This is a genomic window from Microvirgula aerodenitrificans DSM 15089, from assembly GCF_000620105.1.
GTDB classification, from domain to species: domain Bacteria; phylum Pseudomonadota; class Gammaproteobacteria; order Burkholderiales; family Aquaspirillaceae; genus Microvirgula; species Microvirgula aerodenitrificans.
In genome coordinates, this window is sequence record NZ_JHVK01000008.1 from 115,110 (window position 1) to 169,163 (window position 54,054).

60 protein-coding genes (2 of these 60 running past the window's edge) are annotated in these 54,054 nt (G+C 63.8%); 22 read left to right on the forward strand and 38 right to left on the reverse strand.

Translation table 11 applies throughout. From position 1 onward, the window contains the following. On the forward strand, positions 1-2,138 hold the 3' portion of the coding sequence (locus tag Q352_RS0108785) for a putative bifunctional diguanylate cyclase/phosphodiesterase (protein ID WP_028499032.1). The gene continues 49 nt to the left of window position 1, outside the view; 2,138 of the gene's 2,187 nt are visible here — the last part of the coding sequence; its start codon lies off the left edge, out of view; it ends in the stop codon at positions 2,136-2,138. Between the two features lie 147 nt (positions 2,139-2,285). Then, positions 2,286-2,939 (forward strand): DUF2325 domain-containing protein, encoded by a 654-nt coding sequence (locus Q352_RS0108790; protein WP_028499033.1) that lies wholly within the window; start codon positions 2,286-2,288, stop codon positions 2,937-2,939. 130 nt (positions 2,940-3,069) lie between these two features. Here Q352_RS0108790 and Q352_RS23310 read toward each other — a convergent pair whose 3' ends face one another. Further along, positions 3,070-3,342: a hypothetical protein gene (locus tag Q352_RS23310; RefSeq protein ID WP_156952503.1), complete on the reverse strand. Its 273-nt coding sequence runs from the start codon at positions 3,340-3,342 to the stop codon at positions 3,070-3,072. Between the two features lie 33 nt (positions 3,343-3,375). On the opposite strand from Q352_RS23310, the gene Q352_RS0108795 reads away from it, so the two are divergent. The 4 genes from Q352_RS0108795 (at position 3,376) to Q352_RS0108810 (ending at position 7,253) form a co-directional block, all read left to right on the forward strand. Next, positions 3,376-4,848, forward strand: a complete 1,473-nt coding sequence (locus Q352_RS0108795) for a hypothetical protein (protein ID WP_156952504.1) — start codon at positions 3,376-3,378, stop codon at positions 4,846-4,848. 61 nt (positions 4,849-4,909) lie between these two features. After that, entirely contained in the window at positions 4,910-6,220 is a 1,311-nt protein-coding gene (gene eno, locus Q352_RS20370) for a phosphopyruvate hydratase (protein WP_051528798.1), read from the forward strand. Further along, on the forward strand, positions 6,208-6,933 hold the full coding sequence (locus Q352_RS0108805; protein WP_036385777.1) for an AzlC family ABC transporter permease: 726 nt from the start codon (positions 6,208-6,210) through the stop codon (positions 6,931-6,933). The genes eno and Q352_RS0108805 overlap by 13 nt, the downstream gene beginning before the upstream one ends. Beyond that, the gene (locus Q352_RS0108810) at positions 6,930-7,253 is read left to right on the forward strand and encodes an AzlD domain-containing protein (RefSeq protein WP_028499036.1); all 324 of its coding nucleotides are present in this window, start codon (positions 6,930-6,932) and stop codon (positions 7,251-7,253) included. Before Q352_RS0108805 ends, Q352_RS0108810 begins: the two co-directional genes overlap by 4 nt. Positions 7,254-7,260: 7 nt before the next feature. Here Q352_RS0108810 and Q352_RS0108815 read toward each other — a convergent pair whose 3' ends face one another. From Q352_RS0108815 to Q352_RS0108830, 4 genes are all read right to left on the reverse strand, one after another. After that, positions 7,261-8,085, reverse strand: a complete 825-nt coding sequence (locus tag Q352_RS0108815) for an AraC family transcriptional regulator (RefSeq protein ID WP_036385778.1) — start codon at positions 8,083-8,085, stop codon at positions 7,261-7,263. Positions 8,086-8,311: 226 nt separating this feature from the next. After that, complete coding sequence (locus tag Q352_RS0108820; protein WP_028499038.1) at positions 8,312-8,707, reverse strand: aconitase X swivel domain-containing protein; 396 nt, start codon at positions 8,705-8,707, stop codon at positions 8,312-8,314. 9 nt (positions 8,708-8,716) lie between these two features. Continuing rightward, on the reverse strand, positions 8,717-10,078 hold the full coding sequence (locus Q352_RS0108825) for an aconitase X (RefSeq protein ID WP_028499039.1): 1,362 nt from the start codon (positions 10,076-10,078) through the stop codon (positions 8,717-8,719). Positions 10,079-10,265: 187 nt separating this feature from the next. Continuing rightward, positions 10,266-10,820 carry a DedA family protein gene (locus Q352_RS0108830; protein WP_028499040.1) on the reverse strand — a complete coding sequence of 185 codons (555 nt, stop codon included), beginning with the start codon at positions 10,818-10,820 and terminating at the stop codon, positions 10,266-10,268. A gap of 222 nt (positions 10,821-11,042) precedes the next feature. Here Q352_RS0108830 and Q352_RS0108835 point away from each other — a divergent pair, with 222 nt between their 5' ends. After that, positions 11,043-11,246: a hypothetical protein gene (locus Q352_RS0108835; RefSeq protein WP_028499041.1), complete on the forward strand. Its 204-nt coding sequence runs from the start codon at positions 11,043-11,045 to the stop codon at positions 11,244-11,246. A gap of 67 nt (positions 11,247-11,313) precedes the next feature. On the opposite strand, the gene Q352_RS23315 is transcribed toward Q352_RS0108835, so the two are convergent. The 4 genes from Q352_RS23315 to Q352_RS0108855 form a co-directional block, all read right to left on the reverse strand. Next, complete coding sequence (locus tag Q352_RS23315; RefSeq protein WP_156952505.1) at positions 11,314-11,478, reverse strand: hypothetical protein; 165 nt, start codon at positions 11,476-11,478, stop codon at positions 11,314-11,316. A 65-nt stretch (positions 11,479-11,543) separates the two neighbouring features. Then, entirely contained in the window at positions 11,544-13,169 is a 1,626-nt protein-coding gene (locus Q352_RS20375) for a methyl-accepting chemotaxis protein (protein WP_084299995.1), read from the reverse strand. Positions 13,170-13,220: 51 nt separating this feature from the next. Further along, the gene (locus tag Q352_RS0108850; RefSeq protein ID WP_158537473.1) at positions 13,221-14,126 is read right to left on the reverse strand and encodes a LysR family transcriptional regulator; all 906 of its coding nucleotides are present in this window, start codon (positions 14,124-14,126) and stop codon (positions 13,221-13,223) included. Between the two features lie 315 nt (positions 14,127-14,441). Then, the gene (locus tag Q352_RS0108855) at positions 14,442-14,726 is read right to left on the reverse strand and encodes a DUF3761 domain-containing protein (protein WP_028499043.1); all 285 of its coding nucleotides are present in this window, start codon (positions 14,724-14,726) and stop codon (positions 14,442-14,444) included. 197 nt (positions 14,727-14,923) lie between these two features. On the opposite strand from Q352_RS0108855, the gene Q352_RS0108860 reads away from it, so the two are divergent. From Q352_RS0108860 to Q352_RS0108870, 3 genes are all read left to right on the forward strand, one after another. Continuing rightward, positions 14,924-16,921 (forward strand): methyl-accepting chemotaxis protein, encoded by a 1,998-nt coding sequence (locus Q352_RS0108860; RefSeq protein ID WP_028499044.1) that lies wholly within the window; start codon positions 14,924-14,926, stop codon positions 16,919-16,921. Between the two features lie 142 nt (positions 16,922-17,063). Further along, positions 17,064-17,234: a hypothetical protein gene (locus tag Q352_RS23320; RefSeq protein ID WP_156952506.1), complete on the forward strand. Its 171-nt coding sequence runs from the start codon at positions 17,064-17,066 to the stop codon at positions 17,232-17,234. Positions 17,235-17,320: 86 nt separating this feature from the next. Beyond that, positions 17,321-18,469, forward strand: coding sequence for a type I restriction endonuclease (locus Q352_RS0108870; RefSeq protein ID WP_028499045.1), 1,149 nt, complete (start codon positions 17,321-17,323; stop codon positions 18,467-18,469). Positions 18,470-18,525: 56 nt separating this feature from the next. On the opposite strand, the gene Q352_RS0108875 is transcribed toward Q352_RS0108870, so the two are convergent. Continuing rightward, complete coding sequence (locus Q352_RS0108875; protein ID WP_036385780.1) at positions 18,526-20,172, reverse strand: methyl-accepting chemotaxis protein; 1,647 nt, start codon at positions 20,170-20,172, stop codon at positions 18,526-18,528. A 362-nt stretch (positions 20,173-20,534) separates the two neighbouring features. Here Q352_RS0108875 and Q352_RS0108880 point away from each other — a divergent pair, with 362 nt between their 5' ends. Both Q352_RS0108880 and Q352_RS0108885 read left to right on the forward strand, forming a co-directional pair. Further along, on the forward strand, positions 20,535-21,197 hold the full coding sequence (locus Q352_RS0108880) for a response regulator (protein WP_028499047.1): 663 nt from the start codon (positions 20,535-20,537) through the stop codon (positions 21,195-21,197). Continuing rightward, the gene (locus tag Q352_RS0108885) at positions 21,194-22,519 is read left to right on the forward strand and encodes an ATP-binding protein (RefSeq protein ID WP_028499048.1); all 1,326 of its coding nucleotides are present in this window, start codon (positions 21,194-21,196) and stop codon (positions 22,517-22,519) included. The genes Q352_RS0108880 and Q352_RS0108885 overlap by 4 nt, the downstream gene beginning before the upstream one ends. Here the strand turns inward: Q352_RS0108885 and Q352_RS20385 are convergent. From Q352_RS20385 to Q352_RS23325, 5 genes are all read right to left on the reverse strand, one after another. Then, entirely contained in the window at positions 22,516-23,022 is a 507-nt protein-coding gene (locus Q352_RS20385; RefSeq protein WP_036385781.1) for a diheme cytochrome c, read from the reverse strand. The genes Q352_RS0108885 and Q352_RS20385 overlap by 4 nt on opposite strands. Positions 23,023-23,033: 11 nt before the next feature. Next, the gene (locus tag Q352_RS0108895; RefSeq protein WP_233495275.1) at positions 23,034-23,450 is read right to left on the reverse strand and encodes a DUF1924 domain-containing protein; all 417 of its coding nucleotides are present in this window, start codon (positions 23,448-23,450) and stop codon (positions 23,034-23,036) included. An 11-nt stretch (positions 23,451-23,461) separates the two neighbouring features. Next, a complete protein-coding gene (locus Q352_RS20390) occupies positions 23,462-24,049 on the reverse strand; it encodes a cytochrome b/b6 domain-containing protein (RefSeq protein WP_051528801.1) in 588 nt (195 codons plus the stop codon). A 72-nt stretch (positions 24,050-24,121) separates the two neighbouring features. After that, a complete protein-coding gene (locus Q352_RS20395) occupies positions 24,122-24,592 on the reverse strand; it encodes a universal stress protein (protein ID WP_036385783.1) in 471 nt (156 codons plus the stop codon). 154 nt (positions 24,593-24,746) lie between these two features. Beyond that, a complete protein-coding gene (locus Q352_RS23325) occupies positions 24,747-24,914 on the reverse strand; it encodes a hypothetical protein (RefSeq protein ID WP_156952507.1) in 168 nt (55 codons plus the stop codon). A gap of 330 nt (positions 24,915-25,244) precedes the next feature. Between Q352_RS23325 and Q352_RS0108915 the strand changes: the two genes are divergently transcribed. Further along, positions 25,245-26,858: a methyl-accepting chemotaxis protein gene (locus Q352_RS0108915; RefSeq protein WP_156952508.1), complete on the forward strand. Its 1,614-nt coding sequence runs from the start codon at positions 25,245-25,247 to the stop codon at positions 26,856-26,858. A gap of 1 nt (position 26,859) precedes the next feature. Here the strand turns inward: Q352_RS0108915 and Q352_RS0108920 are convergent, their stop codons facing one another. Then, positions 26,860-27,939, reverse strand: a complete 1,080-nt coding sequence (locus Q352_RS0108920; protein ID WP_211249611.1) for a diguanylate cyclase — start codon at positions 27,937-27,939, stop codon at positions 26,860-26,862. A gap of 235 nt (positions 27,940-28,174) precedes the next feature. On the opposite strand from Q352_RS0108920, the gene Q352_RS0108925 reads away from it, so the two are divergent. Then, positions 28,175-28,546 (forward strand): DUF1883 domain-containing protein, encoded by a 372-nt coding sequence (locus tag Q352_RS0108925; RefSeq protein ID WP_028499053.1) that lies wholly within the window; start codon positions 28,175-28,177, stop codon positions 28,544-28,546. On the opposite strand, the gene Q352_RS0108930 is transcribed toward Q352_RS0108925, so the two are convergent. The 3 genes from Q352_RS0108930 to Q352_RS0108940 all read right to left on the reverse strand — a co-directional run bounded on the left by Q352_RS0108930 (position 28,497) and on the right by Q352_RS0108940 (position 31,458). Then, the gene (locus Q352_RS0108930) at positions 28,497-28,718 is read right to left on the reverse strand and encodes an HP1242/YdcH family protein (RefSeq protein ID WP_028499054.1); all 222 of its coding nucleotides are present in this window, start codon (positions 28,716-28,718) and stop codon (positions 28,497-28,499) included. The two genes, Q352_RS0108925 and Q352_RS0108930, sit on opposite strands and share 50 nt — an antisense overlap. A gap of 132 nt (positions 28,719-28,850) precedes the next feature. Further along, entirely contained in the window at positions 28,851-30,422 is a 1,572-nt protein-coding gene (locus tag Q352_RS0108935; protein WP_234412964.1) for an inorganic phosphate transporter, read from the reverse strand. Between the two features lie 226 nt (positions 30,423-30,648). Beyond that, complete coding sequence (locus Q352_RS0108940; protein WP_028499056.1) at positions 30,649-31,458, reverse strand: response regulator; 810 nt, start codon at positions 31,456-31,458, stop codon at positions 30,649-30,651. 209 nt (positions 31,459-31,667) lie between these two features. On the opposite strand from Q352_RS0108940, the gene Q352_RS0108945 reads away from it, so the two are divergent. Beyond that, positions 31,668-32,279 (forward strand): DUF5610 domain-containing protein, encoded by a 612-nt coding sequence (locus tag Q352_RS0108945; RefSeq protein WP_028499057.1) that lies wholly within the window; start codon positions 31,668-31,670, stop codon positions 32,277-32,279. A gap of 135 nt (positions 32,280-32,414) precedes the next feature. Continuing rightward, a complete protein-coding gene (gene rarD / locus Q352_RS0108950) occupies positions 32,415-33,323 on the forward strand; it encodes an EamA family transporter RarD (RefSeq protein WP_028499058.1) in 909 nt (302 codons plus the stop codon). A 7-nt stretch (positions 33,324-33,330) separates the two neighbouring features. On the opposite strand, the gene Q352_RS0108955 is transcribed toward rarD, so the two are convergent. Then, positions 33,331-33,780 carry a universal stress protein gene (locus Q352_RS0108955; RefSeq protein WP_028499059.1) on the reverse strand — a complete coding sequence of 150 codons (450 nt, stop codon included), beginning with the start codon at positions 33,778-33,780 and terminating at the stop codon, positions 33,331-33,333. 122 nt (positions 33,781-33,902) lie between these two features. On the opposite strand from Q352_RS0108955, the gene Q352_RS0108960 reads away from it, so the two are divergent. Further along, the gene (locus Q352_RS0108960) at positions 33,903-34,142 is read left to right on the forward strand and encodes a DUF2164 domain-containing protein (protein WP_028499060.1); all 240 of its coding nucleotides are present in this window, start codon (positions 33,903-33,905) and stop codon (positions 34,140-34,142) included. A gap of 7 nt (positions 34,143-34,149) precedes the next feature. Here Q352_RS0108960 and Q352_RS0108965 read toward each other — a convergent pair whose 3' ends face one another. Further along, positions 34,150-36,249: a TonB-dependent siderophore receptor gene (locus Q352_RS0108965; RefSeq protein WP_028499061.1), complete on the reverse strand. Its 2,100-nt coding sequence runs from the start codon at positions 36,247-36,249 to the stop codon at positions 34,150-34,152. A 170-nt stretch (positions 36,250-36,419) separates the two neighbouring features. Here Q352_RS0108965 and Q352_RS0108970 point away from each other — a divergent pair, with 170 nt between their 5' ends. Beyond that, positions 36,420-36,905 (forward strand): YajQ family cyclic di-GMP-binding protein, encoded by a 486-nt coding sequence (locus tag Q352_RS0108970; protein ID WP_028499062.1) that lies wholly within the window; start codon positions 36,420-36,422, stop codon positions 36,903-36,905. Between the two features lie 16 nt (positions 36,906-36,921). Here Q352_RS0108970 and Q352_RS0108975 read toward each other — a convergent pair whose 3' ends face one another. The 4 genes from Q352_RS0108975 to Q352_RS20400 are packed head-to-tail and all read right to left on the reverse strand — an operon-like array spanning position 36,922 to position 39,930. Continuing rightward, complete coding sequence (locus Q352_RS0108975; protein ID WP_028499063.1) at positions 36,922-37,710, reverse strand: heme ABC transporter ATP-binding protein; 789 nt, start codon at positions 37,708-37,710, stop codon at positions 36,922-36,924. After that, positions 37,707-38,666 (reverse strand): FecCD family ABC transporter permease, encoded by a 960-nt coding sequence (locus Q352_RS0108980; protein ID WP_051528802.1) that lies wholly within the window; start codon positions 38,664-38,666, stop codon positions 37,707-37,709. Before Q352_RS0108980 ends, Q352_RS0108975 begins: the two co-directional genes overlap by 4 nt. A 20-nt stretch (positions 38,667-38,686) precedes the next feature. Further along, positions 38,687-39,493: a 4-hydroxy-tetrahydrodipicolinate reductase gene (gene dapB, locus Q352_RS0108985; RefSeq protein ID WP_036385785.1), complete on the reverse strand. Its 807-nt coding sequence runs from the start codon at positions 39,491-39,493 to the stop codon at positions 38,687-38,689. Then, complete coding sequence (locus tag Q352_RS20400) at positions 39,490-39,930, reverse strand: outer membrane protein assembly factor BamE (RefSeq protein ID WP_084300001.1); 441 nt, start codon at positions 39,928-39,930, stop codon at positions 39,490-39,492. The genes dapB and Q352_RS20400 overlap by 4 nt, the downstream gene beginning before the upstream one ends. A 92-nt stretch (positions 39,931-40,022) precedes the next feature. Between Q352_RS20400 and fur the strand changes: the two genes are divergently transcribed. The 3 genes from fur to Q352_RS0109005 are packed head-to-tail and all read left to right on the forward strand — an operon-like array spanning position 40,023 to position 41,888. Beyond that, complete coding sequence (gene fur / locus Q352_RS0108995) at positions 40,023-40,463, forward strand: ferric iron uptake transcriptional regulator (RefSeq protein WP_199489846.1); 441 nt, start codon at positions 40,023-40,025, stop codon at positions 40,461-40,463. Beyond that, on the forward strand, positions 40,460-41,164 hold the full coding sequence (aat, locus tag Q352_RS0109000; RefSeq protein ID WP_028499067.1) for a leucyl/phenylalanyl-tRNA--protein transferase: 705 nt from the start codon (positions 40,460-40,462) through the stop codon (positions 41,162-41,164). Before fur ends, aat begins: the two co-directional genes overlap by 4 nt. Beyond that, on the forward strand, positions 41,148-41,888 hold the full coding sequence (locus Q352_RS0109005; RefSeq protein ID WP_028499068.1) for an arginyltransferase: 741 nt from the start codon (positions 41,148-41,150) through the stop codon (positions 41,886-41,888). The genes aat and Q352_RS0109005 overlap by 17 nt, the downstream gene beginning before the upstream one ends. A gap of 29 nt (positions 41,889-41,917) precedes the next feature. On the opposite strand, the gene Q352_RS0109010 is transcribed toward Q352_RS0109005, so the two are convergent. From Q352_RS0109010 to Q352_RS0109070, 13 genes are all read right to left on the reverse strand, one after another. Then, the gene (locus Q352_RS0109010) at positions 41,918-42,379 is read right to left on the reverse strand and encodes an outer membrane lipoprotein (RefSeq protein ID WP_028499069.1); all 462 of its coding nucleotides are present in this window, start codon (positions 42,377-42,379) and stop codon (positions 41,918-41,920) included. A gap of 97 nt (positions 42,380-42,476) precedes the next feature. Further along, on the reverse strand, positions 42,477-43,778 hold the full coding sequence (locus tag Q352_RS20405; RefSeq protein ID WP_084300003.1) for a quinone-dependent dihydroorotate dehydrogenase: 1,302 nt from the start codon (positions 43,776-43,778) through the stop codon (positions 42,477-42,479). Between the two features lie 75 nt (positions 43,779-43,853). Beyond that, complete coding sequence (locus tag Q352_RS0109020) at positions 43,854-44,441, reverse strand: malonic semialdehyde reductase (RefSeq protein ID WP_028499070.1); 588 nt, start codon at positions 44,439-44,441, stop codon at positions 43,854-43,856. 30 nt (positions 44,442-44,471) lie between these two features. Continuing rightward, positions 44,472-44,963 (reverse strand): free L-methionine (R)-S-oxide reductase MsrC, encoded by a 492-nt coding sequence (gene msrC / locus Q352_RS0109025; RefSeq protein WP_028499071.1) that lies wholly within the window; start codon positions 44,961-44,963, stop codon positions 44,472-44,474. Positions 44,964-45,101: 138 nt separating this feature from the next. Then, complete coding sequence (locus Q352_RS20410; RefSeq protein ID WP_036385788.1) at positions 45,102-45,410, reverse strand: hypothetical protein; 309 nt, start codon at positions 45,408-45,410, stop codon at positions 45,102-45,104. A 121-nt stretch (positions 45,411-45,531) separates the two neighbouring features. After that, positions 45,532-46,383 carry a class I SAM-dependent methyltransferase gene (locus Q352_RS0109035; protein WP_028499072.1) on the reverse strand — a complete coding sequence of 284 codons (852 nt, stop codon included), beginning with the start codon at positions 46,381-46,383 and terminating at the stop codon, positions 45,532-45,534. 207 nt (positions 46,384-46,590) lie between these two features. Further along, a complete protein-coding gene (locus Q352_RS22270; RefSeq protein ID WP_199489847.1) occupies positions 46,591-47,049 on the reverse strand; it encodes a YMGG-like glycine zipper-containing protein in 459 nt (152 codons plus the stop codon). A 155-nt stretch (positions 47,050-47,204) separates the two neighbouring features. Continuing rightward, positions 47,205-48,002, reverse strand: a complete 798-nt coding sequence (gene folE2, locus Q352_RS0109045; protein ID WP_028499073.1) for a GTP cyclohydrolase FolE2 — start codon at positions 48,000-48,002, stop codon at positions 47,205-47,207. A gap of 118 nt (positions 48,003-48,120) precedes the next feature. Next, positions 48,121-49,971: a 1-deoxy-D-xylulose-5-phosphate synthase gene (gene dxs, locus Q352_RS0109050; RefSeq protein WP_028499074.1), complete on the reverse strand. Its 1,851-nt coding sequence runs from the start codon at positions 49,969-49,971 to the stop codon at positions 48,121-48,123. A 56-nt stretch (positions 49,972-50,027) separates the two neighbouring features. Continuing rightward, positions 50,028-50,921 carry a polyprenyl synthetase family protein gene (locus Q352_RS0109055; RefSeq protein WP_028499075.1) on the reverse strand — a complete coding sequence of 298 codons (894 nt, stop codon included), beginning with the start codon at positions 50,919-50,921 and terminating at the stop codon, positions 50,028-50,030. Continuing rightward, entirely contained in the window at positions 50,914-51,144 is a 231-nt protein-coding gene (locus Q352_RS0109060; RefSeq protein WP_028499076.1) for an exodeoxyribonuclease VII small subunit, read from the reverse strand. Before Q352_RS0109060 ends, Q352_RS0109055 begins: the two co-directional genes overlap by 8 nt. A 141-nt stretch (positions 51,145-51,285) precedes the next feature. Then, positions 51,286-52,497, reverse strand: a complete 1,212-nt coding sequence (locus Q352_RS20420; RefSeq protein WP_159076085.1) for an OmpP1/FadL family transporter — start codon at positions 52,495-52,497, stop codon at positions 51,286-51,288. 141 nt (positions 52,498-52,638) lie between these two features. Further along, positions 52,639-53,592, reverse strand: a complete 954-nt coding sequence (locus Q352_RS0109070; protein ID WP_036385831.1) for a TerC family protein — start codon at positions 53,590-53,592, stop codon at positions 52,639-52,641. A 113-nt stretch (positions 53,593-53,705) separates the two neighbouring features. On the opposite strand from Q352_RS0109070, the gene Q352_RS0109075 reads away from it, so the two are divergent. After that, on the forward strand, positions 53,706-54,054 hold the 5' end (the start) of the coding sequence (locus tag Q352_RS0109075) for an SDR family NAD(P)-dependent oxidoreductase (protein ID WP_028499078.1). The gene runs 482 nt beyond the window's last position; 349 of the gene's 831 nt are visible here — the first part of the coding sequence; it begins with the start codon at positions 53,706-53,708; its stop codon lies off the right edge, out of view.

The window sequence follows — 54,054 nt, forward strand, 5'->3', positions numbered from 1 at the left end:
TGGGCGCCTACGGGCTGGAGGACGGGCAGCCATTGCCCAGCCTGGACCCGGTCGTTCATATCGCCGCGCGGATGTCCGGCATGCCGGTGGCAGCGGTCAACATGATCGGCACTGACCATGTGTTCTTTGCGGCCAGCACCGGTGTCGGTGAAGTCGACATGCGTCGCGACGTGTCGTTCTGTGCCCATGCCATCAATTATCCGGACGGGATGGTGATACCGGACACGATGCTGGACGAGCGCTTTCACGACAACCCGCTGGTGACCGGTGCCGCCGGCGTGCGCTTCTATGCCGGCGTGCCGCTGCTGTCGCCGGACGGTCTGGCGCTGGGGGCATTGTGCATCCTCGACCGCCAGCCACACCCCGAGTTCTCTGAGGAGGAATGGCAGCGTCTGCGCGAGCTGGCCAGGATGGCGTCCGACCGGCTGGAACTGCGCCGGATCGCGGTCAGCGCCGAGCGGACCCGGCCGAAGTTCGACGAATACGCCAGCGGCTCGCTGACGCCGGTCATCTGGTTCGACGAAGACGGCGGCATTGTGGCCTGGAATGATGCCGCTGCCGCCGTGTATGGCTACACGCAGGCCGAAGGTATCGGATGCGCGGTCGACAGCCTGCTGGCCGAGGACGAGCGCCCGGCGTTCCGGGCACTGATTGTGCAGGCGGTGGAAGCGGGGTCGCTGGACCGGCTCGACGTGCCTGCCGAACTGAATGGCCTGTGCCGCAACGGTCAGGTGCTCCGGCTCGGTTTTTCGCTGTTCTGCTGGCGGGATGCTGGCCGGCTGATGTTCGAGGCCGTGCTGCGCGACCAGACGGCGCAGCGGCGCGAGCGGGACGAATTGCGCCAGCAGGCCTGTTTTGACGCCCTGACCGGGCTGGCCAACCGGAGCCGGTTCTATCGCTGTGTCGAAGCCGTGCTGACCCGTGCCGAACCGGCCGTGGTACTGATGATCGACCTGGACGGATTCAAGGACATCAACGACACGCTCGGCCATGCGCTGGGAGACAGCATCCTGCGGGAGGTGGCGGTCCGGTTGAGCCATATGGCCGGCCCGGCCGATACCGTCGCCCGCATCGGCGGGGACGAATTTGCCGTGCTGCTGACCGGTATCAGCGATCCGGATGCAGCATCGCAGGCGGCGGATACGGTGATCGGGATCATTGGCCGGACGATGGTCATTGACGGCCACGAGATCCGGGTCTCGGCCAGCTGTGGCGTGGCCCTGGCCCCGCTGCATGCGATGGAAGCGCTGGAACTGGTCGGCAATGCCGACCTGGCGCTGTTCAAGGCGAAGAGCATCGACCGCGGCCGGCGCTCGCTGTTCGAGCCTGCTCTGCGGATGGAGGCGGTGGCGCGCCGGCGCCATGGGCTGGAGCTGCACCGCGCGGTCGACAATGGCGAATTCCTGCTGTTCTACCAGCCGCAGGTCAGCCTGATCGACGGGGCCATTACCGGCGCCGAAGCCCTGATCCGCTGGCTGCATCCCGAGCGCGGGCTGCTGACGCCGGCGGCCTTCCTGCCCTCGCTCGAAAGCGGGCCGCTGGCCGCCACGGTCGGCGCCTGGGTGCTCGACGCGGCCTGCGCGCAGGCCGCGTTCTGGCGCCGGCACGGCGCGCCGTCCCTGCGGATGGGGGTCAATCTGTTCGGCGCCCAGTTCCGCGTCGGCGGGCTGGCTGCCGATGTCATCGGCGCGCTTGAGCGGCATGGACTGCCGCCGGATGCGCTGGAACTGGAAGTGACCGAAAATATCGCACTGGCCCACGACGATGTTGCGCTGGCGACGCTCGAGCGGCTGCGCGCGCAGGGCGTCGGCATTGCCTTCGACGACTTCGGCACCGGCTATGCCTCGCTGAGCCTGCTGAAAACCTATCCGCTGACCCGGATCAAGATCGACCGCAGCTTTGTCCAGGGCATGCTGGAATCGCGACGCGATGCGTCCGTGGTTCGCGCCATCCTCGACATGGCCCGCAGTTTCGAGCTGCAGACCATTGCCGAGGGGATCGAAACCGATGCCCAGCGCCAGCGGCTGCGGCTGGAGCGGTGCGACGAGGGGCAGGGCTATCTGTTCGGCAAACCGCTGCCGGCCGCACAGTTCGAGCTGTTGCTGGGCATCGGCCGCGGCGCGAAGGTCGCCGCCTAGGCCGCCGACCGGATTTTGGGCTTTTAATAAGAATGATTGTTATTTACTATGCGGGGTGTGCCGTTTCAGGAACCGGATTTCCGCCATGACCAAACCGCTTGCTTCACCGGCATCGACCGGCCGCTTCACCGCTGCGGGGGTGACACCATGACCGTCTCCACCCAGGATTTCGAACGTCTGGTCGATGAACACCGGGTGCTGATCCGCCAGTACGCCCAGGTGCAGGCCCGCAGCCACCAGTACATGAGGACGCAGGAGGCAGAGATCGAACGCCTGCAGGCCGAAGCCGTGCAGTTGCGTGCGGCGCTGATTGCACGGGATACGGCACTGGCCTGGGCGGCGGAAGACCAGGCCCGGATGGCGGCGGCCCTGCCGGGGCTGCCGAAGCGCTTTGCACTGGCCCGGCGGGTGGAGTCGCTGCTGGACCGGATGCAGACCCTGCTGCGCGAGCGGACGGCGTGGCAGTGGCGCGGGGCAGGGGGGCGGCTGACCGCGGGGCAGGAAAAGGCGGTGCTCTGCATCGGCCAGGACCCGATGACCGCCAGCGCCACGCGCGAACTGGTCGAGCAGGTGGGCGGGCGTTTCCTGCACCATGATGGCGGCGATGAAGTCGATGCGTCGATGCTCGAGGCCAGCCTGATTGCGGCCGACCTGGTGATCTGCCAGACCGGTTGCGTCAGCCATGGCGCCTACTGGCGGGTCCAGGACCATTGCAAGCGTACCGGCAAGCGCTGCGTGCTGGTCGACCGCCCCGATGCGCTCGACGTGGTACGGGTATACCGGTCGGCAACCACGCGCTAGCGGCCCGGGCTCCCGGGCCGGACGGCGTCCCCGCAGCCTGCCGGCACGGGACCCAGCGGAGAAAATCAGCGCTTGTCCGATAGTTGATAGTTAATGTCCTGCTTCCGGTAATCCGTGCCGGCCGCCATGACTACACTCGTTCCTCTGTTGCCAACACGGCATGCATCGCCCACGGCGATCGCTGGTGATAAAGAGGAAAAGGGTGGAAATGACGCTGGAAGCCATAATTGACCCGCGCGGTCAGGTCGGAATAAACACAATCGGATTGTCGCCCCGTCCGGACATGGCCGCGTTGAAAGCCGGCCCCATCCTTTTCTACGACAATACCAAACTGGATTTCTGCCATTACGCGGAAATCTTTACCGCAATCAAAAGAAACTTCCGCGAGCGCGGCATCTGTCATTTTTCCGACTTCCGGCAATCCGTGCGCGGCAGCATGTCTTCCGATCTGCGGGAACGGGCCCGCCATCTGGCGCGGGACGGCTATGTTGCCGCCGTGGTCGCGCTGGCCGACATGGGCACTTCGCCGATGACCACGGTGCTGGCCATCGAACTGGAAAAGGCGGGCATTCCGACCCTGCTGATTTCCGCACCGCCGGGAGATGGCCTGGCCAGACATGTGGCTTATTTCCGTGCCGGCCATCTGTGCATCTGCAATCTCGACATTTATCAGGCCAGCACGGTCGACGAGATTACCCGGCAGGTCGAAGAGAATATCGGCTACATGATCGATGCCCTGACCCTGCCCGGCCATGAAATCGACCAGTGCGCGGCAATTGACTCACTTCTGGATACACAGCCGCAGTGGGACCTGAATGATGCGCTGAAACTGGTGCAGGGACTGGAAAAGAACGGCGATGCGGCGCCAGGGCGCTATCTGGAAGTCCTGATGAACCAGTGCGAGGCGCTGTCCATCGGCGACGGCCTGCCGTTCATCCCGCCGACGGAAGCGCGAGTGGCCAGAATGGCCACCTTCTGCCCGTATTCGCCGACAGAGGTCCTGATCCCGGAAGCCGGGCCATCCGGCAAGGACATCACGGTCCGGGACGTCATGGTCAATGCGGTCATGGCCGGGTGCGAACCCGAATACCTGCCGGTGGTCATTGCCACCTTCCAGGCCATGCGCAACCCGGCATTCAATTTCCAGCAGTCGATTACCACTTCCTACAATGGTGGCAATCTGGTGCTGGTCAGCGGTCCGATCGCCCGCGAACTGCGCATCCACTCCGGCCAGGGCTGCCTCGGCCCGGGATTCCGGGCCAATGCGACCATTGGCCGGGCGGTCAACCTGACCCTGCTCAATGTCTGCCGCGCCTATCCCGGCAAGGCGGATCTGGGCTGTCTGGGCTCGCCGGTCGAGTTCACGTACTGCTTTGCCGAAAGCGTGGAACACAGTCCGTGGCCCGGCATCAATGCCGAGCATTTCGATGAGCAGACGTCCACCGTCTATCTGCTGAAAGCCGAACCACCGACTGATGTCGTGGACTTTCTCAGCAGGACGGCCGCTGGCCTGCTGGAAACCCTGATCGACAGCGCGACCCACCTCGGGCGGATGAACGCCTATATCCCCGGCCGCATCCTGATTGTCCTGACCCCCGATCACGCGCAGATGCTGACCCGGGACGGCTGGGACAAGCCGCGACTGCGCCAGTACCTGTTCGAGCGGATCCACAACCCGCGCGCCAGCGTCGAGGGCCGGGGACTGGTGCCGGTGCGACCGGCGTCGTTCGGGGCCCTGGACCCGGTACCGGCCACCCGCAGCCCCGGCGATATCGACCTCGTCGTTGCCGGCGGACGCGGCGGGCACTCGGCCATCATCGCCAGCTGGGGCCTGTACAGCGACGCCGTGGTGCAGCCGGTCCGGTTGCCGGACGGTCGCAATGCCAGAAGCATTCTCGATTTTCAATAAGAACGCTATCCGCTTCCCCGACCCGGGTAAGCGCCCGCCGCTTGCGGCAAGGAGAGTCGTCATGTTTGCCATCAAAGAAATCGTGGCCAGGGAAGTACTCGATTCCAGAGCCGATCTGACCCTGGAAGTGGACGTGCTGCTGGAAAATGGTGTCATGGGCCGCGCGATGATTCCCACAGGCTGCTCGGTGGGAAAACATGAAGCCGTCGAGCTGCGCGATCATCAGTCGACCCGGTTCAATGGCAAGGGCCTGTTGAAGGCCATCGACATGATCCGCACCGAGATCCGGCCGGCGCTGCTGGGCAAGAACCCGCTGGACCAGACCGGGATCGACCGGCTGCTGATCCGCCTGGACGGCACCGACAACAAAAGCCGCCTTGGCGCCAACTCGATTCTCGGCGTGTCGATGGCGGTGGCCAAGGCCGCAGCCAGCCATCTGGGGCTGTCGCTGTGCGCCTATCTCGGCGGCAAGACCGGGCATGAGATTCCGCTGCCTATCCTGACCATGCTGTGCGGCGGCAAGCACGGCGGCGGAAATGTCGATTTCCAGGATTTTCAGGTGATTCCGCTGCGGGCACGAAGCCTGCACGATGCGCTGGCCGTCGGGAAAAATATCTATAACGCGCTGAAAAGCCTGATGAAAAGCCAGGGTATGCCGGTCGGCGTCTCCGGCACCGGCGGCTTCATGCCGACGCTGCCGTCGAACGAGAGTGCGCTGCAGATGCTGACCGATGCCATCATGCTGGCCGGCTACCGGCCGGGGGTCGATGTCGGACTGAGCATGGATGTCGCGGCGGAAATGTTCTACGAAGGCAAGCGCTATCACCTGAAGTCGGAAGGGCGGACCCTGACCGCCGACGAGTTTATCGGCCTGCTGGAACAGATGGTCGACCGCTATCCGATCGTGCTGATCGAAGACCCGCTTGGCGAAGACGACTTCGACGGCTGGACCGAGATCACCCGGCGGCTCGGTGACCGTATCGAACTGGTGGGCGATGACCTGTTCACGTCCAGTATCCGGCGCTTCGGTCTGGGCATCGACCGCCGGATGGCGAACTCGATCCTGGTCAAGCCGAACCAGATCGGCACCCTGACCGAGACGCTGGACATCATTGCCGCCGCCCGGGCCGCCGGCTACGGCGTGGTGATCTCGCGGCGCTCCGGCGAGACCGAGGACACCTCGATCGCCGACATCGCCGTTGCCACCAACTGCGGCAAGGTCAAGTTCGGCTCGTTCGCCAGGAGCGAAGGACTGTCCAAGTACAACCAGTTGCTGCGGCTGGAAGAAGCACTGGGACCGGCGGCGCTGTTCCGCGGCGCCCAGACGCTGAAAGCAGACCTTGGCCGCCCGGTGGGGGCATGCCTGCAATGAACCGGCTGCCCAGGCCCTTTGTCGACGGCATGCTGGCGGCCATGCCGCTGGTGCCGGGTTTCATTCCGTTCGGCATTCTGACCGGCATCAGTGCCATCCAGGCCGGCATGCCGCCGCTGACGGCGCAGCTGTCGTCCCTGTTGCTGATGTCCGGGGCCTCGCAGATTGCCGCCGCCTCGCTGATGGTCGCACACAGCCCGCCGGTCATGATCGTGCTGACGCACTGGATCATCAATCTGCGCTATCTGATCTACAGCGCCGGCCTGTCCACGCACAAGCTGGCCTTCACCCCTGCCACCCGGGTGCTGGCCGCCCACCTGCTGATCGACCAGACCTATGCGCTTTCGCATCTGCATTACGAGACGAACCGGCTGTCCGCCCGCGAACGCACGCAATACTATTTCGGCACGGCGTTCCCGCTGTGGCTCAGCTGGCAGCTGTTTACCGCCGTCGGCATCGTATTCGGCCAGGTCGTGCCCGAGCGCTGGGAGCTGGATTTCGCCATCACCCTGTGCTTCGTCTCGCTGCTGGTGCCGGTGCTGAAAAACCGCCCGATGCTGCTGGCCGGCCTGGTGTCGGGAGCCATCGCGGTGCCGCTGTACGGGCTGCCCTACAATCTGGGGCTGTTTGTCTCGTCCCTGTGCGGGGTCATGGCGGGGATTGCGGCCGAATACTGGCGGGCGCGGGGCAAGTGCCACAAGGTGGCATCATGAGCCAGTCCATGATCTGGGCCATCCTGCTGGCTGCCACGGTGGGCACTTTCCTGTTCCGCTATTCGTTTCTGTGGCTGTCCGACCGCTATCCGATGCCGGAACGGATGCGCCAGCTGCTGAAATACATCCCGGCCTCGGTAATTGCGGCGCTGACCCTGCCGGCGATCCTGACCCCGGCCATCCATGACGGCAACTGGCATGCGCCGCGTTTTCTGGCCGGAGTGATCGCCATGCTGGTCATGTGGCGGACACGCAGCGCGCTGCTGACGCTGGTGCTGGGCATGATCGCGTTGTGGCTGGGCCGCTGGCTGGCGCTGTAGCCGGGAATCAGCAGCGCAGCTCCTGTATGTAGCTGCCCGGCGTGGTGCCGGTGTACTGCTTGAAAAAGGCGACGAAGGCACTGTCGCTGTTGAATTCCAGCGTGCTGGAGATGGTCGACAGCGAAACCCGATTGCTCATCAGCTCCAGCGAGCGCATCAGCCGCCACTGCTGGCGCCAGGAACGGTAGTTCATGCCGGTCTCGCGCGAGAAAATCCGGCAGATGGTTCTTTCCGAAGCGCCGATGCGGGATGACAGTTTTTGCAATTGCGGGGGAAGGGCCTGCTGTTTCAGGATGTCGAGCAGAGGTTTCATCCGTGAATCCTGTGGCAGCGGCAACAGCATCGGCTGTCTGGGCGCCGCACAGATTTCGTCAATGAATACCTGCAGCAGATTGTATTGGCGATCCTGGAACCAGTTGGTTTCAAAATCGGAAAAGGCAATGCGCTCTACCAGCTCTTTCAGTAATGGCGATAACGACATGACTTCTATTTTGGCGGGCAGTTGCGGAAATTCATTCATGTCCAGATAAATGGAACGGAATTCGACATTATGATGCTGAACGGTCTTGTGCAGGGTGTGCGCCGGAATCCAGACTGCGCGATACGGTGGAATGATGCATACCTGATTGCAAAGCTCGATGTGAGTGCAACCCTGTCGGGTAAAGGTCAATTGACCCTTGCTGTGTGAATGCAGACCTGCACGCGGAGTATGTGCGACAGGGGAGTCATAGCATGTGGCAATGCCCAGTACCGGGGAATCGAATTTGTCGGGGTCAAAAAACTGGTTCAGGGCTTCGGCATTGGAGAAAATATCAGGAGGGATCACCGCCATTGAAAAGGGTCCTTTCTTCAGCTGCCATTATGGTGAACGCGATAAGGCCGGGCACACTGAGGGTGCCGCTGGACGCCGTCGGGCGAAAAACGGACAGGACCAAGCATAGCCCGTGATTCCCGTTCCATCCATAACGATTTTCTAAACATCTGGCGCATGACGTTGGCCTGTCCTGCGCCGGAGAGGGGCAGGGCGGCATCCGCCGCTCTGCGAAGTCATGCAGACGCTAGTCGTCGATGTGAATGTCGTGCCCGCGAATGCGGAGGCGCTGTCCGGTTCTCAGCCGGCTGACGATATCGATGCCGAAACGGTCGAATACCGGGATGTCGATGGTGATGGCGCTTTCATACAGCACCGGATCGATCCGGTTGCACAGAATGGCAACCGGCGCCGTGCCGCGCTTTTGCGCATCGAACAGAATGAACGGCCCCATGGTGCCGCCCCTGCCTTCGGGACAGACCAGCACGCGGCCAGCCATGCAGTGTCCGTGCAGTGGATGACCCTCGGCGACGAGCGCGCCTGTTTCCGGGTCGAAATCACCGATGAATGAAAAGGGGAAGTCGACCACGAACACCTCCGCCTCGACATCGCCGGCATTCAGTTGCCTGCCTTGTATCTGCATGCTGTGCTTTCAGTTGGGCTCGGTAATGGCATCCACGCAGGCATCCATGTCGGCGATGCGGACCCTGACCCGGCCCTTGGTCAGCCTGGAAATGTAGTGCGCCGCCTTGAACGACTGGGTCAGGATCAGGTCGACCGATTCGGGAATCGGCGCGTCCGGGATGGCCGACATGCAGGCACTGGCAAAAGTGCCGCCCGCCTGCTCGATCGACTGGACATAGCCCATTTCCTCGGCAAGCCGGTATTGCTGGTGGGCGAAGCCGACCCACAGCCGCTTCCCCGGACTGACATGCCGCTGCGCCAGCAGGCCGGCGAGGTGGCGGACTTCGTTGATCGACAGGTGCGGGCAGCCGAACAGCGCCATGCCGGCGCCGCGGACATCGGCCGCGGTGGCGCCGACGGCTGTCCGTGCGTCGTCCGCGGTGGCGCAGGGGGCCGGGCCGCTTGCCGGTTCGCCGCAGGGCCGGCCGACCGGGATGGCCGTTGCCAGCGCGGCCGACAGGTCGACTGCCTGGTAGCGGGCCAGGGCATGGCGAAGGGTATCCGGGTCGATGTCGACATGCTGTTCGGGCGCCTTGCCGCCCAGTGCCTGTTCGAGGGTATCGGCCTCCGGCGTGACGCCGACGATATGGCAGACGCCGACCGCGCCGGTGACCGAGAGCGGCACCATCAGGTATTTCAGCCGGTCCAGATTGAAGTCCCGGCTGAAGCCTTCGATGACTACATTGCGGTCCTGGGCCTGCTCTCCCAGAAAATAGCCGATGGCACCCAGCTCGATCTGCGACAGCCGGTCGACGTCGATATCGTGCAGCCGGACCTGGACTTTGGCATACCGTTCTTCATCCAGGAACAGACCACGAAAAGGGGCGCGACCGGTAATGGCTGCCGCCAGGCTGATCACGGCGCCGTCGCGATTGCAGCGTGCGCCAAGCACCGAATTGGCGATGACCTGGCCACCGGAACCGATCCAGGAAATGAAATCGCCCTTGCGCGGCAGGTTGCCGACCATGGCCGGAAAACAGGTATAGGTTTGAAAAAAGCCTTTTTCCTGGAATATCTTTTTTCGGCGATTCAGCAGGTCCAGGTTTCTGGATGCATAGTCGGCGGCAATGCCCATTTCCGCCCAGCTTTCCGGGCTGAAGGCAGACATGTGCGGGTGCAGCGAGGTAAAGACCGCCGGGTGGCGGATACCTTCCGTCATTTGTTCCAGCAGTTCGATGGGAATAGTGGGAATCACATGCGCGCTGGCAATCCTGACCATTTTTCCCGCGCCGAAGGCGGTGCCGAACTTGACCAGCATTTCCATCGATTTCTGCACGCCAGGTCCGAACTTCCCCTCGACCATGGCGGTTTCTTCTTGATCCAGAATCATTTTCTGATACCCGTTGTTATTCTGTGCTGCCGGCGGGCTGCATCGTGCCGCAGTCGGGCGCGGCCGCTGCGGAATTCGTGCAGGAATTGGAAAATATTCAGGATAGCGATGGCCTGTGCCAGCCATTACCGGAATCAGGACATTAACTGTCAAGTTTCAGACAGATTGCGCGGCAGCGCCGCGCTGTCTAGCGCCGGTGTCGCCGGCTGCGCCACCATGCCGTCAGCACGGAGAGCGCAACGAGCAGCACCAGCGCGGCAACTTCATAGCGCTGGATGTCGGCAAACAGCCATTGCAGCGAGCGTCCGAACAGAAAGCCGACCCCGGCAACCAGCGGGGCCCAGATCGCTGCGCCGATCAGGTTGAACAGGACAAAGCGCCAGGCGGGCACCTCGCTCATGCCGATCGCGACCGGGCCGACCAGGCGCAGCCCGTACAGGAAGCGCACGGCCACGATGACACCGCCGTGGTAGCGCAGCAGCAGCCGGTTTACCTGTTCCACGCGCGGGCGCCAGCCGGGGAAGCGGCGGAACAGGGATCCGCCGTAATGGCGTCCGGCGAAAAAACAGGCCTGATCGCCGAGCGTGCCGCCACAGATCGCAGTGACAACCACCAGCGGCCATGACAGATAGCCCTGGTGCGCGGCAAAGCCGGCCAGGATCAGGACGGTTTCGCCTTCGAGCAGGGTGCCGGCAAACACGGCCAGGTAACCATACTGGGCAATGAGTCCGGCGAGCATCATGCATGATTCCTTGCAGGGGGCGGTGACATGGCCGGGAAGGCCCCGGACGACTGCCTGCCATGCTGCCACCGCCCGGACTCGGGTGCACGTGCCACCTCACATGCCGGAGGCCGGACACGGCTGTCCCAGCCGACAGGCGGTCATGTCTTTGTTTTAACCGGGACCGCAGCAGCACATGACAACTGCCAGAATGACAGCATCAGCCCAGGAAGGAGACGTACCATGGAACCGTTCAGGGAAGGGGACCACGTCATGCACCCGGCATCCGGGGCGGAGCTGGTCTTTCTGCGCGAGCTTGATGAACTGGACGAGTTCATCACGCCGGTATTGTGTGCGACGCAGGATATCTACGGTGCGCGGGTAGTGGTCGAAAGGACGGACCTGGAGGCGTGCAACAACCGGGTCCGGGCCTCGTTCCATCCCTAGCCAGGCGCCGCCCGTCAGCGCGGGACGCGATACACCCGGCCGCTTGCCACGTCATGCAGGACAGGGATCAGCCCGGCGAGTCGGATTCGATGCCGGTGAACAGCACGGTATGGATTTCGCCGTTTGCCAGTGCGATCAGACCGGCCTCGGCGGGTTGCCGCGGCAGACCGGCTGCCTGGGTCAGGCCGCATGCCAGCAGCGGGATCAGGGCAGGAAACAGGTGCTTGCGCATCGGACATCCGGTCAGGGCAGGGGGTGGCCAGTGTAACAGCCGGACACTCCCCGCCGCTGGCGGGCTCAGACCTTGAAGCGGGCGATGGTTTCCAGCATCAGGGTTGCCTGCTCGTTCAGCCGGGTGGCCGTCGTGGCATTGTTCAGCGAGCCGGAATGGCTTTCCTCGGCCATTTGCGCCACGCGCTCGATCTGCTGGGCAATGCTGGTGCTGGCCATCGACTGCTCACGCATCGAGTGCGAGATCTCCGCGATGCGCTCGACGGTGTCGCCAGTGCGCGCCAGGATGCTCTGGATCGCGCCGGTGGCCTGATTGGCCGATTCGACACCGTGCTCGACCTGGGTGACCACGCCATGCATCGAGGCCACGGTCAGATTGGCGTCGTCCTGCATCGACTGGACGGTCACGGTAATTTCCTGGGTCGACTGCGCTGTGCGTTCGGCCAGCTTGCGGACTTCATCCGCCACCACGGCAAAACCGCGACCCTGCTCGCCGGCACGGGCGGCCTCGATCGCCGCATTCAGCGCCAGCAGATTGGTCTGGTCGGCAATGTCCTTGATCACGCCGACCACGGTGCCGATCGACGCCGTCTTGTCCTTCAACTGCTCGATCTGGAGCGCCGCCTGGCGAACGCTGTCCGAGGTACTGCGGATCATGTCGATGGTGTCGTTGATCACCTCGGCACCGACCTTGGCTTCGCTGCCGGCCTCGCGGCCGCTCTGGTCGGCCTGTGCCGAGCGGTCGGCCACATGGCTGACGCTGACCGTCATCTGTTCGACCGCCGCCGACATGCTCGAGGTCGATTCGCTGACCTGTTCCACCGCCTCGGTCATCTGCTCCGAGGCACTGGCGACCTCACCGGCGTAGCCGCCCACTGTCTGGCCGATCTGCTTCAGTTCGACGAAGCCGGTCTGCAGCATCTGCAGAAGCTGGTTCAGGCGCTGGGCGATATGGGTGATCTCGTCGCGGCCATGTTCCTGTACCCGCTGCGTCAGGTCGCGATGGGTCGTGATCAGGCTGATCTTCGCGTCCAGCTCGTTCAGCGAGCGGCTGATGCTGCGCGTGAGCAGCAGGCTGGAGCCGACCATCAGCACCAGCAGGGCGGAACCGAGCGACATCAGGATCCAGGTTGCGCTGGTCGCTGCGTGAATGGCCTGCGCACCGCTTTCCTCGCTGACCTGCCGGTTCAGATTGACCATCTGCTGCAGATCACGGTAGGCGGCATCCGATACCGGAATGGTGGTGCTGCGCAGGTACTCCATGGCGGCGGCATTGCCCTGCGGCGTGTTCTGGTTGGACAGCTGCATGAAACCGGGAATCAGTGCATACCACTTGTCGATCGAGCTGCTCAGCGCATCGATCGATGCCTGATCCTGCGGATTGCTGAGCAGCCGGCTCTTGTAGCTGTCGAGCGCCTGACGCAACACGCCGCGCAGTTTTTCCAGCTCGGTGGCGGCGGCCTGTTTGCTGGCGGCATCGGTCGAGCCGGCATGCAGCGTGATCTGCCGGCGGGCTTCGATAAACTGCGCCTTGATTTCCTCGACCGCAATAATGGATGGCAGGGCATCATGAGTAATCCCGTCGACCTGGCTCTCCAGCTGGCCCATCAGCACTTTCAGCGTCAGCAGCATCGCTGCCAGGCCGAGCAGACTGAAAAAAACCATTCCGTACAATTTTGTCGATATTTTCATGATTCCTGATCCTGTAGATTGAAGCGGTGGGCCGGCCGGCAGAGGGCGGATTCAGCCGCTATTGTGGGTTTCCATTCGTGCAATGGCGTAATCGAGGATGGCTCTTGCGCCAGCCGATAATGTTTTGTGATTTGAATAGGCCGCATACAACCCGTCTCCCCGGGCCAGGTATTGCGGCAGAATGCGGATAACTTTCCGGATGGCCAGGTTGACGCAATGCTCGCTGATCAGGGCAATACCAAATCCCTGCTCCGCCGCACTGATCAGCCCGGACGTGGAATTGGTGGAAAACCGGGTATTGATCTGTACCGGCAGGCAAATTTCTCCATTGGGCAACAGAATATTGATCGAGGTATCATCGCTGCGATGAATGCATTGATGATTTTTCAGATCGTCCGGCCGATGTGGCGTGCCATGCACGCTCAGGTAGTCGCTGCTGGCATAGAAGCCGAGCGGCATGCTGCATAATTTGCGGATGACATAATTCGTCCGCCGGGGTCTGCCAACCATCAACAGCAGATTGATATTTTCCTGGTCGAGGTCGGGCTCATGGTCTGAAACCAGGACTTCCAGTTCCAGTTCTGGATAGGACTTCAGCAGTTCAAAGAAAAAATTGTTGGTGGGGCACTCGAAAAACCCCGTCGGGACCTGTATCCGCACTTTACCACCGACTCCATGGCTGGCTGACTGTATGGATTCAATTGCAGCACTGAGGCTGTCTATATTCGTGCTGCTCCATTTGTACAGCCGCTCTCCATCCGGCGTGCAGAACAGAGAACGGGTTGAGCGCAGAAACAGCGAGGTGCCCAATCTGTTTTCCAGTCCGCTCAATCGCCGGCTCAGCGTGTTTGCCGGCATGCCGAGTTGCTTGCTGGCCCTGGAGAAATTTCCAGCGCGAACGATCTGAACAAAAAGCGCTATATCGTTGAGCATTAAATTTACACAGCGGATGTTCATATAAGTTGATATGGGCTTGTTATACATAACAAGCCCATTGCCATATTAAATATGGATTTTACACGATGTTATCATGATCAATTGTCAATTGATAACTGACAACGATGGATATCAGTTTTCCATTAATGAGCGTAATCGAGAGCTTTCCGGCCGCCCGGTTTCTGGTCGGCCACCCGGCCGGAATGGTGTGTCCAGGGGAACCGCCGGGCACGGCGCAGCCGGCACCAGTCCGGTGCCGGGGCGGTGTTCTGCCATCCCGGACAGGGGCGGCGGAGAGGGGGGCCGACCGCGGCATGCCGGGACGGCCGCCGCGCCTTACAGCCAGTTTTCCACGCCGCCATGCCGCGAACAGGTGCCGCGACGATGCTGGCTGAAACTGTACGAGCCGTCGCGGCAGCGGGCCGATGCCCCTTCGGGGGCCTTGCCATTGCGGGTATGGGCGGGGGAATGCACCCGTTTGCCGTCACTGTTGGTATAGCTGCCGTGTTCGATCAGCTGCGATTCCTGCGGGCTGGAATGCGTGTCCGGGTACGGGGATTGCTTGGCGAGGGCCGGCTGGAAGGCCAGGGCGGCCAGCAGGGCGAGCAGGGCAAGTCGCATGATAAAACCATTGTCATGAAATGTGCTTATCGTGCCTCCGCTTGCCGCCACAGGTAAAGAATCTTGATCAAAAAGCGCTAAAAATTCGCCTGCAGCGGACTCATTCAATTATCGTAGGCGCAGGCCGACAGCAGCAAATTGCTGCTCAAAGGCAGGGGGCACTGCGCCCCGGGTCATTCGCGATCAGGAGACAAATCATGCGTATCGGTTTTCGCAAGAGCATTCTGCTGGCCAGCATCCTGTCGGCCGCGCTGCTGATGGGGGCGGTGCTGGGAACGGCGGTTTGGGTTGCGCGCAATGCCAGCCTGGAGCAGGGACAGGCGCTGGCGCTCGGCACGGCGCAGACCTATGCGGTCCAGTTGCAGAATGAAATCAGCGCCTCGTTCTCCGTGGCCACGACGCTGTCCCGCAGCCTTGCCAGCCTGAAGGACAGCGGCAGCAACAACCGCAAGACCGCCGATGCGATCACGGTGGCCGCGCTCGGCGGCACGCCGGCGCTGCTCGGTCTGTCCTCCTACTGGGAGCCGAATGCCTTTGATGGCCGCGACGCCGACTATGCCGGGGTCCTCCCGCAGGGAGCCGATGGCCGCTATCTGACCTGGTGGAACCGGGGCAGTGGCCAGATCAAGCCGGAAGCCTATGCGTTCCAGGGCGGGGAAGCGGAAAATCCGTGGTACTTCGTGCCAAAGAAAACGCTGAAGCCGTTTGTGACCGAGCCGTACCAGGACAAGCTCGACGGCAAGCCGGTCACGCTGGTGTCACTGATGAGCCCGATTCTGCATGACGGCCACTTTCTCGGTGTCGTCGGCGCCGACTATCCGCTGACCACGCTGCAGCAGATCCTGGGCAAGGAAAAACCGTTCGGCGTTGGCGAGCTGGCACTGATTTCCCCCAGCGGCGTGTATGCGAGTCACCCCGATGCCGGCAAGCTGGCTGCCAGGGCCGACGATGTCGATGCCGCCGGACTGGCCGCCGTGGCCGAAGGTCGCAGCCATCTGGAGATCCGCGATGGCAAGGTCCGGGTGCTGTATCCGGTGCGCTTTGGCGATGCCCGGCAGATCTGGGCCCTGTCGCTGTCCTTCCCGGCCAGCGTGCTGACCGCCAGCGCCGACCGCACCATGCTGATGGGCTCGCTGCTCGGCCTGGGCGGGCTGGTGCTGCTGGCGCTGTTGCTGACCCTGGTCCTGAACCGGGCCATGCGACCGCTGACCCGGCTGGAGCGGACCATGAACGAGCTGTCGGGCGGTGGAGGCGATCTGACCCGCGCGCTGCCGGTGCCGCTGCTGGACGAGATCGGTCGCATCGCCGCGGCGTTCAACCAGTTTGTCGGCAGCCTCGGCGGACTGATCCACGGGGTGAAGACGCAAAGCGCATCGGTCGCCGAGCGGGCCCACAAGGTGACGGAAGCCAGCGAGACCATTTCCGGCCGCTCGAAGCAGCAGATGGAAGCCGCCAGCGCGGTGGCGTCGGCAGTGGAACAGATCAGCGTCAGCATCGCCCAGGTTTCGGATCGGGTGAAAGAGGCATCGGGGCTGTCCACCGAAGCGCGCGAACTGGCCTCGCAGGTGAACGAGGCGGCACAGACCAGCGCGGGTGAAGTCAACGATATCCTGATCACCTTTACCGGGCTGCATCAGCGCATGGCGCAACTGGACGCGTCGTCGCAGGAGATCTCCGGCATTGTCGATGTCATCAGCAGCATTGCCGCGCAAACCAACTTGCTGGCACTGAACGCGGCGATCGAAGCCGCCCGTGCCGGCGAGCAGGGGCGCGGCTTTGCCGTGGTCGCCGACGAGGTGCGGCAGCTTGCCACCCGTTCCGCACAGGCCACCGACGAAATCGGCCGTGTCATCCGGCTGGTGCGCGAGCAGATCGACAGCACCATTGCCGGCATGGAAGCGGCCGGCGGGCAGGTCGAAAGCGGCGTCGTCCATGTCCGCCAGGCGGCGGACGGTGCCGCCGAAATCGAGCGTCACATCATGAAGCTGTCGGATCAGCTGGTCGAAGTCGGCCATGCCAGTACCGAGCAGTCGCATGCCAGCCACGATATCGCGGTCAATATCGAGAATATCAGCAGCATGGCCGAGGAAAACCATCAGGCGGTCGCGGAGACGGATGCCGAGATCAATTCGCTGAGCCGGATGGCACGTGGCATGCACGACGAGATGGGCGCATTCCGCACCCGGGGCGATTGAAGCCGGTTCCGGGCGCCATGCCGGTTTGGTGCTGGCGTCCGGACATCAATATCATCAGCGTGTTACCTGCAATCATGGACCTGATGGCATCAGGTATCGCCTGACGGCGGGCACCACCGTTCTGCTGCCATCAAGTCAAACTATGAATGCCCTTGTCCACGATCATCGTGACTGGCCAGGAACGCAGCTCGCAGAAGACCACGAATTCAGGATTGCCTGTCTGCAGACAGCCATGGATGAGAGCCGGATCATGGAAGAACTGCTGCTGGCGCTGAGGGTTATCGTCGAGTCTCCGGAAAAGAGACCCGGCTGACGCCAGCTGTTCAAGGCATTGGCATAACGTGGGCAAAAGCGGCATTATGGGATCTTGAACGGTATGTCATTCAAGTAAGGGGCACCATGAACGCTTTTCGCGACCGCATCAAGGCGCACGCCGAACATATCAAGAATGTGGGGGCGCATTGCACGACGGAAGAAACGACCAAGCAGGCATTGATTCTTCCCCTGCTGGATATCCTGGGATTCAGCCCGTACGATCCAATGAAGGTCAGAGCCGAGTATGCCGCTGATTTTCCGGGCGTAAAATCGGGCGAGCGTGTCGACTATGCACTGTTTTGCCATGGTGTCCCGGTGATGTTCATCGAAGCAAAAGCGTTCAATGAAAAGCCGGTGAATCATTGCCCGCAGCTGTCGCGCTACTTCAACGCGACGCCCGAAGTGGCTGTTGCCGCGATTACCAATGGCCGGGAATGGCGATTTTTCACCGACCTGAACAACAAGAACATCATGGACAGCGAGCCATTCCTGACCATCTCGTTCGATGGCATCGCTGATGCCGACGTCGCCCAGCTCAATCGTTTCCGTCACGATCAGTTCCAGCCGGAAGCCTTGCGCACACTGGCGGAAGAGAGCGTGTTCCTGTCCGCCTTCACCCAGGTCATCAGCGACAGCCTGCGGCATGTCGATGTGGATTTTGTTCGCTATGTTGCCAACCGGGCCAATGTGCAGCGGCAGCTGAATGCCCGCTTTCTGGAAACCATCACCCCGCTGGTCAAACAGGCGGTGGAGCGGTCCGTCAGCGCCATGGTCGTTTCCGGCTTGTCGGCCAAGCCGGATCCTGATGCGATACCTGACCAGGCACTGGCTGGCGAAGACCCGAATGCACCCGTTGTCGACCCCGAGAACGGCAGGATTGTCACGACACATGCGGAACGCCTCATTTTCCAGAATGCGCAGATCATTCTCGGTGACGACGCCAATATCAGTGCCAAGGATACCGAGTCGTATTTCAGTATCCTCTGCCAAGGGAAAACGACCCGCTGGCTGCTGCGCTATTTCGACAGCAAGCAACGGCCGACGGTGGTGTTCCCGATTGAGCTCACGGAGCAGTCCCGGGCAGAAGTGACCCGTGCGGGGCTGGAAATCGGCGCTGGCGACCAGATCATCATCGACCGGCCGGAAAATCTGTTAAGGCTGCCCGGCTTGCTGTTCGATTCTTATACGTACTGCAATAACGACGAAAACTTCAAACGCAAGGCCCATGCCTGAAAGTCACAAACCCGTCGAAAGACGGGTTTGTGACCTGGCAGGCAAAACCGGTCCGTCTATACGCGGAAGCGGTTGAGGCTGCCGTCCAGCGCGCCGGACAGGTCCTGCAGCTCGTGTGCAAGCCGGCTCGACTGCTGGGCGGACATATTGGTGCTCTCGTTCATCTGGGCGATATGCTCGACGTTGCGTGCCGCATCATGACAAGCCTGGCTCTGTTCCTTGATGGCGCTGGCCATCTCGGCGATCTTGTCCACCGACCGCTGCGACAGGTCACGGATCACCTGCAGCGAGGCTGCCACGCTGCGCGTGCTGTCCACGCCGGTCACGATGCGGGCATTGGCCTGCTGCATGCTCTGGTGGGCCTCACGGGTATCGGTCTGCACCCCCTTGATGCGCGAGGAGATTTCGGTCGTCGCCTGGCCCGTTCGTTCTGCCAGCTTGCGGACCTCGTCGGCGACCACGGCAAAGCCGCGACCCATTTCGCCGGCCCGGGCGGCCTCGATCGCCGCGTTCAGTGCCAGCAGGTTGGTCTGGTCGGCGATATCGCTGATGACCTTGACGATCTCGCCAATCTCGCCGGAGCGCAGGTTCAGCTGGTCGATCAGCCGGGTCGTCTCGGCAATACTCTGCGCGATCTGCTGGATCTCGTCGGCAGCCTGTACCGCCATCTGGCTGCTCTGGCCGGCTTCCTGCGTGGCGTCGCGCGCCTGCGCTTCGACTCCCTGCGCATTGTCCGCCACCACATTGATGCTGACCGTCATCTGCTCGAAGGCCGCGGCACTGGACGCGGCGGCTTCCGACTGCTGATGCGAGGCCTGGGCGACCTGGCCGCTGACGGCGTTCAACTGGTCGGCGGCGCTGACCAGCTTGCCGGAATAGCCGTGCGATTCGCGGATCAGTCCGCGCACCGTGCTGACCAGCGTGCCCAGCGACGCACCCATGCTGCCGAGTTCGTTCCTGCCGTAGTCGGGAAGATCGAGCGTCAGGTCACGGGTCGAGGCCAGGGTATGGCTGATTTCCTGCATGCTGTGCAGCGGTTTCTGGATCGAGCGGATGATCAGCAGCGAGATCAGCACGCCTGCCAGCAGGCTGAGGCCGAGAATGCTCAGGACGGCGGTCTTGGCCGAGCTGGAGGTTTCGTCGATCTGCCCGTGCAGGCTGTCCACCGCCGTCTGTGCCGACTGGGCCAGCGCATCCAGCGTGCTTTCCATCCGGTGCACATTGTCCTTGTATTTGCCCAGTGCGGTATTGGCATCGGCCGTCGAGGTGAGGTGGCCGGCTTCCACGCTGGCTGACACGCTGTTGAATCCATTGCCGTAACCGGTCAGCAGCTCGCCCTGTTCGGTCATGCGCTGCTGCAGCGCCGCAAGCGCATCCGGCTGCCGTGCCAGCAGTTTTTGCAGGTCGGCAATATTGGTCTGGGTCTCGGCAAAGGTTTTCTTCCATTTGCCCAGATAGCCGGCCCGTGCCTCCGGCTCGCCGATATTGATGAAGTAGTCTTTCTCGAAACGACGCAGGTTTCCGATTTCTATCTGAAGCTTGCTGACACCCTGGAAAAATGCCAATTCATGATTGGTGACTTCGGCGACACGGGTGTTGATGCGGTCCAGCCCTTGCAGTGACACTACGCCCGCGCCTGCGAGCGCCAGCAACAGCAGGGCGAACCCCAGAATGATGCGGGTTGCGACTGATAAATTTTTCATGCGATTTTCCATGCCATGGGCGGATAGATTCCAGAGCGGCTGGTGTCGTTATAAATGCAGGATTGCCCGTTTGAGTCTGGCGTTATCCGTCCTGCCCGCTCTTCCCCGCAATTTTAATCACAGTGACCTGCCACCGCTGGCATTTAATTGTTACCAAATACATGGCACCTGCCATTTAATAAATTGTTCGTCATGATGGTGACAATAAAATGAATGGTATATGAATAAAGAAATGGGCAGGGGGTATGTGAGAATAATGATTCTCGTATTTTCAGTCTGTTTTAACTATTGAGTGGTTATTTTATGGAAACATACGACCGGACTGGATGCGGCTGGCCCGGAAACAGAATGAAGGAAAACGGATGCGCGTCCTGCTGGTGGAAGACGACCGGATGATCGGCGAAAGCGTCGAGGAAGGGTTGCGCGGTGAGGGCTATGCCGTGGACTGGGCCCGGGATGGCATCAGCGCCGACATCGCCCTGCGTACCACCCGTTATGACCTGGTGCTGCTCGATCTGGGCTTGCCCGGCCGGCAGGGGCTGGGCGTGCTGGCCGATCACCGCCGCGCGGGCGGGGATACGCCGGTGCTGATCGTGACCGCGCGCGATGCCACGGCCGACCGGGTGCAGGGACTGGACGCTGGCGCCGATGACTACCTGGTCAAACCCTATGATCTCGATGAACTGTTTGCCCGCATTCGCGCGCTGCTGCGGCGGCGATCCGGGCGCAGCAGTCCGGAAATCCGCCTGCGCGGGCTGACGCTGAATCCGGCCACGCACGAGGCCAGCCTCGACGGTACGCCGCTCAGCCTGTCGCGGCGCGAATTCTCGCTGCTGCTGGCCCTGCTCGATCCGCCGGGTACGGTGCAATCCCGCGCCAGACTGGAAGAGAAAATGTATGGCTGGGGTGAGGAAGTCGAAAGCAACACCATCGAAGTCTATATCCATGCGCTGCGCAAAAAACTCGGCAGCGACTTCATCAGGAATGTGCGCGGCGTCGGCTACAAGGTGCCGGGTGACGCATGAGGTCGATACGGCGGCAACTGCTGGTCTGGCTGCTGGGCGGGGTGCTGGTGTCGACGCTGATAGCCGGTGCGATGATGTTCATCAAGGTACGCGAGGAAACCGGCGAGCTGTTTGACGACCAGTTGCGCCTGATCGCCACCTCGCTGCCGACCCGCATTGTGGTTCAGCACCAGGCGGAGGAAGAGGATGACGAGCTCAACGACGACATCTCGGTGCAGATCTGGGATCTCGACGGCAAGCTGGTCTATTCGGCCAATGCCGGACCGGGCCTGCCGAAGCCGGCGTTTCGCAAGGAAGGGCACCATTCGGTGTCCTCGGCCAGCGGCCGCTGGCAGGTCTTTACCGAGATCCGGCGCGGGCACCTGATTCAGGTCGCACGGGCCAGCCGCGACCGCGACCGGCTGGCGATGAAACTGGCACTGCGTTCGCTGCTGCCGTTCATGGTGCTGATTCCGCTGCTGGGCCTGTTCATCCTGCTGGTGGTGTCGCGCGGGCTGCGGCCGCTGGCCCAGCTGGCCCGGGCCGTAGGACGGCAATCCCCGTCGGCGCTCAAACCATTGCCCCTGGCACACGTGCCGCCCGAGATTCGCCCGGTGGTGCTGGCGCTGAACGACCTGCTGGCGCGACTGGAGCAGGCGATGAGCGCACAGCGCAGCTTCGTGGCCGATGCCGCACATGAGCTGCGCACACCGCTGACGGCACTGAAACTGCAGCTGCAACTGGCCGAGCGGGCCGGTGACGACGTCCAGCGTGCCGAGGCGTTCGCCCGGCTCGGCCAGCGTCTGGACCGGGCTTCGCACCTGGTGCGCCAGTTGCTGACACTGGCGCGGCATGAACCGCAGATGGGGTTGCCGCAACGGGCGCCGGTCGATCTGGTCGCACTGGCCGGACAGGTCATTGCCGACTATGACGATCTGGCGCGCGAACAGGGCATTGACCTCGGCCTGAATGCGGGCGACGACATCGGGCTGGAACCGGGCAACGGCGACAGCCTTGCCATCCTGCTGGACAACCTGGTCCGCAACGCGCTGGCGCACACGCCGGCCGGCGGGCGCGTTGATGTGGTACTGGCGCGTGATGGTGGCCATGCCGCACTGCGGGTCATCGACACCGGGCCCGGCATTCCGCCAGCGGCGCGGCTGCGGGTGTTCGATCGTTTTTATCGCTGTGGCGATCGCGGCAACACCGGCAGCGGGCTGGGGCTGGCCATCGTCAAGAGCATTGCCGATGCGCACGGTGCCCGGGTGACGCTGGCCGACAATCCGGGCGCGGCCAGCGGGCTGATGGTCAGCGTGCGCTTTGGTGCCGGGACCGGCGGCTAGCGCGGCGGGATTCGCACGCTGTCATCGTCGAAATCGCCGCGTTCTGCCTGACGGTGACAGGCGACACAGTTGGCGGCGCTGCCGACGCCCTTGCGCCGGAACACATCGGGACGGATTTCATCGTGCTTGTGGCGGAACCAGACCGTGCTGGTGATCCGCAGCGGCGGGCTGGCCGGATTTTCCGCATACTTGCGCCGGTATTTCGGATTGGTATTTTCCGCCGACCACAGCACCAGAAAGGCGGTGATCTCATCGCGGGTAGCCGCGTCGAGGCTGGCGTTCTCGCCGAAATGACGGTCCAGTCCGCCCATCATCCGCCGCCAGGACGCCGCCGGCAGCATGCCCGGCGGGTAGGCCATGTGGCAGCTCGCACATTCGGCCCGGTAACTGGCATTCGGCGGCACCTGACGGTAGCGGTGCCTGCCCTCGCGGTCATGGTTGTCGGCCAGTGCCGGCAGGGTCAGCAGGGTCAGCAGGCAGGTCAGCAGCAGTGGGGATCTCATGGTGGTTTTCCTTATTTGACGCTGATCAGCCAGGCGATGAAGTCAGCCTTTTCCGCCGCCGTACATTCGCGGGCATGGACATCGTCACAATTGCGCCGGAACCATTTTTCCACTTTCTTCGCATCGGTCAGGCGTTCGGGGTTGGCCACCGGCGCCAGTGGCCGGATGGGCCGGAATGCCCGCGTTTCGCCGGGCTGGCGCGGGTCGCGACCATGGCAGGTGGCGCAACTGACCTGCTTGCCGTCGCGCGGAACCCGGCGCAGGAAGAACGCCTGCCCGCGCTCCGCCGAGGCGGCAAAGGCCGGGTCCGGGCGTCTGGCCTCGGTCTGGTAATGCTGCAGCAGGGCGGAGGGCGTCGCGGCCACGGCCGGAACGACGACAAACAGGGACAGGGCCAGCAGGATCGGTGTGGACAGGCGGGTCATCATGGCAGTCCCTCTCACGATTCGGCCGACGGCGTGGACGGCGTGGCTGCCGGGCGGGAGACCGTGCGCCGGCGGCCGGGGCCGAACAGCGTCGTCAGCGCCAGCGGCCGGCGCCAGCCGAACAGCAGGACGACATGCAGACCGGCCAGTGCGAGCGTGGCATTGGCGAGAAACTCGTGCAGTTCCTCAAGGCTGCCGGAAGCAATCAGACCGGCGTCCCGCTCATCGCCGTCCGCGTCATCGCCATCACTGGCGTGGGCGGCCGGAACGGCCTGCGCCGCCGCAAGGCCGATGGCCCGGGCGTTGTCGATCATCAGCACGCCGCTGACCGAAGTCCCGATGATGCCGAGCACCAGGGCCAGCACCAGGACCCGGCTGGCGGTGGTGGCATTGCGGGCGCGCAGGGTGGCGCGGCGCGGGATCAGCGGCGAGAAGCCGGCGGCGCCGGAAAGGCTGACAAGCAGACGGACGACCAGCAGCGCGATCAGCGCATAGCCGGTCCAGACGTGCAGCAGTTCTCCGTCGTCGCCGGTCAGGTAGGCGACCAGGAAGACAATGACCAGAGACCAGTGCAGCAGACGGAAGCGGGTGAAGGGAAGCATGGCGGCAAACTCCTGATTGAGATGCCGCCACCATACGAAACCGAAAATTAAACCGGTGTTAGAAGCCCGCGCCTAGCGTTCGGTGTGCTGGTCGATACTCGTGTCGCGCACCATCAGGACCGGGACCGGGCTGGTACAGGCGATCTTGTCGGCATCGCTGCCGAGCACGGCGCGCGAGACGCCACGACGACCGTGGCTGCCGATGACGATCATGTCGGCCGGCCAGGCACGCGCCTCTTCGACAATGGTTGCCGCCACCGTGTGATGGACGTGGTTGTACAGGTAGGCTTCGACCTTGAGCCCGCGCGCGGTGACTTTCTGCTTGGCGTCGTCGAGCAACTGCTTGCCTTCCTCGATCAGCTGGGCGACGAAGTCGTTGATGGTCTCGGTCATGCCGTCCAGTCCCACTACCGTCACGTGCGGATCGACGATATGCACGATGCGGATGGTGGCATCGAGACGGGCGGCGAGATCCATGGCGGCGTCAAGGCCGCGCTCGGCAGTGGAACTGCCGTCGATGGGAACGAGGATGCGGGTGTACATGAGGCTCTCCTGGCTGTGTCACCAATCCGTGGTGCCGACAAAGGCTGTTCGCCCGATCGCGGAACATGCTGACAAGCGAACGCTCACTTCCAGCATAGAGGGCGATCCGGCGCGACGGATTGATGCGGATCAGCTCAGGGCGTGTCCGATCCTGCTAGTCGTTTGCCCGCTTCAGATCGCGGCGATATTCGAGCTCGGCGCGGGCATGCGCCTCATTGATCTGCTTCTGCGTCTTGATGTGCGTGGCAGGAGAGACCCGCCGGGTATTGATGTCGCACTGACGGCGAGACCATTCGGTGGGGGAGATCCATTGACTTTTCATGCGCACTCCTCTCAGGAGAACCATTGAGCCGCCGGCGCCGACGGGCCGGCTTCCGTGCGGCACGCTTCAGTGTACGCATATCCACTGGTGCGTGTGGCGGGAAATGTCCCTGCCGCACAGGATGCCGCCCAAACGGGGCTGACATATGGTTACCTGGATGAATATTTTGTGACACAGGCATGGGATGGACAACACAATATGGTAAATTACCTTGACGTAATTGCGTGATGCCGCCGATCCGGCCGCAAGCCGCCATGGCGTGTTGTGACCGGAGCGGGGGCGCCATTGCCTGCGAACCGGTGTGTTTTCTTTTTTTCCGAGATTGCCACCTTGAAGATATCCACCCGTTTGTACACGCTGTCCGGCCTGGGCATGCTTGGCCTGATCGTCATGGCGCTGGCCGCATTTTTCCTGTTTTTCACCATTCAGTCCGAAGTCGACAATAATGACCGTGTCATTCTGCCATCGGCCGAGGCCATCAACCTGATCGGCGAGGACTTTGCCGGCAGTCGCCGCGACGTGCTGCTGCACATCCTGGCCGAGCCGGGCGGCAAGCAGAAATACAAGACCGAATTCGAACAGGCCAAACAGAAAATCCTGGCCGGGGTGCAGCACTACCGCAGCGAGCTGGCCTCGGATGACCAGGATCGTGCCAATATCGACGCGGTCAGTGACGCCCTGGCCCAGTACTATGCGCAGGTGCCGGAAGTGCTGGCCCTGTCCGAACAGGGCAATTTCGAACTGGCGCGCCGCTACTCGATCGAGAAAGTGACGCCGCTGTCGGTTCGCACTGCCGCCACCCTGCAGCATGCCAGTGACTACAACAAGCAACTGCTCGGCAGCTCGATTTCCCGTCTGCACGACACCATCGCCACCGGCAAGGGGGCGCTGCTGGCCGTGGCACTGGTTGTCGGCGGGCTGCTGCTGGCCGGCGGACTGTGGACGACACGCCAGATCAACCGGCCGATATCGGCGCTGCGCGACGGCCTGACGGCGCTGTCGACCGACCTGGACTTCACCCGCCGCTTCCAGCGCACGCAGCGCGATGAAATCGGTGACGCCTATCATTCGCTGAACGGACTGCTGGATACCCTGCAGACCAGCTTCCGCCAGTTGCACGCGCTCGGGCTGAACGTCAGTACCGCCGCGCAGTCGGTGTCGACCGCCTCGCAGCAGATGACCCAGGCGTCGCAACAGGTCAGCGAGTCGTCATCGAGCATGTCGGCGGCGGTCGAGCAGGTCACGGTCAGCATCGCGCAGGTCGCCGACCGGGCGGTCAGCGCCAATGACAGCAGCCGCAAGGCAGGCGACGAAGCGAACGCCGGCGGCAATGAAATCGGCGACACCATCGCCACCTTTGCCGAAACTGCGACCACCATCCAGCAGGCGGCAAGCAAGATCGAGCAGTTGAAGGACCATACGGTCAGCATCGGCGAAGTGATCAACGTGATCCAGGACATCGCCGACCAGACCAACCTGCTGGCGCTGAATGCGGCCATCGAAGCGGCACGCGCCGGCGAACAGGGCCGCGGCTTTGCCGTGGTGGCGGACGAGGTGCGCAAGCTGGCCGAGCGGACCTCGCTGTCGACCCAGGAAATCACCCGCACCGTGCAGACCATCCAGCACGAGGCCGGCGACACGGTCGATACCATGCAGTCGGTGGTGTCCCAGGTCAGCCAGGGCATGGACAAGGCCGGGCAGGCTACCGATGCGATCAAGCGCATCATCGGCAGCACCGAAAACACCGTGCTGCAGGTCGGGGAAATCACCAGCTCGATGCGCGAGCAGTCGCAGGCCAGCAACAATATCGCCCAGCAGATCGAACGCATCGCACAGATGACCGAAGAGAGTCATGCTGGGGCCTCGTCCACCGCAGAGTCGGCGTATCAGCTGCAGGAGCAGGCGAGGGAAATGCAGAAGACGCTGGAAGCGTTCCGCGTCTGAACTACCGGCCGAGCGTCAGCCGGTTGCGGCCGGCATTCTTCGACTGGTACATCGCATGGTCGGCCCGCCGGACCCAGTCGTAATCGTCGTCCAGGTGCGCCGCATAGGGCACCAGGCCGGCGCTGACCGTGCAGCCCCAGAGCGTATTGTCGACCGTCTGCAGCGCGCGGACGCGCTCGACAATGCGCCGGGTCAGTGCCAGTGCGCCGGCCTCGTCGACCCGGTTGATGATGATGACGAACTCCTCGCCGCCATAGCGGGCGATGATGTCTTCCTGGCGCAGATGGTTTTCCAGCAGGCGGGAGAAGTTCCGCAGCACGGTGTCGCCGACCTGGTGACCATGCGTGTCATTGATGAGCTTGAAGAAGTCGAGATCCAGCAGCAGCAGGCTCGCGCCATGCCCGCCCCGCCGGCAATCGTCGAGCACCTGCTTGAGCAGCGACTCGAAATGGCGGCGGTTGTACAGGCCGGTCAGTCCGTCACGCTGGCTGATGGCCTCGAATTCGCGTGACTGCCGCGCGAGTTTTTTCGCAATGTCGTAAGTGCTCTTGCCCAGTACCAGTGTGTACAGGAACAGCAGCGGCAGGCAGGACAGCGCTTCCGCTATGCTGGTCTGCGGCGCCAGCCTGACGCCGAGCAGGGCGGCACCGGCCAGCATGCCGGCCAGCGCACTGACCAGCCCGTACAGGAACAGGCGGACACCACCCGAGGCGATATTGTTCATGCACATCATGGCGATGATGACCGTGGACGGCATGATGTTGCCGCGCATGGCCACCACCCAGAATCCGGCCAGGCCGATGTCGATCAGCAGGTTCCGGTATTCGGCCGCAAACGGGGAGCGGGAGCGCAACGCCCACTGGCAGGCGAGGTGTGGCCACGCATACCCGTTGAGCAGCAGCAGGACCCACAGTGCCGGTGACGCATCCAGCCCGGCCATGGTCGTGGCCACGCAGAGAAAGCCGACACCAAGGCCGAGAGTGCGCAGGCGATGGATCCGCCTGACAAAGCGGATGCCTTTTCCCGGTGAAAAACCGGCTTCTCTCGGGGGGCTGCCGGGGTGTCCTGTTGACGCTGGCATGAATGGTTCGTGGTGCCTGTTCTTTGACGCAGGCAGGAACATAGCATGTCCGGACACGCCATTTCGCGCATCTTTTGATTTGTCATATGCCGAAAACATTCCGGCATGGCTGCCGTCCTGTCCGGGGCGTGATGTTGCATTCAGAAATTGGAGTGATAACTATAGGAATATTCTGACTTTATGAAGAATTTGCTGAGCCGATAGTCTGGCAATTCTCCAGACGGAATGCCATGACATGTACTATCACCACCAGCGCACGTTTCTGAACCGCGGCGACCTCATCAGGGTCGCCTGCTCGCAGGCGCGCAAAATCTGGCTGCTGGATGACGTCGATTACGCGGATCTGGAAGCCGGCCTGGTACGGAGGATGAACGGCGGGCGCCATCCGCTGCGCGTGGTCCAGTTCACCGTGGCCGCCAGAGGCTACTGGAACCTGCTGATCGAGGCGGAGGAGCCCCGCTTTCCGGTCAGCTATTCGCTGGAACTGTTCGGGCGCGATGGCCGGCGGCAGGCAATGAAAAACCCGCCTGGCGGCGGGTTCTCGGCACATTTCGACCCTAGCGGGCGGCATCTGCCTTTTGCAGGATGTCGTACAGCTGGTCCTTGAGCCTGAGTTTTTCCTTCTTCAGCGATTCCAGGGCCTCACGGCTGCCCGGTTCGATCTTCGCCTCGATATTCTTGATCTGCTGGTCCATTTCGTTGTGCTTGTCGAACAGCTTTTCAAAATGACCATTTTCGCTTTTGAGCCGGGAAATCAGTTCTCTGTACTCTGGAAACATGGGTTCTCCTTTATTTGCCGACGGGGACTTTTATCTGTTTGTCCCAGTCTGGTCAGTCGCATGGACAAGCGTCAATGCAATCTACCGGGCCCGTTGATGCAGGTCAATCGACTTCCCGGCCGTCGGCACGCCTCACTTCATCAGCGTCGCCATCTGGGTGAACAGCCAGTACAGGCTGCCCGACAGCACGATGGCGGCCGGCATGGTCAGCACCCAGGCCAGCATCAGGTTGCGGATGGTGCACATCTGCAGACCGGACTTGTTGGCGGCCATGGTGCCGGCGATGCCGGACGACAGCACATGGGTGGTCGACACCGGCAGGCCGTACATGTCGGCCGCGCCGATGGTCATCATGGCGACCAGCTCGGCCGACGCGCCTTGCGCATAGGTCAGGTGCGACTTTCCGATCTTCTCGCCGACGGTGACCACGATCCGCTTCCAGCCGACCATGGTGCCAAGCCCCAGCGCGATGGCGACCGCCACCTTCACCCACGACGGAATGAAGCGGATGCTGTTGTCGATCTGTTTCTTGATGGCGGCCAGCCGCTCGCTGGTCACCGCGTCGAAATGCACGGTCTTGTCCTTCTGCAGCAGACGGATCGCTTCCGAGGTCAGGTACATGTCGTTGCGCAGTGCCGAACTGGCCTCGGTCGGCACCGATGCCAGCGAGCCGTAGGCCTTGACCTGCTGGCCGATGCTGCCGATCACGGCGGCCAGGGCCGGGCCCAGCTCGGCGTGCGACTGCTTGGACTCGACGAAATCGGCCAGCACCTTGCGGGCATCGGGCGTCGCCGGCGGGGTGACCGACAGCGACTGCTGGGTATTGCGGGCCAGCACCACGAACTGCTCGACCTGGCCTGCCGGGATGCTGCGGTTCAGCGCATAGGCCATCGGCAGCGTGCCGACCAGAATCAGCATGATCAGGCCCATGCCCTTCTGGCCGTCATTGGAACCGTGCGCGAACGACACGCCGGTACAGGTCAGGATCAGCAGGCCGCGAATCCACAGCGGCGGCGGTGTCTTGCCCTTCGGTTCTTCATACAGCGCCTTGTTCCTGACCCACTTGCGCAGCACCAGCAACAGCAGCGCGGCACAGCCGAAGCCGACCAGCGGCGACAGCAGCAGCGAGTAGCCGACCTTGGTGGCCTGGGCCCAGTCGATGCCGTTGGCGCCATCGCGGCCGTGCATCAGCGCATTGGCGATGCCGACGCCGATGATCGAACCGATCAGCGTGTGCGACGACGAGGCCGGCAGGCCGAACCACCAGGTGCCGAGATTCCACAGGATGGCGGCAATCAGCAGCGCGAACACCATGGCGAAGCCCGAACTGGAGCCGACCTGCAGGATCAGTTCGACCGGCAGCAGGGAAATGATGCCGTAGGCCACCGCCCCGCTGGACAGCAGCACGCCGAGGAAATTGAAGAAACCTGACCAGACCACCGCGACATTCGGCGAGAGCGAATGGGTATAGATCACCGTGGCGACGGCATTGGCCGTGTCATGGAAGCCGTTGACGAATTCGAAACCCAGTGCGATCAGCAGCGCCAGGCCGAGCGCCAGATAGGGTAACCATGAAGTGACTTTCACCCCGGTCTCGTTCATGTCGGCCACCACGTTGTAACCGGTGAACAGCAGACCGCCGACCAGCAGGCCGATAAAGACGAAAGTGGAAAGCAGACCAGGTTTCTGGTCATGCACGGGCATCGAAGACAGCGAAGGGGCGGGCGCGGCAGGCGCGGCGGAGGAGGGCATCGGAGGCGTGTTAGGGGAGTAACCCGTTATAATCCTCCACTAATATTGCACTTTTGTTGCAGTGAGTTTACAGCGCAAAATTCATTCTGCTTGACAGATCGCAAACCGGTGTCTGAAAAGGGAATTTTCCGGCGGGTGCCGTTCCCCGCAGCCGAGCCGGCTGCGGGGAAATCGCGCGTCAGACGCTGGCGCGCAGGATCTTGTTCAGCATGCCGCGGATGGTGCGGGTCTCGAACGGCTTGTCGCAGATGGCCGAAACACCGGCATCCATGACGGCGGCCAGCCGGCCATTGTCGTGTTCGCTGGATACCATCATCACCGGCACCGAGCTCTGCATGCTGTGCTGGCGGATGAAGTCCACCAGTTGCAGCCCGTCGACTTCGGGCATGTTGTAGTCGGTGATGACCAGGTCGAACAGCGTCTGTTCCAGCAGCGGGATGGCTGCACTGCCGTCGGTGGCTTCCACGATGCGCTGGAAACCGAGCCGTTCGAGCACGGTGCGGATATGGCGGCGCGCGGTCAGGCTGTCATCGACGACCAGCACGGCCAGGTCGGCCAGGTCGATATCGTTGTCACCGCTGTCATCATCCTCGGCATTGATGAAGTCGATGGTGTTGTCGAGCGCCTTGCGCAACTGGGCTACATCGAACGGCTTGGGCAGGATCGCCATGCAGCCGGCCTGGCGGATCGGATCGAGGTAGCGCGCCTTGGTTTCGCTGGAGACCAGGATGAACGGCAGGTGAGTGGCGTCGGTTTCACTCTCGCGCAGCTGGTACACCAGCTCGGTGCCGGTGGCATCGGGCAGGTAGAGCGCGCTGATCAGTACATCCGGCGCCGGTGCCTCGGCCACGCGCTTCAGCGCACTGGCCGCGTCGCCGACCGTTTCGACTTGCGTGATGCCCAGCTCGGCCAGCAGTTGGACAATGATGTGGCTTTGCAGATTGGATGGTTCTACCAGGCACACACGCAAATGTTGCAGCTCCAGCATGGATTCCTCCTGACGGGGTGATAAATGGCGTGACACTAGCCGTTATGACGTTGGCACGCCAGCCGTCAACGCAAACAAAGCGCACTTTATATCGGTGTGGCCACGGGAAAAAGAAGCGCGTCCGGATGACGACAGTTGTGGCCGCGGATTCAAGTTTACCGGAAGCTGACCGATCTGATCTGTACAGGGACTTCTTTTGGAGAGCAGGCATGAGCACCCCCAGCATCAATTCGGCAACGACCCCTTCCTGGTCGGCGAACACCCCGGGGGCGAGCACGGCTGCAACGCCCGAAGGCACGACCGCCAGCGCACCGGTCACCGCCGCCGGCGCGGCCCATGCCGTGCGCCAGCAAACCAACATGCAGATCCTGCAGTCGTCGGTCGACCTGTCGGTCAAATCCGGCGACCGCTCGCAGGAACTGGTGTTCCGCACCGCCATCGAAGCGCTGAACGAGGTGCTGGCGCCAACAGCCGGGCCGAATGCCATCCAGAACGCGATGAGCCAGGACAATTCGGCCGAAGCCACCGCCAGCCGCATCCTGAAACTGTCGACCGGTTTCTTCGGCGCCTATGCCGCGCAGCATCCCGGCGAAGATCCGGACCAGGTCGCCAGCCAGTTCGTCGACCTGATCCGCGGTGGCTTCGAGCGCGGCTTCAAGGAAGCCAGCAAGATCCTCGACGGGCTGGGCGTGCTGGGGGGCGATATCGCCAGCGGCATCAACAAGACCTATGAGCTGGTCCACAAGGGACTGGACGATTTCCTCGCCGCGAACACCCGTGCCGGCAAGGACACGGCGGCGGCGCCGACCAGCGCAAACTGACCCGACATGGCAGTAACCTTGATGACCCGCGCTTGCGCGGGTCTTTTTCGTCGCACATCCGTCAAACAGATTGTCCCTTGTCAATGTCATGCGCGGTGATACCATCGTCGGCCTTGCAAATCGGGAAACTGCATCATGCTGTCAGGCCAGGGCGTACTGTTATCAGTCACGGCATCGCTGATCTTCGCCGTCCTCGGCTGGTATTCCACGCTGCTGGTGCCGCTGCACGGGCTGGAAATTGTTGCCTGGCGCATTGTCTGGACCGTGCCGGGCATGCTGGTGGTGCTCGGCCTGCTGCGCCATCAGCGCAAGTTTGCCACCACGCTGGGCCGGCTCCGGCACGAGCCGCTGCTGTGGCTGGTGCTGCCGGTCAACGGCTTCCTGCTTGGCGTGCAGCAGTGGCTGTTCATGTGGGCACCGCTGGAAGGGCGGCTGCTGGAAGTCACTCTCGGCTATTTCCTGCTGCCGCTGGTGATGGTGATGGTCGGTTTTCTGTTTTACCGCGAGCGGCCTGGGCGGCTGCAGTGGGTGGCGGTGACGCTGGCCTGCCTCGGCGTGCTGCACGAGCTGGTCGTGACCCAGGCGTTTTCCTGGGTGACGCTGGTCACTGCGCTGGGCTATCCGCCGTACCTGATGCTGCGCCGCGCGGTGCATCTTGATCCGGTCAGCGGTTTTCTGCTGGAAACGCTGGTCATCCTGCCGTTCGCTGCGCTGGCGATCTACCTGACGCCAGCCGCGACCGGAGCGCTGTCGGCCCGTCCCGTCCTGTGGCTGCTGCTGCCGTTCCTCGGCGTGATGACGGCGGCGGCGTTTGCCGCCTACCTTGGCGCCAGCAAACTGCTGCCGATCAGCATGCTCGGCATTCTCGGCTATGTGGAACCGGTCCTGCTGTTCGTGATTTCGCTGCTGTTCCTTGGCGAACCGTTTACCGCCGCCGGACTCGGCACTTACGGGCCGATCTGGCTGGCGGTTCTGCTGACCTGCGGCCACAGTGCGATCGTGCTGCGCCGCCAGCAACGGACGGCGCGGCAAGCGGCGGCCTGAGGCCGGCTCAGGCGCTGCGCACCATCAGCACCGGGACCGGGCTGTTGCGCAGTACCATCTCGGCATCGCTGCCCATCAGCAAGCGGGTCAGACCGCGGCGGCCATGGGTGCCCATGACGATCATGTCGGCCGGCCAGCGTCGCGCCTGCTCGACAATCAGGTCGGCGACGGTCGGTGCCGTACATTCGAACAGCTCGGTTTCGACCTTGATGCCGGCTGCCGTGGCCAGCGCCAGCGCCTGCTCGAGAATGGTCTTGCCGGCCTCGCGCAGCGCGGCGGTGTGACTGGCGGCATTGCCGCCACCAAGGTCGTTCATCGCGATATAGGCGACCATCGGGTCGATAATGTGCACGAGCTTCAGCGTGGCATTCAGGCTCTGGGCGAGGTTGATGGCTTCGCGCAGGCCATGACTGGCTTCCGGACTGCCATCGACGGGCACGAGAATGTGTTGGTACATGGTCGGGCTTTCTGCTGGGTGGCAAAGGGGGGCGCACGGACCGGAGCGGTTCGCGCGGATAACGAACGATTGTACGCCGGCCACCCCGGGCCGGGTACGCATGAACAGGAAAGAAAAGAACGATGGCATCCCCGTCCCTGCTGAACCAGCAACAGATCCAGGCCCTGGCCGTGGACGTCCAGCGCTACCTGCGCGATTCCCTGGAAGTGGAACTCGGCCAGTTCGACGTTCAGTTCCTGCTTGATTTCATCATCGACAAGGCCGGGCGCGAAATCTACAACCAGGCACTGAATGATGCGCAGACGGCGCTGGCCGGCCGGCTGGAATCACTGCAGGCGGCGATCTGGGACCTGGAGAAATAAGCCCGGGCTAGAGATCCACGGTCATCGTCAGCCGGGCGCTGCGCGGTGCACCGACCGACAGATAGGTCTTGCTGCTGCCGGCGCCGCCTGCCCAGTAGCGCTTGTCGCCGGCATTGTCGACGTTCAGCTGCCAGGCGGTGCGCTGGCCGAACAGTCGCCGCTGGTAGCGCGCGCCCAGCCCGAACAGCGTGTAGCCGCCGACCCAGGCCTGGTTGGCGTGATTGACCGGGCGCCTGCCGGTGTAATAGGCCCCGCCATTGACCGACAGACCGGGCAGGGCAGAAACCGTGTAGCGGGCGAACAGGCTGGCGGTCCAGGCCGGGGTGTTCGCCGGCACATTGCCGTCCGGGTGTCCGGTGTGCCGCAACCGGGCCTGCAGCCACTGCGCCGATGCCTGCAGCGACCAGTCGCGCGCCAGCGCGCCCTGCAGCGAGGCTTCCAGCCCGCGATAGTGCTCGCGCCCCTCTTGAACGAATACCCGGCGCGTGTCCAGATAGGCGGCAGGCCGCTCGATGGCGAACAGCGCACTGGAAAACTGCAGCGCCTTTTCGCCGCCGGCCCGCCAGCCGAGTTCGGTCTGCTTGCTGATGCCGGGGGGCATCAGCTGGTAGCGGTTGACCGCCTCGGGGGGCGTACGTGCGCCCTGTTCGAGACCGCTGGCGTGTGATGCGTACAGCGTCATGTCCGGGGTCGGCCTGAACAGGGCGGCAAACAGCGGCGTGCTCAGGCTGGCAGTGTAGCGACTGTCGGCGCGGTGGCTGCGGTAGTCGGTATGGCGCAGGCCAGCAACCAGTTGCCAGCGTGGCGACAGGGTCAGCCGGTCCATTGCATACAGTCCGCGATCGCTGGTGTGGATGGCCGGGTTGCGCCGGATTCCCCGGGCCGGGAGCCATGGCAGTTCACTCGGGTGGTACAGGTTCTGGCGGGTCTGGAAGCTGTCCGCGTCGAAAGCGGCCTGGGTCAGGCGGCTTTGCGCGTAACCGGCGATCAGCTCGTGCCTGAGCGGGCCGGTCTGCAACTGGCCGACCAGTTGCGTGCGCAGCAGGCGGCTGTGCCACTCTCCGCGCTGGCGCTGGCCGCTCAGTCTGCCGTCGCCACTGTGGATGTCGTAGCCGTCAAGCTGGGTGGCGGCGCGCCGGCGCGAGGCTTCGGTGCCGCCGGTTTCCAGGGTCAGCATCCAGTTGTCGCTGAGGCTGTAGTCGGCGCGCAGCAACAGGTTGTCCGCCTGGCCGTCGAATACGGCCCAGCGCGGTGCCAGGCGCTGCTTCGGGTCGGGCAGGGCCGGCAGGGCGATGCGGCCGTTGCGGGCTTTCGGCACGATCAGACTGGTCTGTTCGGTGATCTTCTTGCGGTAGTGTTCGATGTCGGCCTTCAGGTTCAGGCGCTCGCTGGCCTTCCAGTCCAGTGCCAGGCTGGCCAGCTCGCGCCGCCCGTCGACGCCGTTGATGGCGGAACGCAGCGTGCCGCCGACCGCATTGATGCGCACCCCGTACTGCTGCCGTTCGCCGAAGCGGCGGCCCAGATCGGCCGACAGCAGTGTGCCGCCGTTGTCGTCCAGCGTCAGCCCGGCACGGCTGACCGGCGTGAAGCCGGCGCGCTTGCTCACCAGGTTGACGATGCCGGCCGGGGTGGTGAAGCCGTAGTACAGCGCCGACACGCCCTTCAGGACCTCGACCCGCTCCTTGTTTTCCAGCGGGGTGCCGACCAGGTTGATCAGCGGCAGCGAACCATTCAGCCGATAGTTGCTGCGGTTTTCCAGCGTGATGCCGCGAATGGCAAGGTGATCGAAGGTATCGCCGGCCAGCTGCTGGCGGGTGACACCGGCGGTATTGCGCAGCGCGTCATGAATGCCGGTGGCGGCCTGCGCGTCGAGGACCTCGCGCGTGACCACGTTGACGGTGGCCGGTACCTCCAGGATGGAGGCGCCGCGGAAGGTGCCGACTTCGACCGTGTCGGCGAGAAAGCCGCGCTGGCGTTCGTCGCTGACGGTGACGTGTTCCAGCGTAGCGGCTGGGTCGTCGGCCATGGCGGTGGCCGGGAAGGCCAGGCTCAGCGCCAGCAGCAGCGGTGACAGCGGGACCGGGTGGGGCCGGGCAAGTACGTTCATGCTTTCCCTGCAGATCTCATTTCGTAATGAGAATCATTTCATTTTTTCTGCGGGAAATCGTTAGGAATACGGAGAAAATGGATTAGGAAAAAGATGAAACCGGACTTCCAGTGTGCCATGACAGCTCGGGTACAATGGCCGGTTTACATTGCCCCGAAAGGAATCATGTCATGCCGTCGTTCGATATCGTGTCGGAAGTGAACCTGGTCGAGGTCAAGAATGCGCTGGATCAGACCAACAAGGAAGTCGGCACCCGCTACGATTTCAAGGGCTCGGACGCCCGGGTGGAACTGGCCGACAAGGTGCTGACCGTGTATGCGGACAGCGATTTCCAGCTCGACCAGGTCAAGGACATTCTGATCACCAAGCTGGCCAAGCGCGACGTCGATGTCCGCTGTCTTGATTACGGCAAGCTGGACAAGGTCAGTGGCAACAAGGTCAAGCAGACCGTGACCGTCAAGGTCGGGGTGGAGACCGAGCTGGCCAAGCGGCTGGTCAAGCTGATCAAGGATGCCAAGCTGAAGGTGCAGGCGTCGATCCAGGGCGATACCGTGCGTGTGTCCGGCGCCAAGCGCGATCTGCTGCAGGAAACCATTGCCCTGGTGCGCAAGGAAGTGACCGACGTGCCGCTGCAGTTCAACAACTTCCGCGACTGAGTCCGGGCAGAGGTAATCAGCGGTCGGGGTCGGCCGGCACGAACACCGGAATGTCGGGCCGGGTCGGATGTGCCAGCACGTGCACCGGCTGGTCGAACACATCGGCAATCCGTGCCGCCGTCAGCGCCAGGGCCGGTGTGTCGTCTGCGACCAGCCGGCCGCGGGCGAACAGGGCGATGCGGTCGGCGTGGCGCGCAGCCAGGTTCAGATCGTGCAGCACGGCGATCACCCCGATGCCATCCTGGTGAGCCAGCGTGCGGCAGGCCCGCAGCAGTGTTTCCTGATGGGCGAGGTCGAGCGCTGCCGCCGGTTCGTCCAGCAGCAGATAGCGTTCTCCCTTGCCGGCCAGCACCTGAACGAAGACCCGGGCCAGTTGCACCCGTGCCTGTTCGCCGCCGGACAGGGCGTCATAGTCGCGGTCGATCAGCGACAGGCTGTCGCTGAGTGCCAGTGCGCGCTGCAGGGCAGGCAGGGCAGGGTTCCAGTCCTGATCATGCGGAAACAGGCCGACGGCAATCACGTCGCGCGCACGCAGTCCCGGCGCAGACTCCAGCCGCTGCGGCAGCAGTGCGCGCTGGCGCGCCAGCTGCCGGGGAGATTGCCGACGCAGCGGCTGGCCGCCGAGCGTGACCTGCCCGCTGCCGGGGAGGGTTTCGCCAGCCAGCAGTGCCAGCAGCGTCGACTTGCCGGCGCCATTCGCACCGAGCACGGCAATCAGCTCGCCGGGGGCGACGGTCAGTGACACCTGTGCCAGCCGTTGCTGTGCGCCGTGTCCGAGGCCAAGCTGCTCGGCCGCCAGGCTCATGCCGACTGCCGGCCGCGCAGCAGCCACAGGAAGAATGGCGCACCGGCCAGACTGGTGATGGCGCCGACCGGCAATTCGTTCGGCGGCATCACCTGGCGCGCGACCAGATCGGCCAGGGCCAGGGCGAATGCGCCGCCCAGCGCCGTCAGCGGGATCAGTGTGCGGTAGTGACCGCCGGACAGGCGGCGGAGAATGTGCGGAACGATCAGCCCGACAAAGCTGATGGTGCCGACTGCCGCCACGGTGATGCCGACGGCGGCGGCGGTCAGAATGGTCAGCTTGCGGCGTTCGCGGGCGGCGTCGAAACCGGTGTGGAAAGCGACCCGTTCGCCCAGCAGCAGGGTGTTCAGCAGCGGCCAGCAGCGCCAGATCCAGAGTGTGATCAGGGCGGCAATGGCCAGCAGGCTCAGCGCCATCGGCCAGTCGGCCAGCGTAAAGCTGCCGAGCAGCCAGAAGGTAATGCCGCGCAGCGTGCGGTCGTCGGCAAAGGTGATGATCAGTGTCAGCGCAGCGCCGGCAAAGCTGTTGACGGCGACGCCGGCCAGCAGCAGGTCGGCGGTGCCGGCGCGCAGCCCGGCAATGCGCTGGGCAACGGTCGAGGCCAGCAGGGCACCGGCAAAGCTGACCAGCGCCACGATCCAGCCGCCGGCGCCGAGCGACAGCGCAAAGGCCGCGCCGAGCGCGGCACCGGACGACACGCCGATCAGTCCCGGCTCGGCCAGCGGATTGCGGAACTGGGCCTGCATGGCGGCGCCGGCAACCGCCAGCACGCAGCCGGCAGCCATGGCTGTCAGCAGGCGCGGGGCACGCAACCGGGTAATGAGTTCGATGGCGAAGGGGTCACCGGCCAGCACGTCGCGCCAGCCGCTGCCGACCCCGAGCAGCAGCGTCACGATGGCGATGCCACCGGTCAGGAGCAGCAGCAGGGCGGCAAGACGGGCCGGGCGGAGCAGCATGGACGGGGTCGGTCTGCCGGTCAGCGCAGGCCGAGCACGTCCTGCATGTCGTACAGGCCGCGCGGCTGCCCGGCCAGCCAGCGGGCGGCGCGAACGGCGCCGTTGGCAAAGGTCAGGCGGCTGGAGGCCTTGTGGGTGATCTCGACCCGTTCGCCGAGGGCGGCGAACAGTACGGTGTGGTCGCCGACCACGTCGCCGCCACGCACGGTGGCAAAGCCGATGGTGTTCGGATCGCGTTCACCGGTCACGCCTTCGCGGCCGTAGACCGCGCAGGTCTTCAGGTCGCGGCCCAGTGCATTGGCCACTACCTCGCCCATGCGCAGCGCGGTGCCGGACGGGGCATCGACCTTGTAGCGATGGTGCGCTTCAAGGATTTCGACATCGAACCCCTCGTTGAGCACGCGGGCGGCGATGTCGAGCAGCTTGAAGCTCAGGTTCACGCCGACCGAGAAGTTCGGCGCGCAGACGATGCCGATCTCGGTGCCGGCCTCGGCAATCGCCGCGCGGGCCGCGTCATCGAAACCGGTGGTGCCGATGATGTGGTTCACGCCATGGCGACGGCAGGCGGCGAGGAACGCCAGCGAGCCTTCCGGGCGGGTGAAGTCGATCAGCGCATCGGCGCCGGCCAGCGCCGCATCGACATCGCTGCCGATTGCCACGCCGGTCTGCTGGCCGATGGCCAGACCGGCGTCCTGGCCGATCAGCGGATTGCCGTCGCGTTCCAGCGCGGCGTGCAGGCGCACGCCGGGCGTGGCCAGCACGGCTTCGATCAGCGAACGACCCATGCGGCCGCCGCAACCGGCGATAACCAGCTTGATGTCACTCATTTTGCCGTGTCCTGCGCGCTGTCGGCCGCCGGCGCCGTGGCCGGCGCTGCACCATCGGCGGCGGCCGGGATTGCGACTGCATCGATGACCTGCGGACGGCGCGGCGGGAAGCCGTCGCCTTCCCAGCGGGCGAGCAGGTCGTTCTCGAAGATGACGCTGAAGCGTTTGGCATCTTCAAGCTTGCCGGCACGGCGCAGCTGGAACTGATAGTCCCAGCGATTGGCGTGGAACATGTCGGCCAGCATCGGCGTGCCGAGGACGAAGCGGACCTGCGAACGGGTCATGCCGACCCGAAGCTTGTCGATTTCATCTTGCGTTACAACATTCCCTTGCTGAATATCAATGGTGTGCGGCTGCAGGAAGCCGGGAAGACTCTGCAGACTGCAAGCAGAGAGGAGCAGAACGGAAGCGAGAGGCGCGAGCTTAGTCTTGAACATGTCCGGGGCTGAGTTGGGCAAGGCGCGAAAAGGCTATATCATAGCTGAAAAGCGAAGAGGTACCACGTCTACACAATGAATCAGGCAGAATCATGAATCAGGCAGAACAACTGAAGAGCATCGGCCTGAAGGCCACCGGACCGCGACTCAAGATCCTCAATCTGTTCGAGTCCAGTACCCAGGGGCATTTGTCCGCCGAGGATGTCTACCGCAAATTGCTGGCCGAGCATATCGATGTCGGGCTGGCGACGGTCTACCGCGTGCTCACCCAGTTCGAGCAGGCGGGCATCCTGATGCGTCACCATTTCGAATCCGGCCGTGCCGTTTACGAGCTGAACCACGGTCATCACCACGATCATCTGGTCTGTCTCGACTGTGGCCGCGTGGTCGAATTCTTTGAACCGGAACTGGAAACCCTGCAGGACCGCATCGCCGAACGCCATGGCTTCGCCATCGAGGACCATGCGCTGTACCTGTACGCGAAGTGCCAGAAAGTTAACTGCGAACACCGCAATCTCGAAACCGAACCATGATCGCATGGCTGCGGCCCGGCGACCCGTTTCCTCCGCTCGATACCGCCATGGCGGACCCGAACGGATTGCTGGCCGCCGGGCTGGAGCTGCATCCGGCCCGTTTGCTCGACGCCTACCGCCAGGGCATCTTCCCGTGGTTTTCCGACGGCGAGCCGGTGCTGTGGTGGAGTCCGGCACCGCGCATGGTGCTGTTCACCGATGAGCTGCGGGTGACGCGCTCGCTGGCAAAGACACTGGCCCATCGTCGCTATTCGATTACCGTCGACACCGATTTCCCCCGCGTGATGCGCGAGTGCGCCGCGCCCACGCCGGCCCGCCCCAGCTCCTGGATCACCGACGACATCATTACTGCCTATACCGAATTGCACCGCATGGGCCATGCGCACTCGGTCGAGACCCGCATCGATGGCGAACTGGTTGGCGGTCTGTACGGGATCATGCTCGGACGCATGTTCTTCGGCGAATCGATGTTTTCGCGCGCCAGCGACGGGTCCAAGCTGGCCCTTGTCCATCTGGTTCGCCGTCTGGCAGCGGCCGGCGTGCCGATGATCGACTGCCAGATGAAGACCGCACACCTGGCGAGCCTGGGCGGGCGGGAAATTTCCCGCGACGCGTTCGTGGCCCGATTGAAACCGGCAGTCGACGCGCCCGCGCCGGCCGGACTGTGGAACTGGCGGCACGACAATGAGCCATCGCGATAACGACAGGATCTTCACCGTCCATTTTTATGCGACGGCACCCTATCCGTGCAGCTACCTGGACGATCGTCAGGCGCGGTCGCAGGTCGCCATCCCGTCCGAGGCGATCGATACCCGGGTGTACAGCCAGCTGGTCAAGATCGGCTTTCGCCGCAGCGGGCTGTTTACCTACCGGCCGTATTGCGACCACTGTGCGGCCTGCGTGTCGGTGCGCATCCCGGTCAGCGAGTTCGCGTCGGACCGCAGCCAGCGCCGCGCCGCCCGCCGGCACGGTGGCCTGAGTGCGCGGCTGCTGCCGCTGGGCTACGACGAGGAACACTACCAGCTGTATCAGCGCTACCAGAGCAGCCGGCATGCCGGCGGCAGCATGGCCGGGGACGACCGCAGCCAGTACACCGAATTCATTCTGAAAAGCGGCGTCGACAGCTGGCTGGCCGAATTTCGCGACAATGGCGTGCTGAAGATGGTCAGCCTGATCGACCGGCTGGACGACGGCCTGTCAGCGGTCTACACCTTCTTCGACCCGGATGACGAGAAGGCCAGCTACGGTGTCTACAACGTGCTGTGGCAGATCGGCCTGTCGGTCCGGCTGCAGCTGCCGTACCTGTACCTGGGCTACTGGGTCCGCGAGTGCCGCAAGATGGCGTACAAGACCCGCTACCAGCCGCTGGAGCGTCTGGTGGACGGGCAGTGGCGCCGCGTGGCGGCCGATGCCGGGCCGGACTGAGCCGGCGCCGGTCACCACGGCAGGGGGCGTTACAGCGGGACGACGCGGTCGGCACCGCCGCCGGACAGCACGCGCACGCGCATGCCGCTGCTGATCGGCGTATCGGCCTGCTGGACGATCGAGATCGTGCGGCCGGTATCCAGCTGCACGGTAATCTCGTAGGCGGCCTGGCCCCCCATGTTCTTCTGCGCGGCATTGGTGGCCGCGCCGCCGAGCAGTGCCCCGACAATGGCGCCGGCGGCCGCGCCGGTACCCTTGCCGACATTGCTGCCGGCCAGCCCGCCAAGGGCTGCACCACCCAGCGTGTACAGCGGATTGTTGTCGCCCTGGATACGGGCATTCTGCACCGAGACCACGGTGCCAAGCTCGACGGTCTGCACGCGCTGCGCCTGGCTGGTGGTATACAGCGACGCCGAGTTGCTGGCGCAGCCGGCCAGGGTCAGGGCGGCCACGGTCGCGACCAGTGCGGGTTTGACAAAGGTATTGAGCATCTTTGGACCTCGTGTGGACTTCATTCGCTAGTGTTTGATTTGAACATTAGCCAATCATTAAATAGCTGACCGGCTGTCGCCAGCCGGCGCCCGGGGGTCAGACCAGCCGGGAGTGGTTGCCGGATGGCTGCGATGCCGGCGCGGCGGGAGGGGCGTCCGACGGTGTGGAGGCTGGCTGGGGCGCTCCGGCATCCGCTGCCGGCGTTTCGCCGGTCGTCGCTGGTGCGCCGGCGTCGCTCGCTGCCACCTCCACGTCGCCGGTTTGCCCGGCATTGAAATCGGGGATGTCCATGCTTTCCATGCGCGGTGCCGCCTCTTCCGCTTCGGGTTCGGCCGCCTGCGACACCACGCGCTGGAACACGCGCCGGGTCGGATTCTGGTCGAAGTAATAGCGGCAGGCGTCGGCCGTATCGCCGACCAGACTCTGGCCCTTGTAGATCAGGCCGCTGTACAGCTGAAGCAGCGAGGCGCCGGCCTGGAGCTTCTCCCAGCCCTGGTCGCCACGCAGGATGCCGCCGACGCCGATGATCGGCAGCCGGCTGGCCAGGGCGGTCGCCAGTTCGGTGATGACCTCGGTGGACTTGCCGACCAGCGGCGCGCCGGACAGCCCGCCGGTCTCGGCGGCTCCGGGCAGGTGCAGTACGCCATTGCGCGACACGGTGGTATTGGTGGCGATGACGGCATCCATGCGGTGGAAGGCCAGCATGTCGGCAATCTCGCGGATGGCGATGGTGTCCAGATCCGGTGCGATCTTGATCGCCAGCGGCACATAGCGGCCGTGCTGGTCCGCCAGTTCGAGCTGGCGCATGTGCAGCGCGTTCAGCAACTGGTTCAACTGCTCGCCGCCCTGCAGGTCGCGCAGGTTCCTGGTGTTCGGCGATGAAATGTTGACCGCGACATAGCTGGCGTGCGGATAGACCTTGTTCAGGCAGATCAGGTAGTCGTCGATGGCACGGTCGTTCGGCGTGCTGGCATTCTTGCCGATATTGATGCCGAGAATGCCGCGGTAGCGGACGCGGCGCACGTTCTCGACCAGATTGTCGACGCCGAGGTTGTTGAAACCCATGCGGTTGATGATGGCTTCGGCTTCGGTCAGCCGGAACATGCGCGGGCGCGGGTTGCCCGGCTGCGGCAGCGGCGTGACCGTGCCGACCTCGATAAAGCCGAAGCCCATGCCGGCCAGTGCATCGATGTATTCGCCGTTCTTGTCCAGGCCCGCGGCCAGGCCGACCGGATTCGGGAACTTCATGCCCATGACGTCGACCGGGCAGTCCGCGACCGGCCGGTTCAGGAAGCCATCGAGACCCCAGTTGTTCAGCGTGCGCAGGCTGTTCAGCGCCAGATGGTGGGCTTTTTCGGCATCGAGCCGGAACAGCAGTGGGCGGACGAGCTGGTACATGGGCTTACCTGAATGGAGGTGAAAGTGGCACAAAGTATACTGCAGGCCTTGCGCCCGCGGCGCACGGCCGGGGGCTCAGGCCAGCCGGCAGGCGTCGTCGAACGCCAGCCGGGGCGAGCGGGCATGCAGCTTGCCGGCCTCGCCGAAGCCGAGATTGACCAGAAAATTCGACTTCCAGCGGCCGTCGGGAAAGAACTCGGCATCCAGCGCCGCATTGTCGAAACCGGACATCGGACCGCAATCCAGCCCGAGCGCCCGCGCGGCCAGGATCAGGTAGCCGCCCTGCAGCGTGCCATTGCGGAATGCCGTGACATCGGTCAGCGGCTGGTTGCCGGCAAACCAGCTGCGGGCGTCGGCGTGCGGATACAGCCGCGGCAGCAGCTCGGTGAACTGGCTGTCATGGGCGACGATGGCCGTGACCGGCGCGGCCATGGTCTTGTCGACATTGCCGGCGGCCAGGCACGGTTTCAGCCGCGCCTTGCCTTCCGTGGACCGGACGAATACGAAGCGGGCCGGTGAGCAGTTGGCGCTGGTCGGCGCATAGCGCAGCATCTCGTACAGCGAGCGCAGTACCGCGTCCGGCACCGGGCGGGGCTGCCAGTGGCTGTGCGTGCGGGCATCGACAAACAGTTGCTTCAGCGCGGTATCGGAAATCGGCGTCATGGCGGGCGGCCTTTCTGGCGGTGCGTGCGGTTACAGGGGATACGGATGCAGCCCGGTCAGCCGGGCCGACAACCGTTCCAGCGCGTCGCGGTCGATGTCGTCAAAGTGACCGATGTCGATCGCATCGACATCCAGCACCCCGGCGACCTGGCCGTCACGGTCGAAAACGGGTACCACGATCTCGGACCGGCTCAGGCTGGAGCAGGCGATATGGCCGGGAAAGGCGTCGACGTCGTCGACCACCAGAGTGCACTTGTCCCGCCACGCCGTGCCGCAGACGCCGCGGCCGAATGGAATGCGGGTGCAGGCAACCGGCCCCTGGAACGGCCCGAGCACCAGTTGCTGTCCGTCGACGCGGTAAAAGCCGACCCAGTGCCAGCCAAAAGCCTGGTGCAGGGCAGCGGCCAGATTGGCCTGGCGCGCGACGGCATCGCTTTCCTCTGCCAGGGCTTCCAGTTGCGGGAGCAGCTCGGCATAGCGGCCGCGCTTGTCGGTGGCAGTCAATATCAGGGTCTCGGTCATGATCCGGTGTCGGGATGTTGATCGGCTGATGATGACGCCGTCACCGCATTTCCGCCAGATGCAAATAAAAAACGCCCACGACGGGGCGGGCGGTGCTGACGGGGCGCGGAGGGAATGACGCGCCCCAGGGCGAAACCATCAATCCCAGTGACGGTCGTGCTTGTGTTTGTGCTTGTAGTGGCCGCGATGGTAGCCCCGGTCCGAACGGCGGTAATCGACCCGGCGTTCTTCCGGTGCGGTCACGGCCGCACCCAGGCCGCCACCGGCGGCACCACCGATGATGGCACCATTGCGGCCGCCCAGGTGCTGGCCGACGGCAGCGCCCAGGCCGCCGCCCAGTGCACCGCCAAGGGCGGCGTCCCATTCTGCGCCGCCGGCCATGGCCGGTGCCGCGATGCCGCCGGCAAGGAGAAGGGTCAGCAGAAAACGTGTGGCCGTTCGGGTCATGGTGGGTGCCTCTCTGGATGGGTATTCAATGTTGTGGATCCATTATCGGAGACAGGTGTTGCCACGCTGTTGGCATCCGTGAACCAGATGTAAATGACTGTTCAAGCAGCACAGGTACCACTCAGCCGTGGCGGGCGGTGAGGCCGTACATCAGCGGCAGCGTCGGCAGGTGGGCTGGCGGCGCCATGCGCCGGCCTTCGAGCTCGCGCATGTCATCGAAGCCGCGCCAGCCATTCGAATACGGATACTCGCTCAGTCGTTCGATGCGCAGCCCGGCCGCGATCAGCGCGCTGACTACCTCGGCGATGCCCCAGCTGAATTCATGGCTCGGGTGCGGATTGTTGAACTGCACGATACCCGGCTGATAGTCGACCGGTGCCAGTCCCTTGCCCGAGTCGGCGACATAATCACCGACGCCATCCTCCTCGGTAACCGGTCCGGCATGGAAATAGTCGTAATGAGGTGTCCAGTGCGGGTCGAACACCATCGCGTACGGGTGAAATTCGACCAGGGTGAAGTGACCGCCGGGTTTGAGCACGCCGGCAATGCCGCGCGCCCAGGTCCCGAGATCGGACAGCCAGCACAGCGCACCATAGGACGCGAACACCCGGTCGAAGCGGCGGCCGTCATGGATCGCGGCATCGAACCAGTCGAACAGGTCGGCGCGCTCGAAGCGGGCCGGGATGCCGCTGTCGCGTGCCAACTGGCTGGCGAAGTCGATCGCCTCGTCGGCAATATCGACACCGGTCACGCGGGCGCCGAGCCGGGCGAGGCTGAGACTGTCCTGTCCGGCATTGCATTGCAGGTGCAGCAGCTCCAGTCCGGCGATATCGCCGAGCAGTTCACATTCTTCGGGGAACAGCGTCGAGCCGCCAGCGCGGAAGAAGGCGGCCTGGTCGCCCTTGTGGCTGTTGTGGGCCACTGTGGCGGCGTTCCACGACAGCCGGTTCGCCTCGTGCAGGTCTTTGTGCATCAGGGTGCTCCGGGATTTGCCCCGAAGGGGCCGGGGCCGCATGCTACCTCGTCATCACGGCTGACGACAGTGGCGGGCCTCCCGGCCGATCCGCTCTCTGCATGGCATCGTATCCCTCTATCGATCTGCGCCAGTTGAAGGCCTTGCCACCTGCTGAATGTGACTGCGGCCGGACGTGGGTAGCGTCCGGCCGCAGAAAATCATGAATCAGTCGTGACGCCAGCCGTCGCCGCGACCCCGGTCCCAACCCCGATCATGCCGGTCCCAGCCGCGGTCATGACGGTCCCATCCCCGGTCGCGCCGGTCCCAGCGGTCATGGTCGTAGCGCCAGTCTCCGCGTGGCGGCCCAGGGCGATAGACCGGCCGGTTCCAGCCGTTATGCCAGCCGTTGTCGTAACGTGGCGGCGGGCGGCGATAGTCATCATCGCGATAGCCGATATAGCGGACATCTTCACGCGGGGTGGCCACCGCCGCGCCGAGCGCGCCACCGAGCGCACCGCCGATAATGGCCCCGTCGCTGCCGCCGGCCTGGCCACCGATGGCCGCGCCAAGACCACCGCCGAGTGCGCCGCCCAGTGCGCTGTTGAATTGCCCGTCGGCGAACGCCGGGGCGGTCGCGCCCATCAGCAGGGCGACGACGGAAAGCGATCGTAAGATCCGTGACATGATGCTGGCCTCTTGCAGCAGGGGGTGACACGGTCATTATTGATGCCAGCTATTGCTGATCTATTGTGCCGGGATACCCAGTTGTAATTGTCTGTATCGGGCAATGAAAAACGGACACGCGAGGTGTCCGTTTCCGGCTTGCGGGACTGTGCGAATCAGCCCTGCACGCGCTTGTCGCGCTCAATCAGCGCATAGGCCGAGTGATTGTGGATCGACTCGAAATTCTCGCTTTCCACTACATAGGCATCGATGCGCGGATCACTGTGGACCGCGGCGGCGACATCGCGCACCAGATCCTCGACGAACTTCGGGTTGTCGTAAGCGCGCTCGGTCACGTACTTCTCGTCCGGGCGCTTCAGCAGGCCGTACAGTTCGCACGACGCCTGGCTTTCGGCGATCGCGACCAGCTCCTCGATCCACACATGGGCATTGGTGGTGGCGGTGATGGTGATGTGCGAACGCTGGTTGTGTGCGCCGCGCTCGGAGATTTTTTTCGAACACGGGCACAGGCTGGTGACCGGCACCAGCGCCTTCATGGTGAACGAATACTTGCCGCCGCGCAGTTCGCCGACATAGGTGATGTCGTAATCGAGCAGACTCTTTACCCCGGAAACCGGCGCGGTCTTGTCGATGAAGTACGGGAAACTCATTTCCAGATAACCGGATTCGGCTTCGAGCCGTTCGCACATGTCGCGGACGATGGACTCGAAATTCTCCACCGAGATCTCGCGCTCATGCACATTGAGGATCTCGACGAAACGTGACATGTGCGTGCCCTTGAAATTGTGCGGCAGATGCACGTACATGTTGAACACGCCAATGGTGTGCTGGACCCCGCCCGCCCGGTCGGCGACGCGAACCGGATGGCGGATCGACTTGATGCCGACCTTGTTGATGGCGATATTGCGGGTATCGGGCGTGCTTTGCACGTCGGGAATGGCGGCAGAGGTCATCGGAAAATTCTGAATCCTGATGCAGATCAAGTTCGGAATTATATCGGCCGCCAATACCCGAGTAAAGAAGTCGGACATCGCGCGTCACGGCCGTCCAGGCCGTGACGCCGGGAAGCGCTTACAGGGCGAACCGGGCGCGAATCGACCGTTCAATGCCGGCAGCATCGAGCCCGCATTCGGCCAGCAGCAGTGCCGGATCGCCATGCTCGACGAAATGGTCGGGCAGGCCGAGCTGCAGCACGGGCCGGTCGATGCCGGCTTCGGCCAGCGCTTCGAGCACGGCGCTGCCGGCGCCACCCATGATCTCGTTCTCCTCGATGGTGACCAGCCAGTCGTGGCTGTCCGCCAGCGAACGCAGCAATTCGCGGTCAAGCGGCTTGACGAAGCGCATGTCGGCCACGGTGGCGTCCAGTGCTTCGGCCGCGGCCAGCGCTGGCTGTACCATGCTGCCGAAGGCACAGATCGCGATCCGCTTGCCCTGACGCCGTACCACGCCACGGCCGAGCGGCAGCGGATGCATGTCGGCCTCGATGGCAGCGTTGGGACCACTGCCGCGCGGATAGCGCACGGCACTGGGGCCATCGTGCAGGAAGGCGGTATACAGCATCTGCCGGCATTCGTTCTCGTCCGACGGTGCCAGCACGATCAGGTTCGGGATGCAGCGCAGATAGGACAGGTCGAAAGCGCCGGCGTGGGTCGGGCCGTCGGCGCCGACCAGGCCGGCACGGTCGATGGCGAACATGACCGGCAGGTTCTGGATTGCCACATCGTGAATCAGTTGGTCATAGGCGCGCTGCAGGAAGGTCGAATAGATGGCGACCACCGGCTTGCGCCCTTCACAGGCCAGCCCGGCGGCAAAAGTCACCGCGTGCTGTTCGGCAATGCCGACGTCGAAATAGCGTGTCGGGTGCTCCTTTTCGAAGCGGACCATGCCCGAACCTTCGCGCATTGCCGGCGTGATGCCGATCAGCCGCTCGTCGAGCGTGGCCATGTCGCACAGCCAGTCGCCGAACACCTGGGTATAGGTCGGCTTGCCGCCGCCGGTCTTGCCGGCCGGCAACCCGTCCTGCGGACTGAACCTGGAAACGCCGTGGTAGGCGATCGGGTCGTTCTCGGCCAGCTTGTAGCCGTGGCCCTTGCGGGTGACCACGTGCAGGAACTGCGGTCCCTTGAGCTTTTTCACGTTCGACAGCGTGTCGATCAGCGTCGGCAGGTCGTGACCGTCGATCGGCCCCAGATAGTTGAAGCCGAATTCCTCGAACAGCGTGCCCGGCGTAATCAGGCTTTTCAGCTGCTCTTCCGCCTTGTGCGCCAGCTTCTGCAGCGGCGGGGCGATGCCGAGCACCTTGTTCGAGCCTTCCTTCATCGTCGCGTAGAAGCGGCCGCTCATCAGCTTGGTCAGATAATGGTTCAGCGCGCCGACATTCGGCGAAATCGACATGTCGTTGTCGTTGAGGATCACCAGCAGGTCGGTATCCATCGCCCCGGCATTGTTCAGTGCCTCGAACGCCTGACCTGCCGTCATTGCACCATCGCCGATCACGGCAACCACGCGCCGGCCGGAACCGGTCAGTTTGGCCGCGGCGGCCATGCCGAGCGCCGCACCGATCGAGGTCGAGGAATGGCCGACGCCAAAGGTGTCGTATTCGGATTCTTCGCGCTTGGGGAAACCGGCCAGACCGCCTTTCTGGCGCATGGTGCCCATGCGCTCACGGCGACCGGTCAGGATCTTGTGCGGATAAGTTTGATGGCCGACATCCCAGACCAGACGGTCTTCCGGCGTGTTGTACAGGTAGTGCAGGGCGATGGTCAGTTCGATCGAGCCCAGATTGGACGCGAAATGCCCCCCGGTCCGGCTGACCGATTCGACCAGGAAGTCGCGAAGTTCTTCGGCAAGCTGGGGCAGCTGCTTGCGATCGAGCCGTCTGAGATCGGCCGGGGTCTGAATGGTGTCGAGCAGCGCAGTCATGTTGCTATCGGTATGAAGGCCGACGGCAAGGCCGCCGGCTCGGGTTGGCAGACGAGTCAGAACGAACGCACGACAATATAGTCGGCCAGTTCGCCCAGGCGCCGCGCGCGATCGCCGAACGGGGCGAGGGCGGCGAGGGCGTCGGCGTGCAGCGCACGCGCATAGGCTTTCGCTTCGCCCAGTCCCATCAGGCTGACATAGGTCGGTTTGTCATGGGCGGCATCCTTGCCGGCGGTCTTGCCGAGTGTCGCCGCATCGCCCTCGCAGTCGAGAACGTCATCGATGACCTGGAAGGCGAGACCGATGCGCTTGGCGTAGGCGTCCAGTGTATCGAGCATGGCGCGGTCGGCCTGTCCGGCATGGGCGCCGAGCAGCACGGCGGCCCGGATCAGCGCGCCGGTCTTCAGGCAGTGCATGTACTCGAGTTCGGTCTGCTCCAGCGGCTGGCCGACCGATGCCAGGTCAATGGCCTGGCCGCCGCACATGCCGGCCGCGCCGCTGGCGCGGGCGAGGCATTGCAGCATCTGCAACTGGCGGCCGGCCGGGACATCGTCCAGCGGGGCCGACAGCGCATCGAAAGCCAGCGTCTGCAGCGCGTCGCCGGCCAGCAGCGCTGTGGCTTCGCCATGAGCGACATGACAGGTCGGCTTGCCGCGACGCAGCACATCGTCATCCATGCACGGCAGGTCGTCGTGCACGAGGGAATAGGCGTGGACCAGTTCGACCGCGCAGGCGGCCGCATCGAGGGCCGGCCATGGCGCCTTTGCCAGCTCGCCGGCGGCGAATACCAGCAGCGGACGCACACGCTTGCCACCGCCGAGCACGGCGTAACGCATCGCGGCCGACAGATCGCGGGCGCTATGGTCGAGACCGGGCAGACGGGCGTCCAGCGCCGTTTCCGTGCGCTGCTGCATGGCCTGCATCCAGCCAGCCAGTCCGGTATCAGTCATTGCCGGGCTCCAGCGGGCGCAGCACGCCGTTTTCCAGCACTTTCAGTTGCTGCTCGGCGTCGGTCAGCCGGCTCTGGCAGAACGACAGCAGCTCGCTGCCCTGCTTGTATGCGGACAGCGCGCCGTCCAGCGGCAGCTCACCGCTTTCCAGTTCGCGGATCAGCCCTTCGAGCTGGGCGACGGCTTCTTCGAAACTGGCGGGGGATTTGGCAGTCTTGACCATGATGTCTGCTGTGAACAAAACGACGGAATTGTAACGAGAAACGCCAGGCTGCGGCCAGATAAGCCGCCAATGAATATCGATGGCGCAAAAAAACCGCCGCCGTCCGGTGGTTCCGGTCGGTCGGCGGCAGGCAGCGCCGGTTCAGAACCGGTACTGGTACTGGAGGCCGAACAGGTCGCCGGCCAGCGAGTATTCGCCATCCAGCGTCGACCCGCCCACCTTGTGCCGGCTGGCGCGGTCGCCGACGCTGAACAGGTGCGCATAGGCAAAATCCAGCGTCGAATGGGCATCGAGTCGCCAGCTGGCGCCGAGCGAGGTCCACAGCCGGTCCGAGTCGGGAATGATCGGTGTACGGTCCTCGGCGCGCTTGATCGGCGTGGTCTCGTAGGCGAGACCGCCGCGGAAGGTCCACTGGTCATCATGGCGATAGTCCGTGCCGAGCGAGAAATACCACGAGTCACCCCAGTTCTGCGGCAGGCTGATCGGCAGACCGTTGCTGTCGGGGTGGATGTCGATCGACTGCAGCCGCGACCAGTTGCTCCAGCGGACACTGCCGGTGACCGACCAGCGATCGTCAAGGCGCTGGAGACCGGTCAGTTCGACCGACTCCGGCACCGTCACGTCGGCGTGGACGCCGTAACCGAGCTTGCCGACATGGGCATCGCCGGTTTCATGGTGATCGATTTTCGAGCGGTACGACAGGCCGATGCGGGTATTCGCGCCCGGCGTCAGCATCACGCCGGCATTGTAGCCATAGTCCCAGCCATCGGCGTCGACCTGGGTATCGACCACATTCATCGCCCGGGCGCTGAACTTGGCCCGCGCATACTGGGCCGATACGCCGGCGCCGACGCTGAGCCAGTCATTGACCCGATAGGCGAGCGACGGATTGATGTCGATGGTGACAATGGAGCTCTTGTAACCGTGATCGGCACCGGCCCAGCGACTGCCATAGTCGGTCTTCAGTCCGTACGGGGCGGTGATGGCCAGACCGAGGCGCAGGCGATCGGTCGGCGAGGCAACCAGATAGGCATTGGGAATGCCGGCCCAGCCGCTGCCGTTGCCATGGACCGGGCGGCCGTTCTCGGTGCCGTCAAAACTCGGGCGCACATTGACGGCGACCACACCGGCCTGAACCGACGTGCCGCTGTTCAGCGTCATGCCGGCGGGGTTGTAGAACGCGGCCGACAGGTCGTCGCCGACGATGCCGGCACCGGCGTAGGCGCGTCCCAACGCCGTGACGCTCTGCTCCGACAGCTGGAAACCGGCAGCGGAGGCGCCGCCAGCCGCCAGGGCCAGCGCCAGTGCGGACAGGGCGGAAGGGAAGGACGGCTTGTTGATGCTCAAACGCAAAATGAAACTCCACGGGATGAAATGAAAAACGACCTGCCATGGCAGGTCGTTTCAGCATTGTGGAGTTTACACTCTAGACCGGTAGTGGCATTTCACTGAAACGACACTTTCGCCGGTGAAATAACCGGAATGCGACATTTTTTACTGGTTCTTGCGCGTGGACAGCAGCGACAGCACGATGGACGTGGTAATCACCGCAAACACCACCGTCAGCGAAATGACGGTCGGAATCTTGTACACGTGCAGCAGCAGCATCTTCGTGCCGATAAAGGTCAGCACCACCGCCAGCCCGTACTTCAGCAGGTGGAAGCGGTCGGCCACATCCGCCAGCAGGAAATACATCGCCCGCAGGCCGAGGATGGCGAAGATGTTCGACGTCATGACGATGAACGGGTCCAGCGTCACCGCGAAGATGGCCGGGATGCTGTCGACAGCGAACACCACGTCGGACACTTCGATCATGGTCAGCACCAGGAACATTGGCGTTGCCCACAGGATGCCGCCCTTGCGGACAAAGAAGTGCTCGCCATGGAAGTCCTTGGTCATGCGCAGATGGCCGCGCAGCCATTTGACCAGCCGGTTGTTGCCGAGATCATCCCCGGCTTCCTTCTCCGGCATCATCATCTTGATCCCGGTGAAGATCAGGAAGGCGCCGAACAGGTACAGCACCCACTCGAAGCGGGCGACCAGCGCTGCCCCGACCACGATCATGATCGCGCGCATGACCACCGCGCCCAGCACGCCGTACAGCAGGACGCGGCGCTGGTATTCGACCGGTACCTTGAAATAGCCGAAGATCAGCAGGAACACGAAGATATTGTCGACGGCCAGCGATTTCTCGATCAGGTAGCCGGTCAGGAATTCCAGCGCCTTCTGGTCGGCCAGGGCCGAGCGGGCCATCTCGTCCAGCCCGCTGCTGACATCCGACTTGATGTGCCACCACAGCCACAGATTGAACAGCATGGCGATGGAAACCCAGACGGCAGTCCAGCCGAGCGCTTCCTTCACGCCAACTTTGTGATCACCTTTTTTGTTCAGGGCGATGATGTCGATGGCGATCATCGCGATGACGGCGCTGAAGAAGCCGACGTACATCAGGGGGGTGCCAATGGAATGCAGGCCCAAAATGGTCTCCGTGGAAAATCGGGAAGAAATGGAATACTAAGCTGTGCGTTTTAACGTTTGGCGATTAAAAAGGGCTTATCACCATGGAAACCAGATCGATCCTGATCACCGGTTGTTCGAGCGGCATCGGGCTGGCGACGGCCACCCTGCTGCACCGGCAGGGCTGGCGGGTCTTTGCTGCCGCCCGGCGCCAGCAGGACGTGGACACCCTGCTGGCATCGTTTCCGGATGCACTGTGGCTGGATGTCGATGACAGTGATTCAATCCATGCCGCGGTCACTCATATAGAGAAGGAAACCGGCGGCCGGCTGGATGCGCTGTTCAACAATGCCGGCTTCGGCCAGCCGGGGGCGGTGGAAGACGTGCCGCGCGCGGCACTGCGTGCCCAGTTCGAAACCAATCTGTTCGGCGCCTGGGAACTGACGGCCGCCG

Bases quoted from the DNA above. Each gene is read 5' to 3' on its own strand.
- Q352_RS0108790 (WP_028499033.1), top strand. From the start codon at position 2,286: ATGACCGTCTCCACCCAGGATTTCGAACGTCTGGTCGATGAACACCGG.
- Q352_RS23310 (WP_156952503.1), bottom strand. From the start codon at position 3,342: ATGACAGATGCCGCGCTCGCGGAAGTTTCTTTTGATTGCGGTAAAGAT.
- Q352_RS0108795 (WP_156952504.1), top strand. From the start codon at position 3,376: ATGTCTTCCGATCTGCGGGAACGGGCCCGCCATCTGGCGCGGGACGGC.
- eno (WP_051528798.1), top strand. From the start codon at position 4,910: ATGTTTGCCATCAAAGAAATCGTGGCCAGGGAAGTACTCGATTCCAGA.
- Q352_RS0108805 (WP_036385777.1), top strand. From the start codon at position 6,208: ATGCCTGCAATGAACCGGCTGCCCAGGCCCTTTGTCGACGGCATGCTG.
- Q352_RS0108810 (WP_028499036.1), top strand. From the start codon at position 6,930: ATGAGCCAGTCCATGATCTGGGCCATCCTGCTGGCTGCCACGGTGGGC.
- Q352_RS0108815 (WP_036385778.1), bottom strand. From the start codon at position 8,085: ATGGCGGTGATCCCTCCTGATATTTTCTCCAATGCCGAAGCCCTGAAC.
- Q352_RS0108820 (WP_028499038.1), bottom strand. From the start codon at position 8,707: ATGCAGATACAAGGCAGGCAACTGAATGCCGGCGATGTCGAGGCGGAG.
- Q352_RS0108825 (WP_028499039.1), bottom strand. From the start codon at position 10,078: ATGATTCTGGATCAAGAAGAAACCGCCATGGTCGAGGGGAAGTTCGGA.
- Q352_RS0108830 (WP_028499040.1), bottom strand. From the start codon at position 10,820: ATGATGCTCGCCGGACTCATTGCCCAGTATGGTTACCTGGCCGTGTTT.
- Q352_RS0108835 (WP_028499041.1), top strand. From the start codon at position 11,043: ATGGAACCGTTCAGGGAAGGGGACCACGTCATGCACCCGGCATCCGGG.
- Q352_RS23315 (WP_156952505.1), bottom strand. From the start codon at position 11,478: ATGCGCAAGCACCTGTTTCCTGCCCTGATCCCGCTGCTGGCATGCGGC.
- Q352_RS20375 (WP_084299995.1), bottom strand. From the start codon at position 13,169: ATGAAAATATCGACAAAATTGTACGGAATGGTTTTTTTCAGTCTGCTC.
- Q352_RS0108850 (WP_158537473.1), bottom strand. From the start codon at position 14,126: ATGAACATCCGCTGTGTAAATTTAATGCTCAACGATATAGCGCTTTTT.
- Q352_RS0108855 (WP_028499043.1), bottom strand. From the start codon at position 14,726: ATGCGACTTGCCCTGCTCGCCCTGCTGGCCGCCCTGGCCTTCCAGCCG.
- Q352_RS0108860 (WP_028499044.1), top strand. From the start codon at position 14,924: ATGCGTATCGGTTTTCGCAAGAGCATTCTGCTGGCCAGCATCCTGTCG.
- Q352_RS23320 (WP_156952506.1), top strand. From the start codon at position 17,064: ATGAATGCCCTTGTCCACGATCATCGTGACTGGCCAGGAACGCAGCTC.
- Q352_RS0108870 (WP_028499045.1), top strand. From the start codon at position 17,321: ATGAACGCTTTTCGCGACCGCATCAAGGCGCACGCCGAACATATCAAG.
- Q352_RS0108875 (WP_036385780.1), bottom strand. From the start codon at position 20,172: ATGAAAAATTTATCAGTCGCAACCCGCATCATTCTGGGGTTCGCCCTG.
- Q352_RS0108880 (WP_028499047.1), top strand. From the start codon at position 20,535: ATGCGCGTCCTGCTGGTGGAAGACGACCGGATGATCGGCGAAAGCGTC.
- Q352_RS0108885 (WP_028499048.1), top strand. From the start codon at position 21,194: ATGAGGTCGATACGGCGGCAACTGCTGGTCTGGCTGCTGGGCGGGGTG.
- Q352_RS20385 (WP_036385781.1), bottom strand. From the start codon at position 23,022: ATGAGATCCCCACTGCTGCTGACCTGCCTGCTGACCCTGCTGACCCTG.
- Q352_RS0108895 (WP_233495275.1), bottom strand. From the start codon at position 23,450: ATGATGACCCGCCTGTCCACACCGATCCTGCTGGCCCTGTCCCTGTTT.
- Q352_RS20390 (WP_051528801.1), bottom strand. From the start codon at position 24,049: ATGCTTCCCTTCACCCGCTTCCGTCTGCTGCACTGGTCTCTGGTCATT.
- Q352_RS20395 (WP_036385783.1), bottom strand. From the start codon at position 24,592: ATGTACACCCGCATCCTCGTTCCCATCGACGGCAGTTCCACTGCCGAG.
- Q352_RS23325 (WP_156952507.1), bottom strand. From the start codon at position 24,914: ATGAAAAGTCAATGGATCTCCCCCACCGAATGGTCTCGCCGTCAGTGC.
- Q352_RS0108920 (WP_211249611.1), bottom strand. From the start codon at position 27,939: ATGCCAGCGTCAACAGGACACCCCGGCAGCCCCCCGAGAGAAGCCGGT.
- Q352_RS0108925 (WP_028499053.1), top strand. From the start codon at position 28,175: ATGTACTATCACCACCAGCGCACGTTTCTGAACCGCGGCGACCTCATC.
- Q352_RS0108930 (WP_028499054.1), bottom strand. From the start codon at position 28,718: ATGTTTCCAGAGTACAGAGAACTGATTTCCCGGCTCAAAAGCGAAAAT.
- Q352_RS0108935 (WP_234412964.1), bottom strand. From the start codon at position 30,422: ATGCCCGTGCATGACCAGAAACCTGGTCTGCTTTCCACTTTCGTCTTT.
- Q352_RS0108940 (WP_028499056.1), bottom strand. From the start codon at position 31,458: ATGCTGGAGCTGCAACATTTGCGTGTGTGCCTGGTAGAACCATCCAAT.
- Q352_RS0108945 (WP_028499057.1), top strand. From the start codon at position 31,668: ATGAGCACCCCCAGCATCAATTCGGCAACGACCCCTTCCTGGTCGGCG.
- rarD (WP_028499058.1), top strand. From the start codon at position 32,415: ATGCTGTCAGGCCAGGGCGTACTGTTATCAGTCACGGCATCGCTGATC.
- Q352_RS0108955 (WP_028499059.1), bottom strand. From the start codon at position 33,780: ATGTACCAACACATTCTCGTGCCCGTCGATGGCAGTCCGGAAGCCAGT.
- Q352_RS0108960 (WP_028499060.1), top strand. From the start codon at position 33,903: ATGGCATCCCCGTCCCTGCTGAACCAGCAACAGATCCAGGCCCTGGCC.
- Q352_RS0108965 (WP_028499061.1), bottom strand. From the start codon at position 36,249: ATGAACGTACTTGCCCGGCCCCACCCGGTCCCGCTGTCACCGCTGCTG.
- Q352_RS0108970 (WP_028499062.1), top strand. From the start codon at position 36,420: ATGCCGTCGTTCGATATCGTGTCGGAAGTGAACCTGGTCGAGGTCAAG.
- Q352_RS0108975 (WP_028499063.1), bottom strand. From the start codon at position 37,710: ATGAGCCTGGCGGCCGAGCAGCTTGGCCTCGGACACGGCGCACAGCAA.
- Q352_RS0108980 (WP_051528802.1), bottom strand. From the start codon at position 38,666: ATGCTGCTCCGCCCGGCCCGTCTTGCCGCCCTGCTGCTGCTCCTGACC.
- dapB (WP_036385785.1), bottom strand. From the start codon at position 39,493: ATGAGTGACATCAAGCTGGTTATCGCCGGTTGCGGCGGCCGCATGGGT.
- Q352_RS20400 (WP_084300001.1), bottom strand. From the start codon at position 39,930: ATGTTCAAGACTAAGCTCGCGCCTCTCGCTTCCGTTCTGCTCCTCTCT.
- fur (WP_199489846.1), top strand. From the start codon at position 40,023: ATGAATCAGGCAGAACAACTGAAGAGCATCGGCCTGAAGGCCACCGGA.
- aat (WP_028499067.1), top strand. From the start codon at position 40,460: ATGATCGCATGGCTGCGGCCCGGCGACCCGTTTCCTCCGCTCGATACC.
- Q352_RS0109005 (WP_028499068.1), top strand. From the start codon at position 41,148: ATGAGCCATCGCGATAACGACAGGATCTTCACCGTCCATTTTTATGCG.
- Q352_RS0109010 (WP_028499069.1), bottom strand. From the start codon at position 42,379: ATGCTCAATACCTTTGTCAAACCCGCACTGGTCGCGACCGTGGCCGCC.
- Q352_RS20405 (WP_084300003.1), bottom strand. From the start codon at position 43,778: ATGTACCAGCTCGTCCGCCCACTGCTGTTCCGGCTCGATGCCGAAAAA.
- Q352_RS0109020 (WP_028499070.1), bottom strand. From the start codon at position 44,441: ATGACGCCGATTTCCGATACCGCGCTGAAGCAACTGTTTGTCGATGCC.
- msrC (WP_028499071.1), bottom strand. From the start codon at position 44,963: ATGACCGAGACCCTGATATTGACTGCCACCGACAAGCGCGGCCGCTAT.
- Q352_RS20410 (WP_036385788.1), bottom strand. From the start codon at position 45,410: ATGACCCGAACGGCCACACGTTTTCTGCTGACCCTTCTCCTTGCCGGC.
- Q352_RS0109035 (WP_028499072.1), bottom strand. From the start codon at position 46,383: ATGCACAAAGACCTGCACGAGGCGAACCGGCTGTCGTGGAACGCCGCC.
- Q352_RS22270 (WP_199489847.1), bottom strand. From the start codon at position 47,049: ATGTCACGGATCTTACGATCGCTTTCCGTCGTCGCCCTGCTGATGGGC.
- folE2 (WP_028499073.1), bottom strand. From the start codon at position 48,002: ATGACCTCTGCCGCCATTCCCGACGTGCAAAGCACGCCCGATACCCGC.
- dxs (WP_028499074.1), bottom strand. From the start codon at position 49,971: ATGACTGCGCTGCTCGACACCATTCAGACCCCGGCCGATCTCAGACGG.
- Q352_RS0109055 (WP_028499075.1), bottom strand. From the start codon at position 50,921: ATGACTGATACCGGACTGGCTGGCTGGATGCAGGCCATGCAGCAGCGC.
- Q352_RS0109060 (WP_028499076.1), bottom strand. From the start codon at position 51,144: ATGGTCAAGACTGCCAAATCCCCCGCCAGTTTCGAAGAAGCCGTCGCC.
- Q352_RS0109070 (WP_036385831.1), bottom strand. From the start codon at position 53,592: ATGTACGTCGGCTTCTTCAGCGCCGTCATCGCGATGATCGCCATCGAC.